Raw genomic sequence first — 47,929 nt, forward strand, 5'->3', positions numbered from 1 at the left:
GGGTCGATGCCGACCATCCACACCGGCTCGAGGACAGGGCTGCGCTGCAGCTTGGCCAGCAGGTCGGTGCCGATGTTGCCCGGTCCGATCAGGGCGCATTTGATCTTGTTGCTCATCGTTGTTGTTCCTGTTGAAACGCTGGGGTTAAACCATGCTGCGGACGACGCCGCCCTCGACCCGCAAGGCGGCGCCCTGGGTGGCGGAGGACAGCGGGCTGCAGACATAGGCGACCATGGCGGCGACCTCGGCGGGGTCGATGAGGCGCTTGATGATCGAGGTCGGCCGGGCATTGGCGAAGAAGGCCCGTTCGGCCTCCTCCACCGATACGCCCTGCTCTTCAGCCAGGCGGCCGAAGAAGGTCGCGACACCTTCGGTACGGGTCGGGCCGGGGAGTACGGAATTGACGGTGACGCCGGAGCCGGCGCAGGTTTCTGCAAGGCCGCGGGCGACGGAAAGCTGGGCGGCCTTGGTCATGCCGTAATGCACCATTTCGGCCGGCGGGCAGACGCCGGATTCGCTCGAGATGAACACCACACGGCCCCAGTTGCGGGCCTTCATGGCCGGCAGGTAGCTGCGGGTGAGGCGCACGCCGCTCATCACGTTGGTCTCGAAGAAGTTGAACCACTCTTCATCGGCGATCTGCTCGAACGGCTTGGGATCGAAGATGCCCATGTTGTTGACCAGAATGTCCACGTCCGGGCAGCCTGCCACCAGGGTCTCGCAGCCGGTGGCGGACGAGATGTCGGCGGCGACGCCGGTCACCCGGGCGCCGGGCACGGCCGCCTGGAGGCGCTCGACCGCGGCGGCGACGCCGGCCCGGCCACGGCCGTTCACGATGACTTCAGCGCCTTCGGCGGCGAGCAGCCGGGCGGTGGCAAAGCCGATGCCGGAGGTGGAACCGGTGACGAGGGCACGCTTGCCTGCGAGTTGAAGATCCATAAAGCCTCGGTGGTGATGGGTTGGGGGCGGCGTCCGGCCGGCCTTATTCGGTAGCGCCGATGGCGGCCAGTGCGGCGCGGGCGCACTCCTCGTCCTGGGCCTCGGAGGCGCCGGAGACGCCGATGCCGCCGATCAGCTCGCCATTGACGCGGATCGGCAGGCCGCCGCCGAACACCACCAGGCGCGGGCGGGCCGAGAAGCCGAACTTCATCCCGTCATCGTGGCCGATGAACTCCATCCACTTTTTGGTGGAGAAGCCGAAGCCGGCGGCGGTGTAGGCCTTGTCGATGGCGATGTCGATGGACTGGATGAAGGCGCCGGGCATGCGCAGGAAGCCGGCCAGATTGCCGCCCGAGTCGGCCACCGCGACGTTGATCTTCACGCCGATCCGGCTGGCGTGCTCAACCGCCGCCTCAAGGGCCACGCTGACAGCTTCTGCAGAGATGACGGACTGGGGAACTGCGACGGTGGAAATGGGTTGATCGCTCATCGAGGCTTCCGGGTTCAAGGTTGTCGGTGATCGGCTGGGCATGACGCGGGAGAACAATATGAGCTTCTGTCTCGAACGTCAATGCTTTTCTCGAGATTTTTTGCTATCACCGGAATAAGGGATTTCAGCTAAAATTCCACCGATGGCGTGTGCATCCTGACCCGCCCCGCAACCGAGAACCCCGCACGATGAACGACCTCGCCACCGTCCCCGATGTATCCGGCAACCATGCCGACGAGCCGAAGACCCTCGCCGAGGCGGCCTACCGCCAGCTGCGCCGCGACATCATCGAGGGGGTCCATCGCCCGGGCGACAAGCTGCGGGTGGAGCACCTCAAGGATCAGTACGCCGTGGGCGCCGGCACCCTGCGCGAGGCCCTGCAGCTGCTGGTGACCGATGCGCTGGTGGTGGCCCAGGGGCAGCGCGGCTTCCGCGTCGCGCCGATCTCCCTCGACGACTTCGAGGACATCACCCGTACCCGCGTGCTGCTCGAAACCGTGGCGCTGCAGCAGTCCATCGAGCTGGGCGACGACACCTGGGAGGCCAACGTGGTGGCGTCCTTCCACATGCTGTCCCGGGCCGAAGAAAAGCTGGTGGATGGCACCAACGCCTCGCGGGAAGAATGGGAGCTGCGCAACCGGGCGTTCCACGAGGTGCTGATCTCCGCCTCCACATCGCGCTGGGTGCGGCACTTCCAGAACATCCTGTACCTCCAGTCGGAGCGCTACCGGCGTCTCTCCCTGTTCCGTCAGCCGATCTCCCGCGACGTGCATGCCGAGCACCAGGCCATCGTCGATGCCGCCCTGGCCCGCAACGCAAAGGAAGCCACGCGCATCCTCACCGAGCACATCCTGCGCACGCTCGAGGCCGTCCGCAATCTGCCGGCCGACCTGCTGAGCTGAGTTCCTCTCCGGCGAGCGGCGGAAAGGCGGGCTGCCCACCCGTCCGCCGCCACGACCGATCAGGAGACGACGGTCAGGAAGCGCTCGTTGAGCTTGCGGTCGTGGTAGAAGATGCCCGCGCCGACTTCGTCCCAGGTCCACTTCACCGGCTTGTAGTCGGGGTAGGAATCGTAGCCGCCGCAGAAGGTCTCGAAGCGGTTGCCGGACGGATCGAAGGCGTAGATCGTGGTGCCGCGGGTGATGCCGTGGCGCGTGGGGCCGATGTCGATGGAGATCTTGTTCATCGACATGAGGTCGGCGGCGCGCAGCACGCGCTCCCAGCTGTCGAGCTTGAAGGCCACGTGGTGCAGCTTGCCCGGCTCCGGGTGGCGCACGAAGGCGATGTCGTGGGCCTTGATCGAGCAGGACAGCCAGATCGCCAGGTCGGTCTTGCCGTCTTCCATCACCACGTGCTCGACCAGGTAGAAGCCCAGCACCTTCTCGAAGATCTCCTGAACCTTCTCGATGTCCGGGCCGTACAGCAGACAGTGGTCCATGCGGCTCGGGGCGATGCCGGTCTCGGCCTGCTTGGTCCACGGGGCCGGGTTGACGTAGGGCTGGCCGTTGCCGACGTCGGTCTTGTCGGCGTACAGCTCGATCGCGTGACCCGAGGGCAGCATGAAGCGGACGCGCTCGCCGGTCTCCAGCATCTCGCCGGCGGGGATGCGTTCGGTGGTCAGGCCGTAGGCCTTCAGGTCGCCGTCGAGCTTTTCAAGGGTGGCCTTGTCGGCAACCTTGAAGGCGAAGAAATCGACGCCGGCTTCGGCGGCTTCGCGGATCAGCACGCTGTTGTGATCGCGCTCGTCCCAGGCCTTGAAGTAAACCCGGCCCTGGCTGTCGCGGCCGGTTTCAACCAGCCCCAGGGTGTTCTTGTAGAAGTTGATCCCCTCTTCCAGATCCAGCACGCGCAGGGAAATGTGTCCGGGACGAATAACGCCAGTCATTGCCATGAAGCTCTCCTCCAGTTGATGCCCGTCCGGTTCTGAACGGCCGGATCGGGCAGGTTAGTCGTGCTTGCCACTAAAAACTGCGATAGACAGAATAACGTCGACTTCTCGATAGTTTAATTTTTTCTCGATATTTTTTGACTAAGCTCAAACCCGCTTGAAGAGCGGGCTGCGCACCTGCTGGGCGTCGGCCGCCGAGAAGAATTTTTCGGTGTAGATGTCGTTCTCGAACAGGCGCCCTTGCATCAGCGTGGTGATGCAGGCGTCGATCATCATCGGGGGGCCGCACAGGTAGGCCTTGTGGTCCCGGAAGTCGTTGTTGAAGTGGGCCTTGGCCGCCTCGTGCACGTAGCCGCGGAAGCCTGTCCAGTCGCTGTCGGCGGGTTCGTCGGAGAGCGCCGGCACATAGGTGAAGTTGGGGTGCTTCGCGGCCAGGGCGAGGAACTCGTCGTGGTAGTACAGCTCCTCGCGGGTGCGCTGGCCATACACCAGGGTGATCGGCAGCATCGAGCCCTCCTCCAGCAGGTCGAGGATCATGCTGCGGGGGCTCGACAGGCCGGAGCCGCCCGCCATGAAAATCGACGCCGCGGCCGCCGACTTGCGCACGAAGAAGCGCCCGTAGGGGCCGGAGATCTTGATCCGGTCGCCCACCTTGAGCTGCTGGTGGAGGTAGGTCGTCCCTGCCCCGCCGGGCACGATGCGGATGTTCAGCTCGATCTCGCGGCCGGTGGAGGGCACGTTGGCGAGCGAGAATGCACGGCTCACGCCGAGGCTCGGGATGTCCACGTTCACGTATTGGCCGGCCTGGAAATGGATGGCCTCGTCCAGTTCGATGAAGATGCCCTTGATGGTCGGGGTGAGCGTCTCGATGCGGCTCACGGTGCCGGGGAAGTCGCGCACCGGGATGGATTCGGCGTCCGGGTCTTCCTCGATCTCGGCTTCGATGGTCACGTCGCTTTCGAGGCGGGCGCAGCAGGCCAGGGTCTTGCCCTCGTCGCGCTCGAAGTCCATCAGCGCAAAGCTGGAGGCTTCGCCGTGATCCACCTCGCCGTCGGTCACCTGCACCTTGCAGGTGGCGCACAGGCCGTGGCAGCAGGCGTGGGGCAGCCAGATGCCCGCACGCAGGGCTGCGTCGAGGATGGTCTGCCCTTCCTCGACCTCGATCGTCTGGCCGATCGGTTCAATGGTCAGTTCGTAACTCATGTTCTTGTCTGTTCTCGGTCGGGCGAAAGGGCCGGCGACCCGCGCGCTGCGGATCGCCGGCAGGGGTGCGTCAGCTGCAGGAACCCTTGATGCCGGTGAGGCCGGGGGTGCGGAAGCGGATCACGTCCTTGTGCTTGAGGCCGTTCTCGGCCAGGGACTTGTCGGCATCCGGCTGCCAGGGCTGGCCGGACTTGAACCACTCGGCCTTGGCCCAGTCGATCTTGGCGAAGTCCGGGTGATAGCCGAAGACGCCCGGCAGCACGCCGGCGAGGATGTCGCCGAAGCGCATCGTCGGCGGGAACGGAAAGGCAAAGGGCGCGCAGAACAGCAGGTGGTCTTCCCAGCCGATGTACAGCAGTTGGGCACCGTGGAACTTGTCCACGGAATCGGCGGGCGGGAACGCGTAGGTTTTAACGGCAGCAACAGCCATGTCGTGTCTCCAGTTCGTATTGGTTCGACGGCCGCGGGCAGACGGTGCCCGCGGCGTCCGGCATCAGACGTTCTTGGTCGCCTGGCCACGCCATTCGGCGAAGTTCTTCTTGTCTTCCGAGATGTCGAAATCCAGGTTGTCGCGGCCGAATTCCAGGTTGTAGTACTTCAGCACGGCAGCCAGCGGATCGAAGCCTTCTACGGTCGGGTCGGTGCCTTCCGGGAAGCAGTTGCCCTGGTAGATCTGGTGCACCGGCAGCCAGGCCTGCACGTACTTCTCGGGCTCGTCCTCGAAGATCTTCTTGCAGTGGTCCGAGCAGAAGTGATACTTGTTGCCGTTGTAATCCACCTCCCTGTAACAGATCTTGGTGGGGTCGCCGGGCTCGGTGAAGATCATCGGGATCTGGCAGGTCTGGCACAGCATGGGCAGCGTCTTGTTGTAGAAGCGGTTGCCCTTGGCGGCCTCTTCGCGCCAGAACTCCATGCGCGGCCGGTAGTACTTGTCGTAGCTGTTGGGGTACTTGGCGGACAGCCACGCCATCTCGTCCTCGTCCGGCATCCAGGTGTGGAAGTTGGCCGCGGCGGCGTAGTTGTAGAAGGTGCTCCACGCCTGGTGCGAGAGGTGGTCCTTCTCCAGGGCGATGTGCTCGGCGCACTTGGGCATGGTGATGCCGTAGCGGGCCAGATCCTTGAACAGCGCGCCGCCGTTCTCCTCGAAGTACACCTCCCAGGCTTCCTTCCAGCTCATGGTGCGCTTTGGCAGCATGTAGTCCATCATCATCGCGACGAGGGTCAGCACGCGGTAGCCGCGCCAGGTCCACTTGTCGATCCAGCGCTGGACGATGGGCACGTTGGCCGGGTCCTGCTGGAGGATGAACTTGATGACCTCCAGGCCCAGGGTCATGTGACGGGCTTCGTCGGACTGGGCCGAGAAGCCGAAGGTCATGGTGCCCATGTCGCCGTTGTAGGCCGCGCCCGACACAAACGGCACGAACAGCAGGTTGGTCAGCACGTACTCGAACGAGAAGCCGATCGACACCATGAACTCGAACGGGCCGGCGGTGATGGCGTCGTCGAAGAAGCTCTTGGGCACCGACAGGAACCACACGCGGTCGTGGGCGTGGTGGAAGTCGTGCATCCCGTTGTAGTACTTGTTGTAGTTCGAGATGGCGTGCACCTGGGTCTGGGCGTGGCGGATCTCGTCCAGGGCCTGCATGAGGCAGGCGACGCGCGGGCCGGGGCCGGGGAACTGACGGCCGACGTGGGAGAAGCCCCGGTGCGCCACGTACTCCAGCGGGCTGATGCCGCTGATGAACAGCTTGACGGTGTTCAGGTAGCGGGCGTCGGTGACGTTCAGGTGGCCGTTGTTCTGGTTGAAGGCGTCGATGATCGCGTACAGCTTGCGTTCCTTCTCGGCCTGGTACTTCCAGTAGGCGTCCATCGTGAGCCGGAACGGGTCTTCCCACTTGTCCCAGTCGTGGATCTTGATGCCCTCGTAGGCGATGTACGGGTAGATGTCTTCCATCTTCTGGTACGAGGGCTTCCAGTCGAGGCCGCGGGTCATCACGGCGTAGCGCTCTTTCAGGCCGAGCTTCTTCTTGGCAACTTGCATGTCCATGGTTCGTGTCTCCTTAAATCGCTCAGGCGTTCCAGTAGAGCGTCATCTCGTCGTCAGTCTGATCGAGGTTCCCGGAAATGGTGATGAGGTTGACCTGCAGCTCCTGCAGGTCGTAGGGGCGGCCGATCAGCTCCTCGATGGTTTCGCGGCGCACGACCAGCTTGCCTTCGGCGTCGATCTTCACCATCGCCGGCTGCTCATTCACCGTGCAGTCCGGGTTGTCCTGGACGATGGCCTCCACGATCTGGCGGGTTTCTTCGTTGGTTTGCAGCGCAATGAATACGGTGGACATCGGGTGATCCTCAAACGGGCACGCCGGCCTTGGCCATGCGGGCATTGAATTGCTGGACGACCTCGGCGGTCAGTTCGTCGGTGCGCTCGCCCAGGGCGATGCGGGCAACGGGCACCAGGGCGGCCGCGGCACGATCGCGCCAGGCGGTCGTCCACTGACCGAGGATGGCCTTGTTCTCGGCCGATTCGGCGGCGGCGGTCTTCATGGTGGCATCGACCCACTTCTTCACTTCGGCATGCCAGTCGGTCATGAACTGGGTGAGCATCGCCACCGGCGTGCCGCCCCTGGACGAGAGCACGTCGTCGATGATGGTTTCGTACACCAGCGGGTACAGCAGCCCGTCCAGCGCCACGTTCTGGGCCACGAAGAGTTCGACCGGATCCTTGATGACCATGGTGTCTTCCACGTAGCGGCGCAAGCCCTGCCAGGCGTCGTCCTCCATCCACGCCTGCTTGGCGGCGTCGAGCACCTCCACGTCGCCCAGCAGCAGCGCCACCCGGGTGATGTACTGGGCGATGCCCAGCTGGTCCATCGACTGGTAGATGCACGGCTGGGTGAAGGCCGTGCCGTAGCCGTAGGCGCAGATGCCCGCGTTGTTCATGTTGGAACCCCAGGCCACGTGACGCAGCGGGATCAACATCTTGAGCACGGTGTCGCGGATCTCGGCCGGCAGGGTGGCGGCCAGGCCACGGTTCTCGACGAAGTCGAAGTTGGCCTCGGCGGTGTCCTGCTGCTTGGCCCGGGCGATGGTGTAGGCGCCGTAGTAGAACTGACGGGGGTCCTTGAAGCTGTACCAGTCGGCCATCTTGATGGCGGTGCGGCTGCGGTCGTAGATCAGGTGATCCGGATCCCAGGTCGGCCGGTAATGGAAGTTGACCTCCTGCTGCATGTCCAGGGTGCCTTCCTGGTAGCGGGATGCCGGCTTGTCGGCGCCGATGCGGCGGGCGATGTTGTCGAAGGTGTGTCGCAGCGGCTTGATGGATACCGTGCGAAGATCGATTTGCATGGGTTTCTCCTCCTTCTGTTTTTTGGGTAGTCAGGGGCCGATGTGTTCAGCGGAAACGCTGATGGGTTGCTTCGTGAAGATTCCAGTCCCAGTCGCTGCCGTCCTCGGATTCCGGCCGCGAGCCTTCCAGGAGAATCACCCGGTTGGTCTGGCAGAACTCCTCGTAGGCCGCCTCGGGCAGAAGCATCTCCACGTAGAGCGCGGGGTCGGAGATGGAGAACTCGAACTCCACCAGCCCGTCGGGCCGCTTCTCCACAAGGCGCACATACCTGCGATTCACGTCTAGCGAGGGCTTCGTCGGGTCGCTCATCGTTTCCTCTTTCTGGTCTCGAACACCGGCAACCCAATATCAAGTTGCGTGCCAGTCAAGGCAAGCCACTGATCCGAAAAAGAAAACACCAAACCGTCAAAAAAATATCGATAAAAAAGAATTTTATCGATCGATCAATTGATGAAATGCTGCATCGCAGCTTGATGATCTGGTGAAGCCTCGTAACGAGTTACGCCAACCCCACCCGAACGACGCCACGGGGCAAAAAAAAGGCCGCCACATTGCGTGGCGGCCTCGAAAAAACCAGGGAGCCCGACAGGAGGGAGGGATCTGTCGGTACGGGTGCTCCTGGTTGCGGAAAGCTTGCGGCGTGCCGGCCTCAGCCGGGGCAACTCGCCTGCGACAGCGGCGCCTCCACCCCCTTGCACACCGATTTCGCCATCTTGCCCACGACCTTGACCGAGATCTCGCCCAGCGGATAAACCCGGCAGGCCAGCACCACGCCCTGGGCCAGCTCCTCGTCGGAGACGCAGGACTTGCTCATCTTGCGGGCCAGGTACTCGCCGGCGGTCACGTGCACCTTGCACACCCCGCAGCCGCCCCCCCGGCAGCCCACCGGGATGCCCCGGCGCCCCAGCACCTCCATGCCCCGCAGGAGGTTTTCGTCTTCGGCGCACAGGTAGTGCTCGCCGGTGTTCTCAATATGAATCAGGTGCTTCTTGGCCATGTCCCCTCCTTCGGCGCCGGATTTGTCGCGGGTTGTCCGTCTTCATCCAGCGCTCGCTATTTTTCTCGAGATTTTGTATTATTATCGTTAATGATCCGATAACGCAAGCTGATATGAACATTTTCCGGCGCGAAAACTGCGCCGCAGTTCGAACTCTGCCTGCGTGATATAAGGGGGGACTGCCACTGCCCCGGCTTCACGCCAGCCGGACATCAACTCACATAAGGCCAGTGGACACGACGGAGGAGAGAGCTTGAGCACCATCCGGTACCCGCAGGACCGCGACCTGCGCAGCCTTGTGCGCTTCTGCGCCGACAAGGGCATGATCTGGCTCGACGAGCACCGCATGATCCTCATGCATGCCGCGGCTTTGTCTGCCCTGCGCAAGGAACTCATCGACTCCCTCGGCATCGATCAGGCCCGCCGGATCCTCACCCGAATGGGCTATGCCTCCGGCGCCCGCGACGCCGAGCTGGCCCGCAAGGTGCGGCCGGGCAAGTGCGTCAAGGAGACCTTCGTGGTCGGGCCCCAGCTGCACATGCTCGAAGGCAGCGTGTATGTCACGCCCGTCACCCTCGAGATGGACGTCGAGGCCGGCACCTTCCTGGGCGAGTTCCTCTGGGACAACTCCTACGAGGCCGAAGCCCACGTGGGCGAATACGGCCACACCGATCACCCGGTGTGCTGGATGCAGATCGGCTACGCGTCGGGTTTCACCTCGGCCTTCATGGGGCGCTTCATCCTGTTCCGGGAAGTCGAGTGCGCCGCCACCGGCCAGAACCAGTGCCGCATCGTGGGCAAGCCCGTCGAGGAGTGGCCGGACGCCGCCGAAGAGGCCTCGTACTACGAAGCCGACTCCATCCTCGCCCACATGCTGGAGCTGCGCGGCCAGGTGGACGCCCTGCGCGCGTCCCTCGAACGCGCCCAGCAACCCCAGAACCTCATCGGCTCCTCGTCCGGCTTTCGCCACGCCTATTCCCTGATCGACAAGGCCGCGGCCACCCACGTCACGGTGCTGCTGCTCGGCGAGACCGGCGTGGGCAAGGAGCGCTTCGCCCGTGCCCTTCACGACATGAGCCGCCGCGCCGCGGCGCCCTTCGTGGCCGTCAACTGCGCCGCCCTGCCCCATGAGCTGATCGAATCCGAACTTTTCGGCGTCGAGAAAGGGGCCTTCACCGGCGCCCACGCCTCCCGCGCCGGCAAGTTCGAGCGGGCCGACGGTGGCACCCTCTTCCTCGACGAGATCGGCGAGCTACCCCTCCCCGCCCAGGCCAAGCTGCTGCGGGTGCTCCAGGAGGGCGAGATCGAGCGCCTGGGCGACGAGCGGGTGCGCAAGATCAACGTGCGCCTGGTGGCCGCCACCAACGTCGACCTGCAGGCCGCGGTCAAGGCCGGGCGCTTCCGCAGCGACCTGTTCTACCGGCTCAACGTGTACCCGGTGCGCATCCCGCCGCTGCGCGAGCGGACCGCCGACATCCAGCCGCTGGTCGAGGCGATGGTGCAGCGCTTCAGCGCGCTCCACGACAAGCGCGTCGCCGGCATCACCGACAAGGCCCTGCGTGCCCTCAAGAGCTACGCCTGGCCCGGCAACATCCGCGAGCTTGAGAACATCATCGAGCGCGGGATCATCCTCACCCCCCAGAACGACTGGATCGAGATCGAGCACCTGTTCACCGAACCCCAGGATTTCGGCACCGTCCAGCACACCATCGACGACGCCGGCTCCCTGGCCGACGCCGAGTGCGTCAAAGAGGCCCTGTGCCGCAAGATCGTCGAAACCGGCCTGGGCCTGGACGACCTGGAAGAAGCGCTGATCCAGTTCGCGGTGCGCGAGTCCAACGGCAACCTCTCGGGCGCCGCCCGCCTGCTGCGCATCACCCGCCCTCAGCTCAACTACCGCCTCAAGAAGAAGGAGTGGGCCGACTGAGCGCCCCGCCGCGGGGCATCATCTGTTTCATCTTCACGCCAAAGTCGGTCCATTTGGTATCGTTTCGGAATTGGCCGCACCAGCCCGAGAGGAGAAGTGGAGATGAACCAGAACAAGACCCGATTCGTGCGCCCCCAGGGCCGCAACACCGGCAAGGTGGTCAGCGCCGCCGACGCCGTCAAGCTGATCCGCTCGGGCGACACCGTCGCCACCACGGGCTTCGTCGGCATCGGCTTTCCCGAGAACATCGCGATCGCCCTTGAACAGCACTTCCTCGAAACCCGCGACCACGACCCCCAGGGCCGCGGCAAGCCCGAGGGCCTGACCCTCGTCTATGGCGCCGGCCAGGGCGACGGCAAGGATCGGGGCCTCAACCACCTGGGCCACGACGGCCTCGTCGCCCGGGTGATCGGCGGCCACTGGGGCCTGGTGCCGCGGCTGCAGGAGCTGGCGGTCGCCAACCGCATCGAAGGCTACAACCTGCCCCAGGGCGTCATCACCCACCTCTACCGGGACATCGCCGCCGGCAAGCCGGGCACCCTCACCCGCGTCGGCCTCGGCACCTTCGTCGACCCGCGCCACGGCGGCGGCAAGGTCAACAGCCGCACCACCGAAGACCTCGTCCGGGTGATGGAGATCGACGGCGAGGAATACCTCTTCTACAAGGCCTTCCCGATCAGCGTCGGCATCATCCGCGGCACCACCGCCGACCAGGACGGCAACATCACGATGGAGAAGGAGGCGCTCACCCTCGAAGCCCAGGCCATCGCCATGGCGGCGCGCAACAGCGGCGGCATCGTCATCGCCCAGGTGGAGCGCATCGCCGAATCCGGCTCGCTCAACCCGCGGCAGGTGAAGATCCCCGGCATCCTCGTCGACTGCGTGGTGGTGGCCGAACGGCCCGAGTGGCACATGCAAACCTTCCTCGAACAATACAGCCCGGCCTTCTCGGGCGAGATCCGCGTGCCGGTCACCTCCCTCGAACCCATGGAGATGAGCGAGCGCAAGATCATCGCCCGCCGCGCCGCGATGAGCCTCACCCCCAACGCGGTGGTGAACCTGGGCATCGGCATGCCCGAAGGCGTTGCCGCCGTGGCCACCGAGGAACGCATCCTCGATCTGCTCACCCTCACCGCCGAGCCCGGCGTGATCGGCGGCATCCCCCAGGGCGGGCTCAACTTCGGCGCAGCGGTGAACACCGCCGCCATCATCGACCAACCCAGCCAGTTCGACTTCTACGACGGCGGCGGGCTCGACATCGCCGTCCTTGGCCTTGCCCAGGCCGACGCCCAGGGCAACCTCAACGTCTCCAAGTTCGGCGCCAAGCTCACCGGCGCCGGCGGCTTCATCAACATCAGCCAGAACGCCAAGAAGGTGGTCTTCGTGGGCACCTTCACCGCCGGCGGGCTGGAGATCGGCCTCGCCGACGGCAAGCTGAAGATCCTCGCCGAAGGCCGCTCGCGCAAGTTCGTGCAGCAGGTGGAGCACCGCACCTTCAGCGGTCAGGAGGCCCTGCGCCGCCGCCAGCCCGTGCTCTACGTCACCGAGCGCTGCGTGTTCGAGCTGACGCCGGAGGGGCTCGAACTGATCGAAGTGGCCCCGGGCGTCGACATCGAGCGCGACATCCTCGCCCACATGGACTTCAAGCCGGTCATCCGCGGCACCCCCCGCGAGATGGACCCGCGCATCTTCCGGGACGGCCCCATGGCACTGCGCGCCGACATCGTCGCCGTGCCCCTCGAATCCCGCTTCCAGTTCGACGCAGCGCAAGGCATCTTCTTCATCGACTTCGAGAGCATGGCCCTCCACGACGAAGCCGACATCGAACGCATCCGCGGCATCGTCGAAGGCCTCCTCCGCCCCCTCGGCCGCAAGGTGCCGGTGATCGTCAACTACCACGGTTTCGACATCCGCGACGCCCTCATCGAGCCCTACGCCAACATGATCTCCGGGCTCATGGACACCTGCTACAGCCGCGTCACCCGCTACGCCACCAACACCTTCCTCAAGGCAAGACTCGGCGAAGCGCTCACCGCCCGGCATGTTCAGCCGAAGATCTTCGAATCCGCAGAGGAAGCCCGCGCCGGCCTCGCAGACAGCCCGGCAAACCCCTGACGCAAACACTGTTGTTGCAGTGCAACATTTTTTGTTTTGGCGCACGATTTTTTGACTCCTGGCACTTTGCGCAGCGACTCCGTGTGATATTGTTTTTTGCAGGCGCTCTCGACCGACATACCATCGGCGTACGCTCTGGCCCTTACTATCAAAATCGTGGAGGAAGGAAATATGGCAACCAAACAAGAACAGCAACTGAACGAAATCCAGAAGAAGAACCTTGAAGCCGCCATGCGCCTGGCCCAGCTCTCCATCGAGAACTCCCAGCGCATCATGGAACTGCAGGTCGGTACTGCCAAGTCCCTGTTCGAGGAAGGCGTTGCCAACGCCAAGGCGCTGTCCAGCGTCAAGGATCCGGCCGAAGCCATGAGCCTGCGCACCTCCTACGCCCAGAGCACCACCGAGAAGATGCTGGCCTGTGCCCGCGAGATCGCCGAGATCACCGCCAAGACCCAGGCCGAAGTCGGCAAGATGGTCAGTGAGCAGCTCACCGGCGGCGGCGCCGACATGTTCGAGTCCATCCAGAAGATGTTCAAGGGCATGCCCATCGGCGACCACAACGCCCTCGGCACCATCCAGGGCGCCATGGACACCGCCCGTGCAGCCTACGAGCAGATGACCAAGGCCTCCACCGAAGCCTTCCAGGCCTTCACCAAGATGGGCGGCAAGAAGTAATCACCGCTGGTCCGCAGTCTGAAAAACGGCACCTTCGGGTGCCGTTTTTCTTTTGCCCCGTTGGTCCCAGGCCCCACACCGCCAGCCGCGCCTGCCGTTAATCAGCGTGTAACGGAGAGCACGCAGGATTCCACCCCTGATCGAAGCCCCCGGAGATACCCGCAATGAACCGCAAGCCCGACACCGCCCCCGCCCCGATGAACGACGGCGAGAGCACCAACCAGTCCCACAACGCCCACATCGACGACATCATCGCGGCCCGCATGAGCCGCCGCGGCGTGCTCAAGGGTGGCCTCGCCGCCACTACTTCCGCCCTCTTCGGCAGCCTGGGTCTGAGCGCGTGTGGCGGCAGCAGCAGCACCTCGGGGGAGAGCGCCCTCAGCCTCGGCTTTGACGCCGTCGCCAAGAACAAGAACGATCTCGTCACCGTGCCCGCCGGCTACGAGGTCGGCATCCTCCACGCGCTGGGCGACCCGCTCACCGCCGCCGACGCCGATTGGGCCAACAACGGCTCCGAGACCGCCGACTCCTACAATCGCCGCATCGGCGACGGCCACGACGGCATGCACTACTTCGGCCTGTCGGATTCCGGCACCTACCAGTCCAGCCGTTCCGACCGCGGCCTGCTGTGCGTCAACCACGAATACGTGGTCGGCCCCTTCGTCCTCCACCCCAACGGCCGCACCGCCGGCACCAACCGCACGCCGTCAGAAGTGGACAAGGAGATCAACGCCCACGGCGTAAGCATCTGCGAGATCAAGCGCGGCAGCAGCGGCAACGGCATGAGCATGGTCAAGGGCTCCACCTACAACCGCCGGGTCACCTCGGCCACGCCGATGAATTTTGGCGGTGCCGCCCGTGGCGCCGCCCTGCTCAAGACCAAATACTCCGCCGACGGCACGGCCACCCGCGGCACCAACAACAACTGCGCCAACGGCTACACCCCCTGGGGCACCTACCTGACCTGCGAAGAGAACTTCACCAACGTCATCAGTCGCGCCGCTGGCGACAACGCCAACCGCAGCGCCAAGGAGATCACCGGCCTCAACCGCTACGGGATGACCCAGGGGCGCAAGAGCCCCTACTACTGGGAAACCGCCGGCAGCGACGACCTGTACGCTCGCTGGAGCGCGTCGGTCACCGGCGCCAGCGCGGCGGACGACTACCGCAACGTCTTCAACACCTTCGGCTGGGTGGTCGAGATCGACCCCTTCGCGCCGTCGTCCACCCCGGTCAAGCACACTGCCCTCGGACGCTTCGCCCACGAAGGCTGCTGGCCGTGCAACGCCGTTGCCGGCAAGCCCGTCGTCTTCTACATGGGCGACGACTCCCGTAACGAGTACATCTACAAGTTCGTCTCCAAGGCCTTGTGGAACACCGCCGACATCGGCGGCGGCCTCGCGGCCGGCGCCAAGTACATGGACGAAGGCACGCTCTACGTCGCCCGTTTCAATGCCGACGGCAGCGGCAACTGGATCGAACTCACCCACGGCAAGAACGGCCTGGACGCCAGCAACGCCACCTACGCCTTCGCCGATCAGGCCGACGTACTGATCCATGCCCGTCTGGCCGGCGACGCGGTCGGCGCCACCAAGATGGACCGTCCCGAGTGGGGCGCGGTCAACCCGATCAACGGCGAGGTCTACATGACCCTCACCAACAACAGCAACCGCGTCGCCCCCACCGCCACCCCCACCGGCAGCCAGCTCAAGCCCGACACCGCCAACCCCCGCTACTACGAGGATCTCAAGAACGGCACCACCTCGCAGAAGGGCAACCCCAACGGCCACATCATTCGCTGGCGCGAAGCGGGCAACGACCCCGCCGCCACCACCTTCGCCTGGGACATCTACCTCTTCGCCGCCGAAGCCGGCGCCGCATCCGATGTGAACCTCTCCGGCCTCACCGCCATCAACGACTTCTCCAGCCCGGACGGCCTGTGGTTCGACCGCAACGGCATGCTGTGGATCCAGACCGACGACGGCGCCTACACCGACGTCACCAACTGCATGATGCTCGCCGCGATTCCCGGCCAGGTCGGCGACGGCACCGCCGCCGTTGCGGCCGGCGGCACCGCCACCATCAAGGGCGCCAACGCCACCAGCGCCACCCTCCGTCGCTTCCTGGTCGGCCCGCGGGAGTGCGAGATCACCGGCGTGGCGATGACCCCCGACCACAAGACGATGTTCATCAACGTCCAGCACCCGGGCGAAGACGGCAGCCTCACCACCCCGACCAGCGCCTGGCCCGCCAGTCAGACCGACAGCACCTCCACCCGCCGCCCCCGCTCGGCGACCGTCGTCATCACCCGCACCAACGGCGGTGAAATCGGCCTCTGATCGCAGCGCCGCAGTGCGGCGTCCCCGACTCTGTTCGTAGTCCCCTTCGCCCCCTGTCTTCCGACAGGGGGCTTTTTTTGGCTGTCGCGCATGCCTCCGCGCAGGGACACGCGAGGGCCTCGGTTCAGTTCATCGGCGCAAAAAAACGGTGCCGGCCAACCCTCTTCGAGAGTCAACCGGCACCGCTCTTCACGTCATCGCCGTCGGGCCCATGGGAGGCCCGGCCGCTCAGCGCTCCTTGGCACCCTCCAGCGCGGCGGCGTTCACCTTCACGTCATAGCGCTTGCGCAGCATCGCGATATAAGCCCCAAAATCCTGCTCAGCCATCACCCGCGCGTACTGCTGCTTGATCGCGGCGAGCCGCGGATCGTCCTGGCTCGGCGCCGCCGGACGGCTCACCTTCTCCACACGGAACAGCGCGTAACCGGCGTTGGGAACCTTCACCCCGACGTAGCTCGGCAACTTGTCAGTCGGCGCACGGTACACCGCGCGCATGATCTCGGCCGGCACGCCCTGCATCGAACGCTGCAGCGTGTGGGCAGCGCTCCACGGCAGCTCGACCGCCTCGCCCTTCGTCAGCTGCGCCAGCTTGGCCTCCCCATCCTTCTCGGCCAGCTTGACCGCCTCGTCGATGGTCAGCCCCTTCTCGATCGCAGCCTTCACTTCGTCAAGCGCCCGCAGCGAGGCCGGCTTGAACTCCGCCACCCGGGCAGCGACCAACATGCCGTTCCCCACATCCACCGCGTTGGTGTTGCGCTTGTTCTTCACAGCGTCGTCCGAGAACAGCTCACCCAGCAGCTTGTCGTTGTCGAACGGCGCCTGCGCCTTGCCGTTCCGCGCCAGCCAGTCGGTCGTCTTCACCGCGAGCTTGAACTTGTCGGCTGCCGGTTGAAGGCTATCCGACTGCTCGTACACCGTGTTGCTGAAGGTCTCGACCAGCTCGGCAAACTTCTTCGCCGCCTCGGTCCGCTTCAGCTCCGCGACGATCTCGCCCTTCGCCTCATCGAACGAGCGCAGCTTCTCGGCCTTCACGCCGGTCAGCTTGACGATGTGGAATCCGAAATCCGACTGCACCACGCCCGACAGCTCACCCTCTTTCGCAAGCCCGAACACCGCATCCTCGAAAGGCTTCACCATCGCACCGCGGGCAAAGAAACCGAGATCCCCGCCCTTCTCCGCCGAACCCGGATCCTGGGAGTTCTCCCGCGCGATCTTCTCGAAATCGGCCGGGTTGGCCTTGAGCTGCTTCAGCAGCCCTTCCGCCTTCTCACGGGCAGCCTTCAGCACCTCGGCGCCCGCGGCCTTGTCCGCCTGGATCAGGATGTGGCTCGCCCGGCGCTCGCCACCCTGGCGAAAACGCTCGGGATGGGCTTCGTACTCCTTGCGCGCATCGGCATCGGCGATCGCCAGCTGATCGGCCATCGCGTCGCGACTGAGCACGACGTACTCGGCACGCACCTGGGCCGGCACCTCGAACTGCTTGCGGTTCGCGTCGTAATACTTCTGGGCTGCGTCATCCGCCAGCTTGACGGCCGCCGCGTACTGCGGGGCAGCAAGGCGTACCTCACTCACCGTCCGCTCTTCAAGCTGCACCGCGTACACCTGCTCGGCAGACGCCCGCGGCACCATCACGCCCTCGGCCACCGCGCCCAGCACCTGCTGCAGTGCCAGATCATGGCGCAGGCGCGACTCGAAGACAGGCTGGGTCATCCCCTGGGCCTTGAGCATCGCCTCGTAGCGCGGCAGCGAAAAATGTCCGTTCTCCTGGAAAGCCGGCACGCCAGCGATAGTGCTCCGCACCCGCTCGTCCGGCGTACGCAGCCGCATCTTTGCTACTTCAAGCGCAAGCAGGCGCTGGTTCACCAGATTCTCGAGAACGGCGCGCCGGGCTTCCGGCGTCTCCATCATCGCGGGATCGAAATTGGCACCCAGTGCGCCGCGCATCCGGTCCTGTTGTTCGCGCTGCGCCTGCTGGAACTCAGCCGGCGTGATCGGCACGCCGCCTACCGAAGCCAGTTCGCCCCCACTCCCTGCGTTCTTCACGTAAGAATCGACGCCCCAGAAAGCAAAGGGCAAGGTGATCAAGAGAAGGAACACCTGAACGATCTTCTTGTTGTTACGCACGGCGTCAAACATGCTGAGTCCTCAGAGGCTGCTGACAATGAAGTCGGAAGTTACGCTGGCGAAGTGCCATGAAATCGAAACGAAAAAAGCCACACACGTGGCTTTTTTGTTTGTCACGCCTGGCGGCAGTGGCAAAAATCTGGCGGAGTGGACGGGACTCGAACCCGCGACCCCCGGCGTGACAGGCCGGTATTCTAACCAACTGAACTACCACTCCAGAACTAGGCTGCTCATCCGGATCGGATGGTGGGTGCTGACGGGGTCGAACCGCCGACATTCGCCTTGTAAGGGCGACGCTCTACCAACTGAGCTAAGCACCCGCACAGTCGCTGCCAGAGCAGCGAAAGCAACAGCCCATCAGTTTAGCGCATCCTTCAACGCTTTTCCAGGCCTAAATTTCGGGATCTTGGCGGACTTGATCTTGATGCTTGCCCCGGTGCGCGGGTTCCGTCCAGTCCGGGCCGCGCGCTTGCCCACATGGAAGGTGCCGAAACCGACGAGGGTCACACTTCCCCCTTTCTTCAGCGTCTGTTTGACTGCGGCAATCGCCGCATCCAGCGCCCTGCCCGCCGTGGCTTTCGGAATATCGGCGCTCTCAGCAATCTGATCAATCAATTCGGATTTGTTCACACTAGCCCCCTCGTTATACAATTTAACAAACAGGAAACTCCGACATTGAATGCTGGCGCGATATTCGGCTCTCGCACGAGCGCCCAAGTTGTGGCAGTTATATAACGCGCGAAAAAACGCGATGTCAAGGGACAAACGTACGGCGCTGCGATTGTTGCAACAGGCCTGACAGCACCGAAACTGGGGGTGCGCACGGCCATCGCTTTTCACCCCCCAAAAAACAAAAAGGACCGCAACGCGATCCTTTTTGTTTTATCCGCCCGCCCTAACTTACGGCTGCGGACTCACGCGAACTCAGGCAGCGACAGCTGCGCCCATCGCCTTGATGGCGGCAGACAGACGGCTCTTGTGACGAGCGGCCTTGTTCTTGTGGATGATCTTCTTGTCAGCGATGCTGTCGATCGTGCGCTGGGAGGCAACGAAAACTTGCTGAGCAACTTGCTTGTCACCACCGACGACCGCCTTGCGGACAGCCTTGATGGCAGTGCGCAGACGCGAACGCAGGCTCATGTTGAGGGCGCGGGCCTTGACAGCTTGACGGGCGCGCTTACGGGCTTGTGCCGAATTGGCCATCTTTTAGTAATCCTGAAAGAAATGCAGTAAAGCCATGGATTGTATGGGAAAGCCCAACGGCTTGACAAGCACTTTGCTTGCTATTTCTACAACTTTCTTGAAACAACAAGGCCCCGCCTTTCGACGGGGCCTTGGGGGCTACTCTTCCGAAGCGTTTAGACGCGTTCGAAGATGGTGGCGATACCCTGACCGCCGCCGATGCACATGGTGACCAGCGCGTAACGGCCGCCGGTGCGCTGCAGCTCGTAGAGTGCCTTGGTGGCGATGAAGGCGCCGGAACAGCCCACCGGATGGCCCAGGGCGATCGCGCCGCCGTTCGGGTTGGTCTTGGCCGGATCGAGGCCGAGCACCTTGGTCACGGCCAGCGCCTGGGCGGCAAAGGCTTCGTTGGACTCGATGACGTCCATCTGGTCAAGAGTCAGACCAGCCTTCTTGAGCGCCAGACGGGTCGCCGGGATCGGGCCTTCGCCCATGATGTCGTTCGGCACACCGGCAACGGCGTAGGAAACGAGGCGAGCCATCGGCTTGTAGCCTGCGTTGGCGGCAGCGGCAGCGTCGGCCAGCACGAAGAAAGCGGCGCCGTCGTTGATGCCGGAGGCGTTACCGGCGGTGACGGTGCCATCCTTCTTGAAGGCGGGCTTCATCTTGGCCAGCGACTCCATGGTGGTGCCGCGCTTCAGGTGCTCGTCGGTGTCGAACACCACTTCGCCCTTGCGGGTCTGCTTGACGATGGGGACGATCTGGGACTTGAAGCGGCCTTCGTCGATGGCTGCCGCCGCACGGCGCTGGGATTCGACGGCAAAGGCGTCCTGCTCTTCGCGGGAGATGTTGTGCTTGGTCGCCAGGTTTTCAGCGGTGATGCCCATGTGGCCGACGCCGAACGGGTCGGTCAGCACGGCAACCATGGAGTCGATGGCCTTGGTGTCACCCATGCGGGCGCCGGAGCGCAGCGCGGGCAGCATGTAGGCGGCCTTGGACATGACCTCGACGCCGCCGCCGATACCGAAATCGGCATCGCCCAGCAGGATGTTCTGAGCGGTGGTCACGATCCCCTGGAGGCCGGAAGCGCACAGACGGCTGACCTGCATGGCGACGGAATCCATCGACAGCCCGGCCTGGATGGAGGCAACCCGGGAAGCGTAGGCGTAACGGGAATCGGTGGGCATGGTGGTGCCCACGGTGACGTAGTTGATCTGCTGGGGATCGACGGCGGAGCGGGCAACCGCTTCCTTCATCACGATACCGGCGAGTTCGCTGGTATCGAAGTCAGCGAGCGAGCCACCGAAGGCGCCGATGGCAGAACGGACTGCGCTGAGAACCACAACTTCACGATTAGCCATATTTATTCCTCCTCTCAATTACTACGGGAAATTACCAACCCATCCTTGCCACGCTGAGCAGTGCCAGAACAAGAAACACCAGCACAAGCGTTCTCCAGACCAAGCCGATAGTGCTTTGCATGAAATCGGCGTCCGCATCGTCGCCGATTCCCATTTCAGGACGTTCAACCACTTCGCCGGATTCGTAGATCGGCATGCCGAGGCGGACACCAAGGGCGCCTCCCCCGCTGGAAATCAGTATACCGGAAGCCTTGTCCTTCCATTGGCTGGCCTGCGAGCGCCAGCAGTGGACCCCATCTTCGAAGTCGCCGACGATGGAGAACGCGGCCGCCGTGAGGCGCACCGGCAGCCAGTCGAGGATGGCGCAGGCCTTGCTGGAGAACTCACCGAACTCGCCGAAGTTGGGCTCGCCCTTGCGCTGCCCCCACTCCTGCTCGAAGAAGCGCGCCAGCCGATAAAGCAGGGCTCCGCTCGGGCCGGGCAGCAGGATGAACCAGAAGATGACCCCGAAGACATTGCGGTGGGAGGCAATCAAAGCCTCTTCGATGGCGAGCCGGGCGACCTCGCTGGAGCTGGACTGCTCATGGGAGCGCCCTCGCCATTCGCCGATGAGCTGGCGGGCGCGGGGCAGCTCGCCCATCTGGAGCGCCAGCTGGATGTCGGTGAAGTAGTGGCTGACGTGGCGGAAGCCCATCGTCAGATAGAGCACCAGCACGTTGAAGGCCAGCGCGAGGATAAAATGGATGTTCCAGAGGAGGAAGTACAGCAGGGCCGACGCAAAGCACGCGGTGAGGATCGCAACCCACCAGGCGACTGCGCCGTGGCGGGCATCGCCGTCGTTGAAACGGTCTTCAAGGAAGCGCGCAAAGGCCTTGAGGGGCGCCTGGACGAAACGCTCGACGGCGAGCGGACGAAGTTGCTCGATGAGCAGGGCGACGATCAGCGAAAACAGGGTCATGCGGCTGGGGGCTTTTTGGAAGCCCTCGAAGTTCAGGCCTATTGGGGGTTGCTCAAGATACCACCAAACGCATCCAACACAAATGCCGTTCGCTCAACGATGGCAGAATCGATAAAGGCTGACAATCATCCCGGCCGTTGCGCCCCAGATGAAGTAATCGCCATAGGGCATCGCGTAGTACTCCCGCAGGCGACCCCGCACCTCGACCCGGTGCAGCTGATGATTGGCCTCGTCGAGCAGGAAGGACAAGGGCACCTCGAAGACTTCGGCCACCTCGAAGGGGTCCGGCGTGAGATCGAAGGGGGGCGTGACGAGCCCGACCACCGGCGTCACGTCGAAGCCGGTGCCGGTTCGGTACTGGGGCAGGCAGCCCAGCAGTTCGACGTGGCCCCGGGCCAGGCTGATCTCCTCTTCGGTCTCGCGCAGCGCCGTCTCGACGGGCGAGGCGTCCTCTTCCTCGACGCGCCCGCCGGGAAAGCTCACCTGCCCCGGATGATGGTGGAGGTGGTCGGTCCGCCGGGTGAGGAGCAGCGTGGGCTCCGGCTGGCGCAGGACGATGGGCACCAGCACGGCCGCCGGCCGAAGCGGGCCGGGTGGAATGCCCTCCTCCACGGGCGGTTCGAAGCCGGCACCGTCGGCAAAGCGTCCCCGCAGCCAGTCGGCGGAGAAAGGTGGCAGGCAGGATTCCTGACGGCGCATGAGTTCAACCCATCAATAACGTTGGCGCAGCTGCAGGGTCGGGCCGTCCCGCCGCATCTCCATGCGGTTGAGAAAGCTCATCCCCAGCAGCACGAACGGCAGCTCGCCGGCATTGACCACCGCATCCACGTTGCGCAGCGTGACGTCGCCCACCCGCACGGTCGTCAGCACGACCCGCCAGGCCCGCGCGGTTCCGTTGGCGGTCTGCATGGTCACCGGCTCGCCCTTCGTGTAATCGATCCCGGCCTTGAGCGCGTCGCTGCGACCGATGGAAACCAGGGTTGCGCCGGTGTCCACGATGTAGCGCACCTGGGCGCCGTTGATCGCACCGGTGGCGTAGAACTGGCCGTGGCCGTCGGCCTGGAGGATCACGCTCGGCGACTTGCCCCCCGCCCCGGCCGCGCTGACATGAACCGCTTGCTGACCGACGAACAGGCGGTGCCGGCCACCGTCGAACTCCAGCGTCGCGCTGTCGCCATCCACGCCGACAACCCGCACTCCGTCTGGCGAGCTAGCCCCCACGGCAAAAGCCCGGGGTGCGCCGCCATTGACGACGATCAGCGCCTTGCCGGGAAAGACACCGGCGAGGGCGACATCGGTGGCTGTGGCAGGCGCGCTCGCGAGCGCCCCCAGCACCGCGACGAACCCGGACTTCATCTTGAAAAACGATTTACTCACCGGAACTCCATCTGAAAATCAGATTGATCGGCTGAAAGCGGCTTCACCGTCTCTTATCGGCAGCCGGCGCAAAAAAAGAAACCAGCCCGGAGGCTGGTTTCAATTATGCCGCGGGAACATGTCACGCGTAGGTGTCGATTCGCCCGCCAACGGTTGCGGTGGGATCCGGCGCCGGTGCCGGCGGAGGCAGCGCGGCGAGCAACTGGGCCGCATTGGCCTGCTGCTGATCGAGCTGCTTGCGCAGCATCACGAGGGAAACCGCATCCTGCGGCTGCACCTGCGACGTGACGGCGACCGAAGCGATGTTCATGACTGCCAGTCAATCCCGGAAGTTGCCATATTGCAAAGGATAGTCGGCGATTTCCTTGCGGACCAGGGCGATACACTCTTGCAGGAGATCGCGCTTGGCACCGCTCACCCGCACCGCTTCGCCCTGGATGCTGGCCTGCACCTTGAGCTTGCTGTCCTTGATGAGCTTGACGATCTTCTTGGACTGCTCCTGCTCGATGCCGACCCGGACCGTGAGTTCCTGCTTGACCTTGTTGCCGCCCACCTTCTGCACGTCGCCGTGCTTGAGGCAGCGCACGTCGATCTTCTTGGCGGTCATCTCGGGCAGCAGGATGGCCAGCATCTGCTCGAGCTGGAAATCGTTGTCGCCGTGCAGGGTGAGCAGCTTTTCGGTCTGCTCGACCCGCGCGTCGCTGCCCTTGAAATCGTAGCGGCCGGTGATCTTGCGGTTGGCGCCCTCGACGGCGTTACGCAGGGCAACCATGTCGACTTCGGAGGTGATGTCGAAGGACGGCATGATCGACCCCCGCTCAGCCGAAGTAGCAGACGTAGTGGTAGGGCTCGCCGGTGACTTCGATGTCGAAGCTGGAGTCGCCCGGCACGTTGAAGCGCTCGCCAGCGGCGGAGGTCTTCCACTCGGTCTCGCCCTTCAGGCGGTAGCGGCAGGCGCCGGCCACGGTTTCCATGACTTCCGGCGCGCCGGTGTTGAAGGTGAGGCTGGCCGGCAGGATCACGCCGACGGTCTTCTTGCTGCCGTCGGCGAACAGGACGGTGTGGCTGACGCACTTGCCGTCGAAATACACGTTGGCTTGCTTGACGACGGACACGCCGTCGAATTGTGCAGACTGGGTCATTTGGTCACTTCGGTAGATGAGGTTATTCGATGCCGAGCAGCCGCTGGATGATGCCCTTGGCCATGAAGCCGATGAAGCCGACACCCAGGCCGACGAACATCCAGATCGCGCCGTACTTCCCTGCCTTGGACTCCCAGGCGAGGTGGCCGATGATGAAGATCATGTAGGCGATCAGGCCACCGACGCAGACCTTGAGGGAGATGTCCTCGAACTCTGCGACGGTCAGCCCGAACATGAAGACGGCGTTGGGATCCATGGCCAGGTCGTCAGCCGCGCTTGTTCTTCGCGTTGGCCGCGATGCGCATGCGCAGCGCGTTGAGGCGGATGAAGCCGTGGGCGTCCTTCTGGTTGTAGGCGCCCTGATCGTCCTCGAAGGTGGCGATGGTGGGGTCGAACAGGGAGTCGGTCTTGGAGTCGCGGGAGACGACGATCACATTGCCCTTGTAGAGCTTGACGCGCACCCAGCCGTTGACGGTCTGCTGGGTCTGGTCGATGAGGGCCTGCAGGGCCAGACGCTCGGGCGACCACCAGTAGCCGGTGTAGATCATGCTGGCGTAGCGCGGCATGAGGTCGTCCTTGAGGTGGGCGACTTCGCGGTCGAGGGTGATCGATTCGATGGCGCGGTGGGCACGCAGCAGGATGGTGCCGCCCGGGGTCTCGTAGCAGCCGCGGGACTTCATGCCCACGTAGCGGTTCTCGACCAGATCGAGGCGGCCGATGCCGTGCTTGCCGCCCAGCTCGTTGAGCTTGGCGAGCAGCTCGTGGGCCTTCATGCGGGTGCCGTTGATGGCGACCAGATCGCCCTTCTCGAACTCGAGATCGACGTATTCGGCGGCGTCCGGCGCGGCCTCGGGGGAGACCGTCCAGCGCCACATGGATTCCTCGGCCTCGGCAGCCGGATCTTCCAGGTGGCGGCCTTCGAAGGAGATGTGCAGCAGGTTGGCGTCCATCGAGTAGGGCGAGCCGCCCTGCTTGTGCTTCATCTCGATGGGAATGCCGTTCTTCTCGGCGTAGGCCAGCAGCTTCTCGCGGGACAGCAGATCCCACTCGCGCCACGGGGCGATGACCTTCACGTTGGGCATCAGCGCGTAGTAGCCAAGCTCGAAGCGGACCTGATCGTTGCCCTTGCCGGTGGCGCCGTGGGAGACGGCGTCGGCGCCGGTGAGGCGGGCGATCTCGATCTGGCGCTTGGCGATCAGCGGGCGGGCGATGGAAGTGCCAAGCAGGTACTCGCCTTCATAGACGGTGTTGCAGCGGAACATCGGGAAGACGAAGTCGCGGACGAACTCTTCGCGCAGGTCGTCGATGAAGATGTTCTCGGGCTTGATGCCGAACTGCAACGCCTTGGCGCGGGCCGGTTCGAGTTCTTCGCCCTGACCGAGGTCGGCGGTGAAGGTCACCACCTCGCATTGATAGGTGTCCTGCAGCCACTTCAGGATCACCGAGGTGTCCAGCCCGCCCGAGTAGGCAAGCACCACTTTATTAACGTCGCTCATGTCCTGCTTTCTGCTAATGAGTGAATGAGTCTTGATATCAAATCCGGTCGCGCCGCTCAGGCGCAATCCCCTTCGATCTTGCCGATCATGAGAAATTCCATCAGCGCCTTCTGCACGTGCAGGCGGTTCTCGGCCTCGTCCCACACCACCGACTGAGGGCCGTCGATGACCTCTGCCGTGACCTCCTCGCCCCGGTGGGCCGGCAGGCAGTGCATGAACACGGCGCCGGGCGCCGCCACCTGCATCATCTCGGAGTCGACCCGCCAGTCGGCGAAGTCGCGCATCCGCTCCTCGTTCTCGGCCTCGAAGCCCATGCTGGTCCACACGTCGGTGGTGACCAGATCGGCGCCGCGGCAGGCTTCCATCGGATCGGCGAACTGGGTGAAGTGGGAGGTGTCCTTGAGCCCCAGCGGCGCCGGGTCAACCTCGTAGCCCGGCGGCGTGGAGACGCGGACCTGGAAGTCGAGGACTTCGGCCGCCTGGAGCCACGTGTTGCAGACGTTGTTGGAGTCGCCCACCCAGGCCACCGTCTTGCCCTGGATCGAGCCGCGGTGCTCGATGAAGGTGAAGATGTCCGCCAGGATCTGGCAGGGGTGGAACTCGTTGGTGAGGCCGTTGATGACCGGCACGCGGGAATACTCGGCGAAGCGCTCGATGATCGACTGCTCGAAGGTGCGGATCATCACGATGTCGCTCATCCGGGAGATCACCTGGGCGGCGTCCTCGACGGGTTCGCCGCGGCCGAGCTGGGAATCGCGGGTGTTGAGGTAGATCGCCGAACCGCCAAGCTGCTGCATGCCGGCCTCGAAGGAGAGGCGGGTGCGGGTGCTGGCCTTCTCGAAGATCATCACCAGCGTCCGGTCGAACAGCGGGTGATGGGGTTCGTAGCGCTTGAACTTTTCCTTGATCCAGCGGGTGCGGGCAAAAAGGTAGTCGTACTCGGCGCGAGTGAAGTCTTTGAACTGTAGGTAGTGTCTCGGTGCGTTCATGGCACTCGTTCTTGATTATGGTGCCGCCAGGCATGTGGGTGCGACTGCATGCTGCTGTCAGGCGCCCCGGCAGGAAAGCCCGCCCGGCAAAAAGGCGAAACGGCAGCTCACGCCGCCGTTTGGTATCCAGTAACAACGTATCATCCTAATTCAAAACCATCTTTTTGTATAGGCCAGACCCGCCTGGACGCGCTTGAGGCGACCGCAACCTGCCACCCGGCGGCCCATCCGGCGGGCCGGAACCGCCCTTTCCCCGCCCGCCGTCGAAGAAATTCACAGAAACCGCGGCGGGGTCGTGCCAACATCATGTCGATTTGCTACCCTTCGCGGGCCTTGAGGCAGTGGAGGCGATGCGCGGCGGCCGAAGGCCCTGCGCCCTCCTCCGGCGCCGTTCCGGCGGCCTCGAAGATGTCACATCTTTTTGCACCGGACGACGATTTTGTCCGCGCCAGTGAAATCCGGTACAGATAACCTTGCCGACTTCCATCAACATGCCGGTTGCCTTCCCGTTTCCGGCGACCCGACCTTACTCCGAGAGCGCAGCACATCCATGATCCGCGGCTTTATCGATTTCGACACCCTCGACCGCAACCAGAATTTCGACCGGCTCGACCTCCGGGACATCGCCTTGCCGGGCCTCCAACTGCAGTCCGACGGCAAGGACGTGACGGCTTTTGCGAACGGTCCGAAGCTGCTGCTGCTCCAGGGCCGGCCGCGATTCCGGGACGCCGCCCTCGGCAAGCGCGTCGGCACGGATGGCTGGCCGGCCGCGATCGCCCAGTTGTGCGATGCGCCCGACACCTTCATCGCCGGCCTCGAAGGGCGGTTCGCGCTGCTCTGGATCGATCTGGCCAAAGGTCGCCTGGGCATGGCGTCCGACCGCTTCAACACCTTCGGCTTCTGCTACGCCAGCGAAGGCCGTCGCCTGAGCTTTGCCGACAAGGCCAACGAGGTGCCCGCCCTGCGCCGTGAGGTCGACACCCAGGGCGTCTTCGACTACCTCTACTTTCACGCCATCCCGGCGCCCGGCACCGTCTTCAAGGGCATCTTCCGCCTGGAGCCGGGCTCCCGCCTCAATGCCGACAAGGAGCGCACCCAGCTCGTCGCCTGGTGGCAGCCCCGCTTCGACGAGCCAGCCAGCGCCGACTTCGCCAGCAGCGCCAGCACCTTCAAGTCGCTCATCAAGTCGGCGGTCGAGCGCGAACTCGACGGCGCCTCGGTGGGCGCCTTCCTCTCCGGCGGCACCGACAGCTCCACCGTCGTCGGCATGCTCGCCAAGAGCGGCAACCCGGTCACCGCCTACTCCATCGGCTTCGAGGCCGAAGGCTACGACGAGATGGAGTTCGCCAAGATCGCCGCCAAGCATTTCGGCGTGAAGCACGTCCCGTACTACATCACCTCCGACGACCTGGTGGCCAACATCCCCAGCGTCGCCACCTCCTACGACCAGCCTTTCGGCAACTCGTCGGTGCTGCCCGCCTACCTGTGCGCCAAGCTCGCCCACGACGACGGCCACCGCAAGATGTTCGCCGGCGACGGCGGCGACGAGCTGTTCGGCGGCAACACCCGCTACGCCAAGCAGCGCGTCTTCGGCTACTACGAGAACGTGCCTGGCCTGCTCAAGAGCGCCCTGCTCGAACCGGTCATCATGCAGACGCCGCTGGGCAAGCTGCCGCTGATGCGCAAGGCCGCCAGCTACATCGAGCAGGCCACCACCCCGCTGCCCGAGCGCACCGCCCAGTACAACCTGATCTACCGCCTGGGCATGGACAAGGTGTTCCCGCGGGATTTCCTCGCGGGTGTCGACACCGACGCACCGGTCAAGCTGCAGCGCCGCGTCTGGCAGAACACCACCGCCCACGCGCTGGTGAACAAGATGCTCAACTTCGACTGGCGCTTCACCCTGGCCGACAACGACCTGCCCAAGGTGATCGGCAGCACCCGGCTCGCCGGCATGGACGTGATCTTCCCGCTCCTCGACGACGCGCTGCTCGATTTCTCGCTCCAGCTACCGCCCGAGTACAAGCTCAAGGGGCTGCAACTGCGCTGGTTCTTCAAGGAAGCCCTGAAGGATTTCCTCCCGCCCGAGATCATCACCAAGAAGAAGCAGGGCTTCGGCCTGCCCTACGGCCACTGGGTGCTCAAGCACAAGGGCCTCGACAAGCTCGCGCGGGAATCGCTCGATGTGCTGGTCGAGCGCAACATCCTGCGCAAGGATTTCGTGAGCGAACTGTTCTCCACCCACCTGCCGGCCTTTCCGGGCTACTACGGCGAGATGGTGTGGATCTCGATGATGCTCGGCCAATGGCTCGACAAGCACGCCCCCACCGGACGCTGAACGTGAAAACGGCCGCAGCCTGAGCCGCGGCCGCGATCAAACCGGGGGCGCCTGCATCGGGAAACCGACGCCGGCGCCCCCGGGCTGCTTCAGGCCTTCTGCTTCCTCAGCTGGGCCAGCTCGGCGAGCGCCTCGGCCAGGTTCGCCTCCGCCCGCTGGGCACGTGCGGTTTCGGCCAGCCGCACTTCCTCGACGGCACGCGCCCGGGCCTCTGCCGCCGCCACCGCCGACTCCTTGCCGTGGGCCGCGTCGCTGGCGGTCTTGAGCTGCGCCTGCAGGCGCTCGATGCGCCCCTCGGCGGCGGCCAGCGAAGTCTCGATCTGCCGGGTCTTCGACACCGCCTCCCGCAGCGCCGCGCGCGCCTCTTCGGTCTGCTCCCGCTGTTTGGCCTCGCGCTCCTCCCGGTTGGCGAGCTGCTGACGCATCGCCATCAGCTCGAGCACCTTCTCCTGACGCGCCGTCTCGATCTGCTTGAGGAGCAACTCCCGTTCCTGAGCGCCCCGCTCCTGCTCGTCCTTCAGGGACGCGCTGTAGCGATCCCGATCCGCCTGGAGCAGGCGCACCATGCGCTCGGACTCCGCGGTGAACTTCTGCTCCCGCGCCTCGGCCGCCTCTTCCAGCACGCGCACGCGGTTCTCCAACCCCTCCCGCTGCCGCAGGAACTCCAGCGCCTGCGCCCGCAGATCCCCGATCGTGCTGTCGCGGCTCGCCACCTCCTGCTCCAGCACCGCGATCTGACGGGCCGCGGTGGCGCCCTGGGCCTCGAGCTGGCGGATGCGGTCGTCCGCCTCCTGGAATCGCTGACGCAAGGCCTCCCGCTCCTGCTCCAGCTCCTGACGCTGGCTGGCGAGAAGCTGGTCGGCCTGCTGGAGCGACAGCGACCACATCTTGCTCATGAACGAATCCGTCGCCGAGATCAGCTCGTCGGGCATGCCCGGAATGCTGCGCTGGCGGAAGAACGCCGCGCCCGTCTCACGCCGCCACTGGTCGATGTAACGCTGGACGATCTCGCTGGAGCCCTTGTTGCCCAGCTCCGCATAAACCAGGTTGAAGGACGGATTCTCCCCCTGGGAGAGCAACTGGAAGCAGATCTGTTCAACCGCTTCGAACGTGACGCTACTGCTGCGAGCCATGATTCCCTCCCCTGCCCTGAAAGTGCAAACTCCTGTGACAAGGAAACATTACCATACGTATACGTCCGGAAAACGTAATTTTCATGACGACTCGCCAAGCGCGCCACAGTCGACCGGAAACACCTCAAAGATTTACGTCACCCGACCGCCCTACTCCCCGCCCGACCACGGCAGCCGCTGTTTCTGCGCCTCGTCGTGCCAGCGCTCCTCCTCCTCATGGATGTAGCGCTGGGTGGTGCGGGCATCGGTGTGGCGGGCATCCTTCTGCACATAGCGCTCGTCGATGCCGCTATCGAGCTTGGCGGTGATCCCGGTGTGGCGCCCCCAGTGGGCCGAGGCGGCGCGGAGCTTCTCCTTCTTGTGCTCCGCATCCGGCGGCAGCAGATCGGCCGCGGCGCTGAAGATCTTCTTGAGGATCTGGTTGAGGCGGCGCGCCGTGATCGGGCTGCCATCCTTGACCGAAACCAGGATCGGCGTGGCGTCGTCGCGTCGCGGCACGGCGCTGAGGCCCAGGTACTTCCGGTAGCGGATCAACGCCTGCAGCATGTCGTCGGCCACCGGCACCTTGGCCTTCTTGCCGCCCTTCCCCACCACGTGCCACCACCACAAGCCCCGCTCCTCGCGGAAGCTGTTCATGCGGTGGCTCTCCAGCTCACCCGCCCGGGGCGCCAGCATGTACAACACCGCCGCGATGAAACGCGCCCGCTCGTACTCGTCCCGGCCACGCTCCGAATCCCGCGGCATGGCCTCGATGGCAGCGGTCACAGCGCCCCACATCTGGGCGTCGAGGAAGCGCTCGATCTTCTCCACTTCGTCGGTGGTCGCCACCGCCCGCAGCGGCCCTGCCGCCTCCGCCGACATCTTGCGACGCCGCTGGCGGATGAGCCCGAGCGGGTTGCCCGCCAAATAACCGGCATCCACCAGATACCGCATCAGCGAGTTGATGGCCGCAATCGCGGTAAGCACCGCGCTCTCCGACAGCGGCCCCACGAAGGGGCGCCACTTCTCGGTGCGCCTGTCCGCCTTCGGGCCACACCACAGCGCCGCCGGCTGAGGGTCGGCCAGAAAATTGAGGTAACCCTCGAAATCCTGGCGGTTGAGGCTGGAGATCGGCTTGCCGCAATCGTTGAGCGCCCACAGCAGGAGACGCTCGCACTCCCGCTGGTAGATGCGCAGCGTACCGAGCGAGCGATCGTACTCGGCGAGAAAGCAGCGGATCGCGTCGGCGTCGTTGCCGGCAGCGATCTGCAGGCGGGCCGGGTCGGCACGATTGACGCCAGCGCGTCCGTCCAGCCCGGCGGGAATCTGGATCTCGTCCAGCGGCCGGATCGGAACACGTGGCGGCGCAACGGGCTCGGGCGCCGCCGGGGAAGGTGCGGTCTTCTTTTTCATGAGCCGGAGTTTAGCCCGACTGCGCCCGGCTCAAGGCAGACGCCTGACTGCAAAATACACTTGCAGAGATTTATAAGCTGTATATACTTACAGCCATCGGATGCAAGCCACGCCAACCCACCCGGTGACTCACGGGCAACGCATCTCCACCCCAGCCCCTTTGGGCACCTGCCTTACTGAAAGGAGACTTCGATGGAAACCCTGATCTGCCGGATTCTGATGGTGAGCGGCGTCATCGTTGGCGTACTGCTGGCAAGCGGCCAGGGCGGTCATGCCCTGGTGCCGGCGCTATTGGCAATCGTCGTGGCCGGCCTGCTGCGCCGGGTGGCGCCATCCCTGCCCTGGCGCTTGGGGCACGGCCGCTACTGAGCAAGCGCCCCGCCCACGGCGCGGTTCTTACTTGGCGCGAGCGGCGCGGGCCTTGCGTTCCGCCTGAATCAGCTCGGCAATGTCGGTGTTGCGATACTTGGCTGCCCAGCTATCCGCGGTCTCGTTCTGGTCGTTCTTCAGATCCGGGTTCGCACCGGCCTTGAGCAGGCGGACCACCACGTCCTCGTGGCCATTGCGGGCCGCGAACATCAGCGGCGTAGCCCGGTTCGGCGCCAGGGCGTCGGGGTTGGCCCCCTTGGCAAGCAGTATCTCCACGATTGCCGTGCGGCCCTCAAACGCGGCATACAGCAGCGGATTCCAACCCTCGTGATTGAACTGGGCGCCAGCTTTGAGCAGGATCTCGACGATCTCGGTGTAGCCCCGCAGGCTGGCCAGCATCAGCGCCGAATCGCCAGCTGCGTTGCGGGCATCGATCTTCACACCGCGCTGCTTGACCAGCTCGGCCACCACCTTGGGTTGCTCCTCCCGGGCCGCGACGATCAGCAGGGTGTTGCCGCTGGCGTCGGCCAGATTGGGGTCGGCACCGCGGGAGAGCTCCTGGACGATCTCCTTCGCGTCGCCAAGCTTGGCGGCGTTGAACAGGTCGTCCTGGGTTGCGGCAAGCGCCGGCAGCGACAGCTGCAGACCAAGCGCGAGAGCGGCGACGGCCTTGAAACGGGTTGAACGAAGGGCGTGGCGACGGGGTGCGGAGGCGTTTTTCATGACGGTCTGGCGTGCTTGAAAAGCTGGAAGAAGTTGCGCGTGGTCGCGTCCGCCACCGCCTGGAGCGTCTCTCCACGCGCGCTGGCAACGGCTTCGGCCACGTGCCGGACGTAAGCCGGCTGATTGGTCTTGCCACGAAACGGGACGGGCGCCAGATACGGCGCGTCGGTCTCGACGAGCAGACGATCGGCCGGAACGAAGCGTGCCACATCCCGGATCGATTCGGCAGTCTTGAAGCTGACGATGCCCGAAAATGAAATGTAAAAACCCAGGTCGAGCGCCTGCTCGGCAACGTCGCAGGTTTCGGTGAAACAGTGCATCACGCCGCCCGCCTCGCCCGCCGACTCCTCCCGCAGCAGCCGCAAGGTGTCGGCGGCAGCGTCGCGGGTGTGCACGATCAGCGGCTTTCCGCTGGCCCGGGCCGCCTGGATGTGGGTCCGGAAACGGGCCCGCTGCCACTCGGGGGCGTCCTTGTGCCAGTAATAGTCGAGCCCAGTTTCGCCGATGGCCACCACCTTGGGGTGCGCCGCCAGTGCCAGCAGCCTGGCCACATCGGGTTCCTCACAGTCGGCGTTGTCGGGGTGCACGCCCACCGACGCAAAGAGGTTCGGATGACGCTCGGCCAGACCGATCACCCCGGGTAGGGTTTCAAGCTTCACCGCCACGCACAGGGCGTGGGTGACGCCGTTCTCGGCCATCCGCGCAAGCATCGCGGCCTCGTGCTCGATGAGATCGGGAAAATCCAGGTGGCAGTGGGAATCGACAAGCATGGGCGATGCGTGAAATGACGTGACGTTCGGGATACGGCAGGCGCAGCGCGACGACCGCGATCGGGTCAGAGGGTGTGCGTGGGGCGCGACGAGCCGAGGTGACCCGCCAGGATCTGCTCGATCCGGTTGCGCAGCACCTGCCCGGCATCGTCGCCGGCAAACTGCACGCCGATGCCCTGGGTCTTGTTGCCCTGGGCACCGGCCGGCGTGATCCAGGCAATGGTGCCCGCCACGGGATGTTTGGTGGGGTCGTCCATGATCTGCAACAGCATGAAGATCTCGTCCCCGAGCTTGTACTCGCGGGTGGTCGGCACGAAGATACCGCCGTTCTTGATGAACGGCATGTAGGCCGCGTACAGCGCCGACTTGGAGCTGATGTTGAGCGACAGGACGCTGGGTCTCGGTTGCAGGGGGCGCTTCAGGGAGTCGTTCATCTGCGCAGGGCTGGCGCGGCAGCCTGAAGGCTTCGGGCGTACCGCAAAAGCATGTCCTCAAGAAAAAGCCTGGCGTTCAGCGGGTGCTGGGAAACCCGCCGGGACTGGGTGATTTCATTGTAGCAGCCGAGGGCCGCATCGACGGTCAGCCGACTGGACAGGCCGTGCAGGATGTCATAATGGCCGGGAAAGAAACGCACCGGCCCGCCCAGCCGCAGGCTGACCAGATCGGCCACCCAGCGCTGTAGCCAGCTCACCAGGGTTGGCATGTCGAAGCCGCTGGCGAGGGCGTCCTTGCTCTTGAGCCAGCTCTCCCATTCCCCTGCCAGCCGCAGCGGCGCCTTGCGGGGCAGGCTGGCGATGTCGTCCACAAAACGCTTGCGCGCGGCGGCGGCGCCTCCTTCTGCCATGTCGGCGGCGGCAAGCGGCATACCCCCCGAAAACGCCAGCAGTTCGGCCGCCTCGGGCACCTTCCTGGCCGCAAGCCAGCGGGTGGCCATGTCGGCCGGCGGACGCGGGAAGGCCCACGTCTGGCAGCGGCTGCGGATGGTCGGCAGGAGGCGCTTGGGCGAAGCGGAAACCAGGATGAACAAGGCGTTGGTCGTCGGTTCTTCGAGCAGTTTGAGCAGCGCGTTGGCGGTAAACAGGTTCATCGCCTCCGGCGGATCGACGATCACCACGCGGCGACCGCCCCGGTGACCGCCGGTGGTGAGGACCTGCTGCAGATCGCGGATCTGCTCGATCACGATCTGCCGGCTGGCCGCCTTGCCGCCTTCGGGTTTCTCCGCCGCGGCGTCGCCGCGATCTTCCCGGTCGGCTTCCGGAACGATCCGCAGCAGATCGGGGTGATTGCCGGCCAGACGCCACAGGCAATCCTCGCACACGCCGCAGGCATGCCCATCGACCCCATTCTGGGTGCAAAGTTCCCGGGCCGCCAGCGCCTCGGCGAAAGCCCGCTTTCCGCCGCCGGCCGGGCCTGCGAAGAGGAGCGCGTGGGGCATGCGCTCGGCGCTGTCGAGCACCCGCTGCCAGAGCGCGGCCTGCCATTCGAAGATCACGGGAAGCACGCCTCCACGACGATGGCCTCCACCTGCCGCCGGATCGCCTCCGGTGTCTGGCTGGCATCGACCACCCGCACCCGACGCGGATCGGCGGCCGCGCGCCGCAGATAGGCCGCCCGCACCCGCACGAAGAAATCGGCCTGTTCCCGCTCGAAGCGGTCGGGCGCGACCCCGGTACCGGCCAGCCGGCGCGCCGCCTCCGTCGGGTCGAGATCGAAGATCAGCGTGAGGTCGGGCTGAAGATGGGGATGAACCCACTGCTCCAGCGCCGCGAAGCGGGCTTCGTCCAGCCCCCGGCCGCCAACCTGGTAGGCGTAGGTGGCGTCGGTGAAGCGGTCGGAGACCACCCATTGGCCGGCGGCCAGCGCCGGCTCGATGCGCGCGGCGAGGTGTTCCCGGCGGGCGGCGAACATCAGCATGGCCTCGGTCTCCAGGTGCATCGGCTCGTGGAGGAGCAGCTCGCGGAGCTTCTCGCCCAGCGGCGTGCCGCCCGGCTCGCGGGTCTGGACGACCTCGACGCCGCGGGATTCGATCAGGGCCACCGTGGCGGCGATCTGGCTGCTCTTGCCGGCACCGTCGATGCCTTCAAAGGTGATGAAGCGGGATTTCACTGGCTGCGTTTCCGAATGTAGCGGGCCACCGCCCGGTTGTGTTCGTCGAGCGTACGGGAGAATTCGCTGGAGCCGTCGCCCCGGGCGACAAAATACAGGTAGTCGGTGACGGGCGGATTGAGCGCCGCCCGCAAGGCCGCCGTGCCGGGCATGGCGATGGGCGTCGGCGGCAGGCCCCCGCGGGTGTAGGTGTTGTAAGGCGTATCGGCCAGCAGGTCGCGCTTCTTCAGGTTGCCGTCGAAATCGGCCCCCAGGCCGTAGATCACCGTCGGGTCGGTCTGCAGCAGCATGCCGGCGCGCAGGCGGTTGACGAACACCGAGGCCACCATCGGCCGATCGGCCGCCTGGCCGGTCTCCTTCTCGACGATGGACGCCATGATCAGCGCCTCGTAGGGCGTCTTGTAGGGCAGCCCGTCGGCGCGGCGGGCCCACTCCCGGCCGAGCACCTTCTGCTGGTTGGCGTGGGCCCGCCGCAGCACCTCGAGATCGCTGGAGCGGCGGGCGAAGAGGTAGGTGTCGGGGAAGAACTGCCCCTCGGGATGCGCGGCGTCCACGCCCAGCTTCTGGAGCAGTGCGGCATCGGAGAGCCCCGCGGTGTCGTGGCGCAGATCCGGGTGACGATCCAGGGCCGCGCGCAGCTGACGGAAGTTCCACCCCTCGATCAGCGCCAGCTCGGCCTGGCTCACATCCCCGCGACTGAGCTTGTCCAGCAGTTGCAGCGGCGTGACGCCGGCCACGACCTCGTAGCTGCCGGCCTTGATCGCGTTGGCCTGGCGCGTGATGCGGGCCAGGGTGACGATGGCCAGCGGCGGCATGTCGAAACCGGCCTCGACGAGCTGGCGCGCCACTTGCTTCATCGAAGAGCCGGGCTCGACGGTGAAATCCAGCGGGCTCTGGCGCAGGGGCAAGGGGCGATGGGCGAACCACGCCAGCGCCCCGGCGAGGCAAGCCAGCCCGACGAGCGCGAGCGCGGCGCAGCGGTAAATCAGGCGCTTCATCTGGGAACTTGGCGCGTGGGAAGCAAACGAATGGAGGTGAACGGAACGTCGGCCGCCGTGTTGCGGCCCGACACAGGAACAAATTTCGTGAGGACTTGCCTGCCGCAAGCACAAACACCGCAGACGGGCCAAAGCCCGCGCGGTCAGGCCCCTATAATAGCGCAAACCGCTTTTGGACTCGTTTCAGACTCAGGACCCCGACCACTGATGAACGCAACCTGGCAAACCTATCTCGCCAACCAAGGCGCCCAGTTTTCCGGCGACACCGCCGTGCAGTTTTCCGACGACGCCCGGCAGGATGTCGTCCGTGCCGCCCAGGGTACGATCGTCGTGCCCATGATCCATCTTGGTGCGATCCGCGCCAGCGGGGAAGATGCCTGCGCCTTCCTGCACAACCTGTTCTCCAACGACGTCAAGAAGCTCGGCTCCAACGAGGCCCAGTTCACCAGCTTCAACAGCCCCAAGGGCCGGATGCTGGCGAGCATGGTGCTGTGGCGCGAAGGCGGCGACTACCTGCTGGCCCTCTCGGCCGACATCCATGCCGCGATGCTCAAGAAGCTCTCGATGTACGTCCTGCGCTCCAAGGTGCGGCTGATGGACGACGGCGGCGACGCAGCCTTGATCGGCCTGGCGGGCCCGCAGGCTGGCGCCGCCCTCGAGGCCGCCGGTCTGGGCATTCCCGGTGCGCAGCTTGCCACCGCCTCGGGCCTGGCCACCGTGGTACGACTCGACGACGCCCGCTTCATCGTGTCGGCGCCGATCTCGGAGGCCCCCGGCCTGTGGGCCAAGTTCGTGGCGGCGGGCGCGCAGCCGGCGGGCAGCGCCGCCTGGCAGTGGCTCGACATCCGCGCCGGCCAGCCGGTGGTCACCCAGCCGGTGCAGGAAGAGTTCGTGGCGCAGATGGTCAACTACGACCTGATCGGTGGCGTCAGCTTCAACAAGGGCTGCTACCCGGGTCAGGAGATCGTGGCCCGCACCCACTACCTCGGCAAGCTCAAGAAGCGCATGTACCGCATCCATGCCGACGTGCCCGCCCTCGCCGCCGGCACCGACCTGTACGCCCCCGACTTCGGCGAGCAGTCGGCCGGCAAGGTAGTGAGCGCGGCCCCCGCGCCGGATGGCGGCTTCGACGCCCTGGCGGTGCTGCAGACCGCCAGCGCCGAAGGCGGCAAGGCCAGCCTCGGCGCCCCCGATGGCCCGGCGGTCGCCTTCCTGCCCCTGCCCTACGCGCTTCCCTGAGGGCAACCCGTGACGACCGCGACCCACTACTACATCTACTACCCGGTGCGGATGGGCCTGGAGCGCGACCTGGCCCGCACGCTCTACAACCTGCAGGACGAACTCCACGGCCAGACCGGCGTGGCCGGGCGTTTCCTGCGCAAGGCCGACGACCCGTGGACCTGGATGGAGGTCTACGAGAACGTCACCGACCCGGCCGCCTTCGACGACGCCCTCGCCCAGGGCATCGACCGGCACGGGCTCGACCGCTTCGTCGACGACGGCGGCCGCCGCCACACCGAGCGCTTCGTCGCATGTGCCTGATCCTCGTTGCGTGGCACGCCCACCCGGATTACCCGCTGGTGGTCGCCGCCAACCGCGACGAGTTCTTCGCCCGCCCGGCGGCCCCCGCCGCCTGGTGGGCCGGTCAGGGCATCTTCGCCGGCCGCGACCTCGAAGCCGGCGGAACCTGGCTGGGCGTTGGCCGCAGCGGCCGCTTCGCCGGCCTCACCAACTTCCGCGACCCGGCCCGGCTGCGCAGCGGCACGCCCACCCGCGGGGCCCTGGTGGCCGACTTCCTGGCCGGCGACGAATCCACCGCCGCCGCACTGGCACGCCTCGAACACCAAGGCCCGCGCTACAACGCCTTCAACCTGCTGGTCTGCGATGGCGCCACGCTGGGCATCTACGAGAGCGAGCGCCGCGCCGCGCGCCTCCTCGAACCCGGCGTTCACGCCCTCTCCAACCACCTGCTCGACACCCCCTGGCCCAAGGTGAAGGCCGGCCGCTCCCGCCTCGCCCGCGCCCTCGCCGCCCTGCCGGACGACACGCCCCTGCGCGAGCTGCTGCGGGACGACCGCCCGGCGCCGGATGCCGAACTCCCCCGCACCGGCGTCAGCCTCGCCTGGGAGCGCATGCTCTCCAGCGCCTTCATCCGCGCGCCGGGTTACGGCACCCGCTGCTCCACCGTCTTCACCCTCGACCGCCACGGCTGGGCCCACTTCACCGAATCCACCTGGAACGAGGTCGGCAGCGAAACCGGCCGGGTCGTCGAGCGCTTCCAGATCGCCCGGGCCTGATCGCCGCCGCCGTATAATCCGCCGCCTGGTTTGTCTTCCCGCAGCACCCTCCGCATGACCGCCTCCTCCCGACCGCTTGCCCGCCTGCTCCCGTCCCTCGACGCCCTCAACCCGCTCACCCCCGGCCAGCGCCTCGACCTGCCCGCCCTGGCCGGCTCCAGCGACGCCCTCGCCATCGCCCGCCTGGCCGGCGGTGGCCGGATGCTGGTGGTGGTCACCGCCAACCCGCTGGACGCCCAGCGCCTGTCGGACGAGATCGCCTGGCTTGCGCCCGATCTGCGCACCCACCTGCTGCCCGACTGGGAAACCCTGCCCTACGACAGCTTCTCGCCCCACCAGGACCTGATCTCCGAGCGCCTGTCCACCCTCTACGCCATCACCCGCGGCGAGGCCGACGTGGCCCTGATGCCCGCCTCCACCGCCCTCTACCGGCTCGCGCCGCCGGCCTTCCTGGCGGCCTACACCTTCTTCCTCAAGCAAGGCGAACGGCTCGACGTGGACGGCCTGCGCAACCAGATGACCGTCGGCGGCTACGCCCACGTCACCCAGGTCGTGTCGCCGGGCGAGTTCAGCGTGCGCGGCGGGCTGGTGGATCTGTTCCCGATGGGCGCCGCCCTGCCCTACCGGATCGACCTCTTCGACGACGAGATCGAGAGCATCAAGACTTTCGACCCGGACACCCAGCGCACCGTCTACCCGGTGAAGGAAGTGCGCCTGCTGCCCGCGCGGGAGTTCCCGATGGACGAGACCGGCCGCACCCGCTTCCGCGGCCGCTTCCGCGAGACCTTCGAGGGCGACCCGTCCCGCTGCGCCGTTTACAAGGACGTCTCCAACGGCATCGCCCCCGCGGGCATCGAGTACTACCTGCCGCTGTTCTTCGACGAGACCGCCACCCTCTTCGACTACCTGCCCGCCCACAGCCGCATCCTGCTCCACCGGGACGTGCCCGGCGCCATCGAAGCCTTCTGGAAGGACGCCCGCAGCCGCCACCAGCTGCTGGGCGGCGACAAGACCCGGCCGATCATGGCGCCGGATCAGCTCTTCCTGTCCGAGGAAGCCTTCTTCGTCGCCCTCAAGGAGCGTCCCCGCCTCGCCCTGCCGGCCGGCGCCGGCGACGGGCCATCGGTGCCGCTGGCCGACATCTCCGTCGAGCGCAAGGCCAGCGACCCGCTCCACCGCTTCAAAGCCTTCTGCGCGGGCTTCGAGGGCCGGGTGCTGGTGCTGGCCGAATCTGCCGGCCGCCAGCAGACCATCGCCGAATACTTCGCCGAGTACGGCCTGAGGCCCGCGCCCACCGCCGATTTCGACGCCTTCCTGGGCGGCGACGCGCGGCTCGCCCTGGGCACGGGCCCGCTCGCCGCCGGCTTCGTGCTGCCCGAATCGGGCATCGCCGTCGTCACCGAATCCGAACTCTACGCCGCCACCGCCCGCACCCGCTCCCGCCGCGACAGCCGCAAGGCCGCCACGATGGAAGGCTGGCTGCGGGATCTGTCCGAACTCAAGCCCGGCGACCCGGTGGTGCACTCCAGCCACGGCATCGGCCGCTACATGGGCCTGGTGCACATGGATCTGGGCGAAGGCCAGACCGAGTTCCTGCACCTCGAATACGCCAACGGCGACAAGCTCTACGTGCCGGTGTCGCAGCTGCACGTAATCACCCGCTACGCCGGCGCCGACCCGGAGGCCGTGCACCTGCACACCCTGGGCTCCGGCCAGTGGGAGAAGGCCAAGAAGAAGGCCGCCCAGCAGGTGCGCGACACCGCCGCCGAGCTGCTGGCGCTGTACGCCCAGCGCGCCGCCCGCAAGGGCCACCAGTTCGACTTCAAGCAGCATGATCTCGAGGCCTTCGCCGACGGCTTCGGCTTCGAGGAAACCCCCGACCAGCTCGCCGCCATCGAGGCCGTGGTGGCCGACATGAAATCCGGCCGGCCGATGGACCGCCTGGTGTGTGGCGACGTGGGCTTCGGCAAGACCGAGGTGGCCCTGCGCGCCGCCTTCATCGCGGTGGCCGACGGCAAGCAGGTGGTCGTGCTGTGCCCCACCACGCTGCTGGCCGAGCAGCACTACCAGACCTTCGCCGACCGCTTCGCCGACTGGCCGATCAAGGTGGCCGAGCTGTCCCGCTTCAAGAGCGCCAAGGAGCAGGCCGAGGCCATCAAGCAGCTGGGCGAAGGCAAGGTGGACATCCTCATCGGCACCCACCGGCTGCTTCAGAAGGACGTCACCTTCAAGCGCCTGGGCCTCGTCATCATCGACGAGGAGCACCGTTTCGGCGTGCGCCAGAAAGAGGCGCTGAAAGCCCTGCGCAGCGAGGTGGACATCCTCACCCTCACCGCCACGCCGATCCCCCGTACCCTGGGGCTGGCGCTGGAAGGCCTGCGGGAGTTCTCGGTGATCGCCACCGCGCCGCAAAAGCGCCTGGCCATCAAGACCTTCGTCCAGCGCTACAGCAAGGGCATCATCCGCGAGGCGGTGATCCGGGAGTTCAAGCGCGGCGGGCAGGTGTACTTCCTGCACAACGAGGTCGAGACCATCGAGAACGTCCGTGAAGCGCTGGAGGAGCTGCTGCCCGAGGCCCGCATCGTCATCGGCCACGGCCAGCTGCCGGAGCGCGAACTCGAACGCGTGATGCGCGACTTCACCACGCAGAAGGCCAACCTGCTGCTGTGCACCACCATCATCGAGACCGGCATCAACATCCCCACCGCCAACACCATCATCATCAACCGCGCAGATCGCTTCGGCCTCGCCCAGCTTCACCAGCTGCGCGGCCGCGTCGGCCGGTCGCACCACCAGGCCTACGCCTACCTGCTCACCGACGCCCACGCCAAGCCCACCGCCCAGGCGCAGAAACGTCTGGAGGCCATCACGATGATGGAGGAGCTGGGCTCCGGCTTCTATCTGGCGATGCAGGATCTGGAGATCCGCGGCGCCGGCGAGGTGCTGGGCGAGAATCAATCCGGCGAGATCCAGCAGGTCGGCGTCAGCCTCTACACCGAGATGCTCAAGCGCGCCGTGCGCGACCTGCAGCAGGGCAAGGAGCCGGACCTCAGCCAGCCGCTGGAGGTTGTCTCCGAGATCAACCTCCACGCCCCGGCGCTGCTCCCCAACGACTACTGCAGCGACGTGCAGGAGCGCCTCACGCTCTACAAGCGCCTCGCCAACTGCGAATCCGAGGACGACCTGCAAGCGCTGCAGGAAGAACTCATCGACCGCTTCGGCGAACTGCCGCCGCAGACCCGCACCCTGCTCGAAACCCACCGCCTGCGCATGCTGGTGAAGCCCTTCGGCGTGGCCAAGATGGACGCGTCCGAGAGCCAGATCAGCATCCAGTTCGGCCAGCACGCGCCGATCGACCCGGTGAAGGTCATCATGCTGATCCAGAAGGACAAGTCGATCAAAATGTCGGGCCCCGACAAGCTCATCCGCAAGGTCTCGACGCCGGAACTCAAGCAGCGGGTGGCCGCCGTGCGGGAGCTGCTGGAGGCCGTAAAGGCCTGAGCCCGAGGCATCAGCCGGCGCTCGCGGATTGCGGCCAGCACCGCCAAGGCGCCGGCGATGATCTCCCGACCCCCGTCACCACGCGCTGCGGCCACCTGATAGACGCCGGAAAGCAGTCGGACGAGGAGGAGAGGAACACCCGGCCGGAATCATTTTTTCCCAGGAAAAAAGTGTCGGGAGGCGCCATAAAATCATTTCAGGGTGCCGCCAAGGCATTTTGTGGCGCCACAAAATTTTGGCGTGGCGCCCGGTTTCTTGTGCGTGGCGCCACAAAATGCATTTGCGGCGCATCGGAATGGTTTTGCGGCGCCTCCCGAGGATTCCGTGGCGCCAGCCGAGGCTTTTTTCCTGGGAAAAAATCATCTTGCGGCGCGCTCAACGGGGCGGACGGGGAGTATCGGAAATTTTGTGTTTGAGGCGATCATTGACCGTCCCTGGCCGCGGCCAGTACCAACGATCAGGCCATCCAGGGCTGCGCCGTCTCAGCCCCCCAGCATCCGCCCCAGCAGGCTCCGCACCACCGCCGGCTCGAAGGGCTTGTCGCAGATGCCGGACACACCCGCCTCTTCCACCGCCGCCAGCCGGCCCTCGTTGGATTCGCTGGTCACCATCAGGATCGGCACGGTGCGCTGCCAGCTCCGGTTGCGCACGAACTCCACAAATTCGCGGCCGTCCATCTCGGGCATGTTGTAGTCGGTGACGATCAGATCGACCAGCGTCTCCGCCAGGACCGCCGCGCCCTCCTTGCCATCGCCGGCCTCCACGATGTGGCGGATGCCCAGGTTCTCCAGCACCCGGCGCATGAATCTGCGCGCGTTGGGGCTGTCGTCCACCAGCAGCACCCGCACCGCCTCCAGGTCGAAGGCGTTGTCGAAGCTGTAGTTGGGGGTCAGGTAATCCACCGTGGCGTTGAGCGCCAGCGCCAGCTGGTTGGCACTGAACGGTTTGGGCAGGATGCCGCACACGCCGGTCTGGCGTACCGCGTCCAGCGCTCTGGGGCTGGTCTCGCTGGAGATCAGGATGAAGCCCACCGACGCCCACAGGGGCTCGGCCCGCAGCGCCTCCACCAGCCGGGTGCCCGACCCGTCCGGCAGATAAAGCGCCGACAGCACCACGTCCGGCCGCGCCTGGCGAACGGCCGCCAGCGCCTCCGCCATGCTTCCCACCACCTCCATCCGGGTCAGGCCGATCTCGTCGCAGCACTTGCGGATGATCTTCGCCTGCATCGGGGACGGCTCCACGAGCAGCGCCTGAAGCTGTCCGAGCCTGCCTGTCGACATCGCAACCACCTGTTCTCAATATGGGTAACAGAAGGATTACGAGCAAAATCCGGCCGGCTTGAGCCCACCCTCAAAATCAACAAAATCGACAAAAAAAATAATACCGTTTTCCGATAAAGAACGGCGACAGCTCGCCGTTAAGTATTCCCGAGTTCGGGGGCAGTCCGGCCACGCGGCACCCCGGGGGAGTACAGAAGTAGCCGATGCCCCCCGATCCGCAGGCTGGCCGTGACGACGAACCAAACAATCACCGTGCCAACGCCATCCTTTTTTCGCACTGAGGGGGAATCATGAACAAGTTGAATCGCACCCGCGCTGTACCCGGCGGCCGTCTGGTTGGCGCATGCAGCGTCCTGTTGGCGGCGCTGCTCGCAGGCTGCTCCACCTTGCCCACGCCGTTCTCGGCGGACGACCAGAAGCAGATCGCGGCCAACGACCGCAAGGCCGCCACCGCCGACGTGGAGCCCCTCGCCGGCCAGCTCACGCTCGCCGACGCCATCGCCCGCGCCATCAAGTACAACCTCGACCACCGCAGCCGGATGATGGAAGAGGCCCTGGCCATCGGCCAGCTCGACCTAGGCCGCTTCGACATGCTGCCCAAGCTGGTGGCCTCCGCCGGCTACCAGTGGCGCGACAAGGACCTCGTCACCAACAGCAAGGATTCGGTCACCGGCCTGCCCTCGCTCGCCAACCCCTACATCTCGTCCGACCGCTCCCACACCCTCACCGATCTGGCCCTGTCCTGGAACGTGCTCGACTTCGGCGTCAGCTACTACAACTCCAAGCAGAACGCCGACCGCGTGCTGATCGCCGCCGAGCGCCGCCGCAAGGCCATGCACAACCTGATCCAGGAAGTACGCACCGCCTACTGGCGCGCCGCCAGCGCCGAGAAGATCGAGAAGGATCTGCGCGAAACCATCAAGCTTGCCGAATCTGCCCTCGCCGACTCCCGCAAGATCGAGCAGGAGCGCATCCGCGACCCCCTCGAAGCCCTGCGCTACCAGCGCACCGTGCTTGAAAACCTGCGCATCCTCGAGAGCATCCAGCAGGAACTCGCCGCCGCCAAGATCGAGCTGGCCGCGCTCATCAACCTGCCGCCGGGCACCCAGTTCCAGCTCGCCAACCCCAGCGCCACCGAACTCAAGCCCGCCGCCCTGCCGCTGCCCATCGAGCAGATGGAAGACATCGCCATCGCCCGCAACGCCGACCTGCGCGAGCAGTTCTACAACGTGCGCATCGCCGTGGCCGAAACCAAGAAGTCGATGCTGCGCATGTTCCCCGGCATCTCCTTCAACTACAGCCTGAAGCACGACACCAACAGCTACCTCATCCACAACTCCTGGCAGGAAGCCGGCGCCCAGATCAGCTGGAACCTGTTCACCCTGCTCTCCGCCCCGACCGCGATGAAGTACAACGAGTCGGCCGAGAAGCTCGCCGAGCACCGCCGCATGGCCACCCAGATGGCCGTGCTGGCCCAGGTGCACCTGGCCCGCCAGCAGTACGAGAACGCCTACAGGCTGCTCGACCGCGCCGACTCGATCTACACCGTCGACCAGCGCATCTTCGAGCACAGCAAGAGCCGCGAGGACGCCGCCACCAAGGGCCGCCTCGACCTGATCTTCAGCAACACCTCCGCCATCGTCAGCCTGCTGCGCCGCTACCAGGCCCTCAGCCAGCTCTACGCCGCCAGCAGCCGCATCCAGTCCACCCTGGGCCTCGAACCCGAGATCGCCAGCCTGAACGACACCTCCCTGGCCGACCTGCGCCGCAGCGTGGAGAACGCCATGGACCAGTGGAACCGCGGTGAAGCCCTGAAGGCACCCGCAGCCCCCCAGGCCGACACCGGCGGCGACAGCGAGCGCGCCCCCGCGGCCGATGCCGGCAAGGCCGCCGATGGCCCCTCGCCCGCCACCGCCCCGCTGGCCGCCAGCGGCTACGCTTGGTCGAACGTGACCGCCGCCCAGCCCCTGGGCCAGACCCGGACCGGCGCCGCGACGCTCTCCATCGCCGACCTCCACGAGCGCTCGATGGGGCAGGTGAAGCGCGCCGCCCTCGCCGCCATCGCCCCCACGACCGCCCCCTGACGAGGTCCGCCATGCTCCGTTCCATGCTTGCCATCGCCCTGGGCGCCACCGCCCTGGGCGCCTCGGCCCAGGTTCCGCCGCGGGGCAACCCGCCGCCGCCTCCGCCGGGGGCCGCGGCCGCCCCTGCGCTGGATCGCCAGGAAATCCGCGCCCAGCTCTCGCCCCGGCGCTTCACCACCCTTGCCGCCGAAGTGGGCGCCAAGGTCAATCGCGTCGCCGTGCGCGAAGGTGAGCGCTTCAAGGCCGGCCAGGTGCTGATCGTCCTCGACTGCTCGCTGCAGGCCGCCCAGCTCAACAAGGCCAAAGCCACCCTCACCGCCGCCGAGAAGACCTACGCCGCCAACACCCGGCTGGCCGAACTCAACTCGGTGGGCAAGCTGGAACTGGAAACCTCCCAGTCGGAAGTCGCCAAGGCCCGCGCCGACGTGTCGCTGATGAACGCCACCCTCTCCAAGTGCCAGATCGCCGCCCCCTTCGGGGGTCGCGTCTCCGAGCAGAAGGTGCGCGAGCAGCAGTTCGCCCAGCCCGGCCAGGGCATCCTGGAAATCATCGACGACAGCGCCCTCGAACTGGAATTCATCGTCCCGTCGCGCTGGATGGCGTGGCTGAAGGACGGCTACCGCTTCCAGGTCAAGATCGACGAGACCGGCGGCACCTACCCGGCCAAGGTCATCCGACTTGGCGCCAAGGTCGACCCGGTCAGCCAGTCCGTCAAGACCATCGCCGTCATCGACGGCCACTTCCCCGATCTGATCGCCGGCATGAGCGGGCGGGTGCAGCTAGCACCGCCTGCCTCCACGCCCGCCTCGCCGAAATAACGCCCATCAGAATTAGCAGGAGGCTCACGATGCCCTCGAACCCGACCCGCAGCTCCACCCGCAAGCGCCGCCTCAACCGTCAGGGCCCGGCCCCCCTGGCCCTCGAACAGCGACTCGTCTTCGATGGCGCCGCCGGTGCCGAAGCCGTCGCCTACGCCACCGCCGACCCCGTCGCCGCCGACCCCACCGTCGACGCCTCCGTCGACCCGGCGGCCAGCGGCGGCACGCCCCCCGCAACGAGCATCGTCTTCGTGGACGGGCAGCTGCCCAACGCCCGGGTGCTCGCCGGCAACGTCGCCACCGGCGCCCAGGTCATCGTGCTCGCGCCGGGCAGCAACGCCCTCCAGCAGATCCAGGACGCCGTGGCCGGCCGCAGCGACCTCCAGTCCATCCACATCCTGTCCCACGGCAGCCAGGGCGACATCACCCTCGGCGACCTCCACATCAACCGGAACACCGTCGCCGCCCACACCGACGCCCTGGCCGCCATCGGCAGCAGCCTCGCCGCCACCGGCGACATCCTCATCTACGGCTGCGACATCGGCGCCGGCAGCGACGGCAAGGCCCTGGTGGACGAGATCGCTCGCATCACCCAGGCCGACGTGGCCGCCTCCACCGACGCCACCGGCGCCACCCAGGAAGGCGGCGACTGGACCCTCGAATACACCACCGGCACCATCGACGCGCCCGCCCTCGCCTACGCCGACTCGATCGACCCCTTCCTGCTGGGCGTGCCCAGCGTCACCTCGGTGGACGACACCACCTACGTCGAAGGCAGCGGCGCGGTCGTCGTGGACAGCAACATCTCCATCACCGGCGGCAGCTCCTACGACGGCAAGTACATCCGCTTCAGCCTCACCAACGGCCAGACAACCGACATCCTCACCCTCACCAACGCCGCCAACGTGAACGCCGCCGGCGCCATCTCGTACGCCGGCAGCTCGGTGTACCTGGGCAACGGCAGCGGTCGCGACATCATCGGCACCATCGACGCCACCGAAGATGGCACCGCCGGCAAGGCGCTGAAGATCAATTTCGTCTCCACCTTCACCAACTCCGGTTTCGAGTCCGGCACCCTCACCGGCTGGACGGCCATGAACCAGGTCATCAACCTGGGCACCACCAGCATCGCCGGCTTCACCTCGCCCAACGACGGCACCTACCCTGCCAACGCCGGCAACGACGACCCCTACCCCTCCACCGCGGGCAGCTACAGCACCACCGTCAGCACCAGCCAATACACCGAAGGCAGCCGCTCCCTGAGCCTGCTCAGCACCGGCATCACCACCGCATCCGGCTGGGATGTGGTCCACGGCCCGGCGGTGTACAGCGACACCTTCTCTGCCAGCGCCGGCGACAAGATCTACTTCGACTGGCGCGCCTACGCCGGCGCCGACGCCTTCGACGTCTTCGGCTACATCCTCAACACCGCCACCGGCGCCACCACCACCGTGCTCGACGCCACCGGCACCAGCACCGCCGCCTCCACCAACTGGGCCACCGCCAGCGCCACCATCGGCACCAGCGGCACCTACCGCTTCGTGTTCGTCTCCGGCACCTACGACTTCTCCG

46 protein-coding genes, 2 tRNA genes and 1 pseudogene are annotated in these 47,929 nt (G+C 65.9%); 14 read left to right on the forward strand and 35 right to left on the reverse strand.

Annotated elements, in window-relative coordinates; all coding sequences use genetic code 11:
• From ACE3N6_RS09320 to ACE3N6_RS09330, 3 genes and pseudogenes are all read right to left on the reverse strand, one after another.
• Positions 1-116, reverse strand: a pseudogene (locus ACE3N6_RS09320) (acetaldehyde dehydrogenase (acetylating)); the annotation flags it as partial.
• 28 nt (positions 117-144) lie between these two features.
• The gene (locus ACE3N6_RS09325) at positions 145-939 is read right to left on the reverse strand and encodes an SDR family NAD(P)-dependent oxidoreductase (RefSeq protein ID WP_374245049.1); all 795 of its coding nucleotides are present in this window, start codon (positions 937-939) and stop codon (positions 145-147) included.
• A 43-nt stretch (positions 940-982) separates the two neighbouring features.
• A complete protein-coding gene (locus tag ACE3N6_RS09330; protein ID WP_374245051.1) occupies positions 983-1,429 on the reverse strand; it encodes a heme-binding protein in 447 nt (148 codons plus the stop codon).
• 188 nt (positions 1,430-1,617) lie between these two features.
• Between ACE3N6_RS09330 and ACE3N6_RS09335 the strand changes: the two genes are divergently transcribed.
• Positions 1,618-2,331 carry a GntR family transcriptional regulator gene (locus tag ACE3N6_RS09335; RefSeq protein WP_374245053.1) on the forward strand — a complete coding sequence of 238 codons (714 nt, stop codon included), beginning with the start codon at positions 1,618-1,620 and terminating at the stop codon, positions 2,329-2,331.
• Positions 2,332-2,390: 59 nt separating this feature from the next.
• On the opposite strand, the gene ACE3N6_RS09340 is transcribed toward ACE3N6_RS09335, so the two are convergent.
• The 8 genes from ACE3N6_RS09340 to ACE3N6_RS09375 form a co-directional block, all read right to left on the reverse strand.
• Positions 2,391-3,320 carry a catechol 2,3-dioxygenase gene (locus ACE3N6_RS09340; protein WP_374245055.1) on the reverse strand — a complete coding sequence of 310 codons (930 nt, stop codon included), beginning with the start codon at positions 3,318-3,320 and terminating at the stop codon, positions 2,391-2,393.
• A gap of 144 nt (positions 3,321-3,464) precedes the next feature.
• Positions 3,465-4,520, reverse strand: coding sequence for an NADH:ubiquinone reductase (Na(+)-transporting) subunit F (locus ACE3N6_RS09345; protein ID WP_374245057.1), 1,056 nt, complete (start codon positions 4,518-4,520; stop codon positions 3,465-3,467).
• Positions 4,521-4,590: 70 nt separating this feature from the next.
• Complete coding sequence (locus ACE3N6_RS09350) at positions 4,591-4,950, reverse strand: phenol hydroxylase subunit P4 (RefSeq protein WP_374245059.1); 360 nt, start codon at positions 4,948-4,950, stop codon at positions 4,591-4,593.
• A 63-nt stretch (positions 4,951-5,013) separates the two neighbouring features.
• The gene (locus tag ACE3N6_RS09355) at positions 5,014-6,567 is read right to left on the reverse strand and encodes an aromatic/alkene/methane monooxygenase hydroxylase/oxygenase subunit alpha (RefSeq protein WP_374245061.1); all 1,554 of its coding nucleotides are present in this window, start codon (positions 6,565-6,567) and stop codon (positions 5,014-5,016) included.
• Between the two features lie 22 nt (positions 6,568-6,589).
• Positions 6,590-6,859, reverse strand: coding sequence for an MmoB/DmpM family protein (locus ACE3N6_RS09360; protein WP_374245063.1), 270 nt, complete (start codon positions 6,857-6,859; stop codon positions 6,590-6,592).
• 10 nt (positions 6,860-6,869) lie between these two features.
• Positions 6,870-7,865, reverse strand: a complete 996-nt coding sequence (locus ACE3N6_RS09365) for an aromatic/alkene monooxygenase hydroxylase subunit beta (protein WP_374245065.1) — start codon at positions 7,863-7,865, stop codon at positions 6,870-6,872.
• Positions 7,866-7,911: 46 nt separating this feature from the next.
• Complete coding sequence (locus ACE3N6_RS09370; protein WP_374245067.1) at positions 7,912-8,175, reverse strand: phenol hydroxylase subunit; 264 nt, start codon at positions 8,173-8,175, stop codon at positions 7,912-7,914.
• A 340-nt stretch (positions 8,176-8,515) separates the two neighbouring features.
• Positions 8,516-8,863, reverse strand: coding sequence for a 2Fe-2S iron-sulfur cluster-binding protein (locus ACE3N6_RS09375; protein ID WP_374245069.1), 348 nt, complete (start codon positions 8,861-8,863; stop codon positions 8,516-8,518).
• Between the two features lie 253 nt (positions 8,864-9,116).
• On the opposite strand from ACE3N6_RS09375, the gene ACE3N6_RS09380 reads away from it, so the two are divergent.
• From ACE3N6_RS09380 to ACE3N6_RS09395, 4 genes are all read left to right on the forward strand, one after another.
• Positions 9,117-10,790: a sigma 54-interacting transcriptional regulator gene (locus ACE3N6_RS09380; RefSeq protein WP_374245071.1), complete on the forward strand. Its 1,674-nt coding sequence runs from the start codon at positions 9,117-9,119 to the stop codon at positions 10,788-10,790.
• A 102-nt stretch (positions 10,791-10,892) separates the two neighbouring features.
• On the forward strand, positions 10,893-12,905 hold the full coding sequence (locus ACE3N6_RS09385; protein WP_374245073.1) for an acyl CoA:acetate/3-ketoacid CoA transferase: 2,013 nt from the start codon (positions 10,893-10,895) through the stop codon (positions 12,903-12,905).
• 171 nt (positions 12,906-13,076) lie between these two features.
• Complete coding sequence (locus ACE3N6_RS09390; protein ID WP_374245075.1) at positions 13,077-13,580, forward strand: phasin family protein; 504 nt, start codon at positions 13,077-13,079, stop codon at positions 13,578-13,580.
• A gap of 164 nt (positions 13,581-13,744) precedes the next feature.
• Entirely contained in the window at positions 13,745-15,919 is a 2,175-nt protein-coding gene (locus tag ACE3N6_RS09395) for a PhoX family phosphatase (protein WP_374245077.1), read from the forward strand.
• Positions 15,920-16,147: 228 nt separating this feature from the next.
• On the opposite strand, the gene ACE3N6_RS09400 is transcribed toward ACE3N6_RS09395, so the two are convergent.
• The 15 genes from ACE3N6_RS09400 to argF all read right to left on the reverse strand — a co-directional run bounded on the left by ACE3N6_RS09400 (position 16,148) and on the right by argF (position 26,548).
• Positions 16,148-18,055, reverse strand: coding sequence for a SurA N-terminal domain-containing protein (locus ACE3N6_RS09400; RefSeq protein ID WP_374245079.1), 1,908 nt, complete (start codon positions 18,053-18,055; stop codon positions 16,148-16,150).
• Positions 18,056-18,183: 128 nt separating this feature from the next.
• Positions 18,184-18,260, reverse strand: a tRNA-Asp gene (locus ACE3N6_RS09405).
• A 27-nt stretch (positions 18,261-18,287) separates the two neighbouring features.
• Positions 18,288-18,363: transfer RNA gene (locus ACE3N6_RS09410), tRNA-Val, on the reverse strand.
• A gap of 37 nt (positions 18,364-18,400) precedes the next feature.
• On the reverse strand, positions 18,401-18,673 hold the full coding sequence (locus ACE3N6_RS09415) for an HU family DNA-binding protein (protein ID WP_374245081.1): 273 nt from the start codon (positions 18,671-18,673) through the stop codon (positions 18,401-18,403).
• 294 nt (positions 18,674-18,967) lie between these two features.
• Positions 18,968-19,246, reverse strand: coding sequence for a 30S ribosomal protein S20 (gene rpsT, locus ACE3N6_RS09420; RefSeq protein ID WP_374245083.1), 279 nt, complete (start codon positions 19,244-19,246; stop codon positions 18,968-18,970).
• Positions 19,247-19,401: 155 nt separating this feature from the next.
• On the reverse strand, positions 19,402-20,586 hold the full coding sequence (locus ACE3N6_RS09425) for an acetyl-CoA C-acyltransferase family protein (protein ID WP_374245085.1): 1,185 nt from the start codon (positions 20,584-20,586) through the stop codon (positions 19,402-19,404).
• Between the two features lie 31 nt (positions 20,587-20,617).
• Positions 20,618-21,544, reverse strand: coding sequence for a CobD/CbiB family protein (locus ACE3N6_RS09430; protein ID WP_374245087.1), 927 nt, complete (start codon positions 21,542-21,544; stop codon positions 20,618-20,620).
• A 93-nt stretch (positions 21,545-21,637) separates the two neighbouring features.
• Entirely contained in the window at positions 21,638-22,243 is a 606-nt protein-coding gene (locus tag ACE3N6_RS09435; RefSeq protein WP_374245089.1) for a CoA pyrophosphatase, read from the reverse strand.
• Positions 22,244-22,255: 12 nt separating this feature from the next.
• Entirely contained in the window at positions 22,256-22,921 is a 666-nt protein-coding gene (locus ACE3N6_RS09440; protein WP_374245091.1) for a TIGR02281 family clan AA aspartic protease, read from the reverse strand.
• Positions 22,922-23,042: 121 nt separating this feature from the next.
• Positions 23,043-23,231: a putative motility protein gene (locus tag ACE3N6_RS09445; RefSeq protein WP_374245093.1), complete on the reverse strand. Its 189-nt coding sequence runs from the start codon at positions 23,229-23,231 to the stop codon at positions 23,043-23,045.
• Between the two features lie 9 nt (positions 23,232-23,240).
• Positions 23,241-23,726 carry a YajQ family cyclic di-GMP-binding protein gene (locus ACE3N6_RS09450; RefSeq protein ID WP_374245095.1) on the reverse strand — a complete coding sequence of 162 codons (486 nt, stop codon included), beginning with the start codon at positions 23,724-23,726 and terminating at the stop codon, positions 23,241-23,243.
• A 13-nt stretch (positions 23,727-23,739) separates the two neighbouring features.
• Entirely contained in the window at positions 23,740-24,063 is a 324-nt protein-coding gene (locus ACE3N6_RS09455) for a pyrimidine/purine nucleoside phosphorylase (protein WP_374245097.1), read from the reverse strand.
• A gap of 22 nt (positions 24,064-24,085) precedes the next feature.
• Positions 24,086-24,319, reverse strand: coding sequence for a DUF2788 domain-containing protein (locus ACE3N6_RS09460; RefSeq protein WP_374245099.1), 234 nt, complete (start codon positions 24,317-24,319; stop codon positions 24,086-24,088).
• 10 nt (positions 24,320-24,329) lie between these two features.
• Positions 24,330-25,559, reverse strand: a complete 1,230-nt coding sequence (locus ACE3N6_RS09465; protein ID WP_374245101.1) for an argininosuccinate synthase — start codon at positions 25,557-25,559, stop codon at positions 24,330-24,332.
• A gap of 56 nt (positions 25,560-25,615) precedes the next feature.
• Positions 25,616-26,548: an ornithine carbamoyltransferase gene (gene argF / locus ACE3N6_RS09470; protein ID WP_374245103.1), complete on the reverse strand. Its 933-nt coding sequence runs from the start codon at positions 26,546-26,548 to the stop codon at positions 25,616-25,618.
• Between the two features lie 550 nt (positions 26,549-27,098).
• Between argF and ACE3N6_RS09475 the strand changes: the two genes are divergently transcribed.
• Complete coding sequence (locus ACE3N6_RS09475) at positions 27,099-28,886, forward strand: asparagine synthase-related protein (protein WP_374245105.1); 1,788 nt, start codon at positions 27,099-27,101, stop codon at positions 28,884-28,886.
• An 89-nt stretch (positions 28,887-28,975) separates the two neighbouring features.
• On the opposite strand, the gene ACE3N6_RS09480 is transcribed toward ACE3N6_RS09475, so the two are convergent.
• The gene (locus ACE3N6_RS09480; RefSeq protein WP_374245107.1) at positions 28,976-30,019 is read right to left on the reverse strand and encodes a DNA-binding protein; all 1,044 of its coding nucleotides are present in this window, start codon (positions 30,017-30,019) and stop codon (positions 28,976-28,978) included.
• Positions 30,020-30,169: 150 nt separating this feature from the next.
• Positions 30,170-31,411 (reverse strand): tyrosine-type recombinase/integrase, encoded by a 1,242-nt coding sequence (locus ACE3N6_RS09485; protein ID WP_374245109.1) that lies wholly within the window; start codon positions 31,409-31,411, stop codon positions 30,170-30,172.
• Between the two features lie 192 nt (positions 31,412-31,603).
• On the opposite strand from ACE3N6_RS09485, the gene ACE3N6_RS09490 reads away from it, so the two are divergent.
• On the forward strand, positions 31,604-31,780 hold the full coding sequence (locus ACE3N6_RS09490) for a hypothetical protein (protein ID WP_374245111.1): 177 nt from the start codon (positions 31,604-31,606) through the stop codon (positions 31,778-31,780).
• A gap of 27 nt (positions 31,781-31,807) precedes the next feature.
• Here the strand turns inward: ACE3N6_RS09490 and ACE3N6_RS09495 are convergent, their stop codons facing one another.
• The 6 genes from ACE3N6_RS09495 to mltG form a co-directional block, all read right to left on the reverse strand.
• Positions 31,808-32,503, reverse strand: a complete 696-nt coding sequence (locus tag ACE3N6_RS09495; RefSeq protein ID WP_374245113.1) for an ankyrin repeat domain-containing protein — start codon at positions 32,501-32,503, stop codon at positions 31,808-31,810.
• Positions 32,500-33,273 carry a TatD family hydrolase gene (locus tag ACE3N6_RS09500; protein WP_374245115.1) on the reverse strand — a complete coding sequence of 258 codons (774 nt, stop codon included), beginning with the start codon at positions 33,271-33,273 and terminating at the stop codon, positions 32,500-32,502. Before ACE3N6_RS09500 ends, ACE3N6_RS09495 begins: the two co-directional genes overlap by 4 nt.
• A 65-nt stretch (positions 33,274-33,338) precedes the next feature.
• Positions 33,339-33,707 carry a PilZ domain-containing protein gene (locus ACE3N6_RS09505; RefSeq protein WP_374245117.1) on the reverse strand — a complete coding sequence of 123 codons (369 nt, stop codon included), beginning with the start codon at positions 33,705-33,707 and terminating at the stop codon, positions 33,339-33,341.
• On the reverse strand, positions 33,704-34,765 hold the full coding sequence (gene holB, locus ACE3N6_RS09510) for a DNA polymerase III subunit delta' (RefSeq protein ID WP_374245119.1): 1,062 nt from the start codon (positions 34,763-34,765) through the stop codon (positions 33,704-33,706). Before holB ends, ACE3N6_RS09505 begins: the two co-directional genes overlap by 4 nt.
• Positions 34,762-35,379, reverse strand: a complete 618-nt coding sequence (gene tmk, locus ACE3N6_RS09515) for a dTMP kinase (protein WP_374245121.1) — start codon at positions 35,377-35,379, stop codon at positions 34,762-34,764. The genes holB and tmk overlap by 4 nt, the downstream gene beginning before the upstream one ends.
• Complete coding sequence (gene mltG, locus ACE3N6_RS09520) at positions 35,376-36,377, reverse strand: endolytic transglycosylase MltG (RefSeq protein ID WP_374245123.1); 1,002 nt, start codon at positions 36,375-36,377, stop codon at positions 35,376-35,378. Before mltG ends, tmk begins: the two co-directional genes overlap by 4 nt.
• Before the next feature lie 207 nt (positions 36,378-36,584).
• Here mltG and ACE3N6_RS09525 point away from each other — a divergent pair, with 207 nt between their 5' ends.
• From ACE3N6_RS09525 to mfd, 4 genes are read left to right on the forward strand one after another with little or no spacing between them, the layout of a single operon-like run.
• Positions 36,585-37,616, forward strand: a complete 1,032-nt coding sequence (locus tag ACE3N6_RS09525; protein ID WP_374245125.1) for a folate-binding protein YgfZ — start codon at positions 36,585-36,587, stop codon at positions 37,614-37,616.
• Positions 37,617-37,625: 9 nt separating this feature from the next.
• Positions 37,626-37,919 carry a DUF4936 family protein gene (locus tag ACE3N6_RS09530; RefSeq protein ID WP_374245127.1) on the forward strand — a complete coding sequence of 98 codons (294 nt, stop codon included), beginning with the start codon at positions 37,626-37,628 and terminating at the stop codon, positions 37,917-37,919.
• Positions 37,910-38,674 (forward strand): NRDE family protein, encoded by a 765-nt coding sequence (locus tag ACE3N6_RS09535; RefSeq protein WP_374245129.1) that lies wholly within the window; start codon positions 37,910-37,912, stop codon positions 38,672-38,674. Before ACE3N6_RS09530 ends, ACE3N6_RS09535 begins: the two co-directional genes overlap by 10 nt.
• A 54-nt stretch (positions 38,675-38,728) precedes the next feature.
• Positions 38,729-42,175 (forward strand): transcription-repair coupling factor, encoded by a 3,447-nt coding sequence (gene mfd / locus ACE3N6_RS09540; protein ID WP_374245131.1) that lies wholly within the window; start codon positions 38,729-38,731, stop codon positions 42,173-42,175.
• A 482-nt stretch (positions 42,176-42,657) separates the two neighbouring features.
• On the opposite strand, the gene ACE3N6_RS09545 is transcribed toward mfd, so the two are convergent.
• The gene (locus tag ACE3N6_RS09545; protein ID WP_374245133.1) at positions 42,658-43,455 is read right to left on the reverse strand and encodes a response regulator; all 798 of its coding nucleotides are present in this window, start codon (positions 43,453-43,455) and stop codon (positions 42,658-42,660) included.
• Positions 43,456-43,745: 290 nt separating this feature from the next.
• Between ACE3N6_RS09545 and ACE3N6_RS09550 the strand changes: the two genes are divergently transcribed.
• From ACE3N6_RS09550 to ACE3N6_RS09560, 3 genes are all read left to right on the forward strand, one after another.
• Positions 43,746-45,539, forward strand: a complete 1,794-nt coding sequence (locus tag ACE3N6_RS09550) for a TolC family protein (protein ID WP_374245135.1) — start codon at positions 43,746-43,748, stop codon at positions 45,537-45,539.
• An 11-nt stretch (positions 45,540-45,550) separates the two neighbouring features.
• Positions 45,551-46,357 carry an efflux RND transporter periplasmic adaptor subunit gene (locus tag ACE3N6_RS09555; protein ID WP_374245137.1) on the forward strand — a complete coding sequence of 269 codons (807 nt, stop codon included), beginning with the start codon at positions 45,551-45,553 and terminating at the stop codon, positions 46,355-46,357.
• A 29-nt stretch (positions 46,358-46,386) separates the two neighbouring features.
• The coding region (locus tag ACE3N6_RS09560) for a DUF4347 domain-containing protein (RefSeq protein ID WP_374245138.1) at positions 46,387-47,929 on the forward strand (1,543 nt) is incomplete at its 3' end.

Source organism: Zoogloea sp. (assembly GCF_041904905.1).
GTDB lineage: Bacteria > Pseudomonadota > Gammaproteobacteria > Burkholderiales > Rhodocyclaceae > Zoogloea.

What these genes read in the sequence shown, in the direction of transcription:
- ACE3N6_RS09545 (WP_374245133.1), bottom strand. Translation starts at nt 43,455, where the DNA reads ATGTCGACAGGCAGGCTCGGACAGCTTCAGGCGCTGCTCGTGGAGCCG.
- ACE3N6_RS09430 (WP_374245087.1), bottom strand. Translation starts at nt 21,544, where the DNA reads ATGACCCTGTTTTCGCTGATCGTCGCCCTGCTCATCGAGCAACTTCGT.
- ACE3N6_RS09485 (WP_374245109.1), bottom strand. Translation starts at nt 31,411, where the DNA reads ATGAAAAAGAAGACCGCACCTTCCCCGGCGGCGCCCGAGCCCGTTGCG.
- ACE3N6_RS09355 (WP_374245061.1), bottom strand. Translation starts at nt 6,567, where the DNA reads ATGGACATGCAAGTTGCCAAGAAGAAGCTCGGCCTGAAAGAGCGCTAC.
- ACE3N6_RS09475 (WP_374245105.1), top strand. Translation starts at nt 27,099, where the DNA reads ATGATCCGCGGCTTTATCGATTTCGACACCCTCGACCGCAACCAGAAT.
- ACE3N6_RS09365 (WP_374245065.1), bottom strand. Translation starts at nt 7,865, where the DNA reads ATGCAAATCGATCTTCGCACGGTATCCATCAAGCCGCTGCGACACACC.
- ACE3N6_RS09555 (WP_374245137.1), top strand. Translation starts at nt 45,551, where the DNA reads ATGCTCCGTTCCATGCTTGCCATCGCCCTGGGCGCCACCGCCCTGGGC.
- ACE3N6_RS09390 (WP_374245075.1), top strand. Translation starts at nt 13,077, where the DNA reads ATGGCAACCAAACAAGAACAGCAACTGAACGAAATCCAGAAGAAGAAC.
- ACE3N6_RS09360 (WP_374245063.1), bottom strand. Translation starts at nt 6,859, where the DNA reads ATGTCCACCGTATTCATTGCGCTGCAAACCAACGAAGAAACCCGCCAG.
- argF (WP_374245103.1), bottom strand. Translation starts at nt 26,548, where the DNA reads ATGAACGCACCGAGACACTACCTACAGTTCAAAGACTTCACTCGCGCC.
- ACE3N6_RS09505 (WP_374245117.1), bottom strand. Translation starts at nt 33,707, where the DNA reads ATGAACGACTCCCTGAAGCGCCCCCTGCAACCGAGACCCAGCGTCCTG.
- ACE3N6_RS09350 (WP_374245059.1), bottom strand. Translation starts at nt 4,950, where the DNA reads ATGGCTGTTGCTGCCGTTAAAACCTACGCGTTCCCGCCCGCCGATTCC.
- ACE3N6_RS09535 (WP_374245129.1), top strand. Translation starts at nt 37,910, where the DNA reads ATGTGCCTGATCCTCGTTGCGTGGCACGCCCACCCGGATTACCCGCTG.
- mltG (WP_374245123.1), bottom strand. Translation starts at nt 36,377, where the DNA reads ATGAAGCGCCTGATTTACCGCTGCGCCGCGCTCGCGCTCGTCGGGCTG.
- ACE3N6_RS09435 (WP_374245089.1), bottom strand. Translation starts at nt 22,243, where the DNA reads ATGCGCCGTCAGGAATCCTGCCTGCCACCTTTCTCCGCCGACTGGCTG.
- ACE3N6_RS09425 (WP_374245085.1), bottom strand. Translation starts at nt 20,586, where the DNA reads ATGGCTAATCGTGAAGTTGTGGTTCTCAGCGCAGTCCGTTCTGCCATC.
- ACE3N6_RS09370 (WP_374245067.1), bottom strand. Translation starts at nt 8,175, where the DNA reads ATGAGCGACCCGACGAAGCCCTCGCTAGACGTGAATCGCAGGTATGTG.
- mfd (WP_374245131.1), top strand. Translation starts at nt 38,729, where the DNA reads ATGACCGCCTCCTCCCGACCGCTTGCCCGCCTGCTCCCGTCCCTCGAC.
- ACE3N6_RS09490 (WP_374245111.1), top strand. Translation starts at nt 31,604, where the DNA reads ATGGAAACCCTGATCTGCCGGATTCTGATGGTGAGCGGCGTCATCGTT.
- ACE3N6_RS09495 (WP_374245113.1), bottom strand. Translation starts at nt 32,503, where the DNA reads ATGAAAAACGCCTCCGCACCCCGTCGCCACGCCCTTCGTTCAACCCGT.
- ACE3N6_RS09450 (WP_374245095.1), bottom strand. Translation starts at nt 23,726, where the DNA reads ATGCCGTCCTTCGACATCACCTCCGAAGTCGACATGGTTGCCCTGCGT.
- ACE3N6_RS09460 (WP_374245099.1), bottom strand. Translation starts at nt 24,319, where the DNA reads ATGGATCCCAACGCCGTCTTCATGTTCGGGCTGACCGTCGCAGAGTTC.
- ACE3N6_RS09480 (WP_374245107.1), bottom strand. Translation starts at nt 30,019, where the DNA reads ATGGCTCGCAGCAGTAGCGTCACGTTCGAAGCGGTTGAACAGATCTGC.
- rpsT (WP_374245083.1), bottom strand. Translation starts at nt 19,246, where the DNA reads ATGGCCAATTCGGCACAAGCCCGTAAGCGCGCCCGTCAAGCTGTCAAG.
- ACE3N6_RS09550 (WP_374245135.1), top strand. Translation starts at nt 43,746, where the DNA reads ATGAACAAGTTGAATCGCACCCGCGCTGTACCCGGCGGCCGTCTGGTT.
- ACE3N6_RS09345 (WP_374245057.1), bottom strand. Translation starts at nt 4,520, where the DNA reads ATGAGTTACGAACTGACCATTGAACCGATCGGCCAGACGATCGAGGTC.
- ACE3N6_RS09395 (WP_374245077.1), top strand. Translation starts at nt 13,745, where the DNA reads ATGAACCGCAAGCCCGACACCGCCCCCGCCCCGATGAACGACGGCGAG.
- ACE3N6_RS09325 (WP_374245049.1), bottom strand. Translation starts at nt 939, where the DNA reads ATGGATCTTCAACTCGCAGGCAAGCGTGCCCTCGTCACCGGTTCCACC.
- ACE3N6_RS09465 (WP_374245101.1), bottom strand. Translation starts at nt 25,559, where the DNA reads ATGAGCGACGTTAATAAAGTGGTGCTTGCCTACTCGGGCGGGCTGGAC.
- ACE3N6_RS09445 (WP_374245093.1), bottom strand. Translation starts at nt 23,231, where the DNA reads ATGAACATCGCTTCGGTCGCCGTCACGTCGCAGGTGCAGCCGCAGGAT.
- ACE3N6_RS09330 (WP_374245051.1), bottom strand. Translation starts at nt 1,429, where the DNA reads ATGAGCGATCAACCCATTTCCACCGTCGCAGTTCCCCAGTCCGTCATC.
- ACE3N6_RS09400 (WP_374245079.1), bottom strand. Translation starts at nt 18,055, where the DNA reads ATGTTTGACGCCGTGCGTAACAACAAGAAGATCGTTCAGGTGTTCCTT.
- ACE3N6_RS09525 (WP_374245125.1), top strand. Translation starts at nt 36,585, where the DNA reads ATGAACGCAACCTGGCAAACCTATCTCGCCAACCAAGGCGCCCAGTTT.
- ACE3N6_RS09500 (WP_374245115.1), bottom strand. Translation starts at nt 33,273, where the DNA reads ATGCTTGTCGATTCCCACTGCCACCTGGATTTTCCCGATCTCATCGAG.
- ACE3N6_RS09340 (WP_374245055.1), bottom strand. Translation starts at nt 3,320, where the DNA reads ATGGCAATGACTGGCGTTATTCGTCCCGGACACATTTCCCTGCGCGTG.
- ACE3N6_RS09335 (WP_374245053.1), top strand. Translation starts at nt 1,618, where the DNA reads ATGAACGACCTCGCCACCGTCCCCGATGTATCCGGCAACCATGCCGAC.
- ACE3N6_RS09455 (WP_374245097.1), bottom strand. Translation starts at nt 24,063, where the DNA reads ATGACCCAGTCTGCACAATTCGACGGCGTGTCCGTCGTCAAGCAAGCC.
- ACE3N6_RS09385 (WP_374245073.1), top strand. Translation starts at nt 10,893, where the DNA reads ATGAACCAGAACAAGACCCGATTCGTGCGCCCCCAGGGCCGCAACACC.
- ACE3N6_RS09375 (WP_374245069.1), bottom strand. Translation starts at nt 8,863, where the DNA reads ATGGCCAAGAAGCACCTGATTCATATTGAGAACACCGGCGAGCACTAC.